This is a genomic window from Streptomyces sp. NC-S4 (genome assembly GCF_054353315.1).
In genome coordinates, this window is record NZ_CM135937.1 from 6,738,534 (window position 1) to 6,795,222 (window position 56,689).

The window sequence follows — 56,689 nt, forward strand, 5'->3', positions numbered from 1 at the left end:
GGGGTCCGTCTGGTGGAGCGCGAGGGGGAGCCGGGCACCTGGGAGTGTCCGCGCACCGGAGCGCTGCACGACGAGAAGGACGGCACGCTCATCGAGCGAACCTGACGGAATGTCGGCAATTTAGGGCACCGGCATTTCCTCAAAACCACAATCAATGAACATCCGTGGGCATAACGTGTCCCTGCACACGGGATCTGAGCAGGCAACAGGCCATGTTCAGTGGGGGGTTGTGTACGACGAGGGCACCGGGGCAGTGCCAGGTCGGCGCGGGCACACCCGCGCCTGCTGACACTGCCGTTCACGCGTGTCCCGGTCCGAGGCATCGCTGGGGGGATCCAGACGCCGGCCTCCGGACGGTTCGTGCCGTCGGCGCGTGACATCGCCGCGGGCGCGGACGCCGTCATGCGCAGTCCCCCTCCACGGAGTGACGACCGCCAGGTCCGTCCGAGGAGAACGAACAGAGGGGGTAGGTGTGTTGGAGCCGTACAGCTCGGACATACGGGGTGCGGGGAGCACCAGGGGAATCGGGGTGGGGACCCGATGAACACCACACGATTAGGAGCACTGGCTCACGAGGATCCGTCGCTGCACGCCCTCGCCGAGCGGCTGCTCGCGCTGGCCGAGGCGGGACTTCCGGCGATGTACCTGCCGGACGCCGAGACCTTCGTGTTCACCCGGGCAGGGGTCGTCTCGCCCGAGGGAACTCCCGTCCTGGAGGACCGGGGAACCAGCACCCGGTACGCGGCGATCACCGCACTGGGAGCCCGTTTCCTGCCCGAGGACCGGCAGCGCCCGCTCTTCGGCGGGCGCACCGCCGAGGAGTTCACGGGCGTGCTCGTGGAGCGGCTGCCCGGGGTGAGCAACCTCGGCGACGCGGCGCTCGTCGCCTGGGCCGCCGCGGAGACCGGTCATCCCAAACTGGCCGACGCGCTCGACCGGGTGGCCGCACTGGACGTGCCCGGCCGGCCGCAGTACACGGTCGAAGCGGCCTGGGTGCTCTCCGCACTGGCGGCCGCGCGCGCCGTCGTGGACGTGGAGGAGCGCCTCTCGGCGGCCCGCGTACGGCTGCTGGCGGCCAGGGTCGGCGACAGCCCGCTCTTCCCGCACGCCACCGAGCCCGGGCTGGTCCCCGGCTACCGGTCCCACGTGGCCTGTTTCGCCGACCAGACCTATCCGCTGCAGGCGCTGGCCCGGCTGCACGCGAGCGGCGACGACCCGCAGGCCCTCGCGGCCGCCGACGCCTGCGCCGCCCGCATCTGCGAACTGCAGGGCGACGGCGGACAGTGGTGGTGGCACTACGACGCCCGCGACGGCTCACTGGTGGAGGGCTACCCGGTCTACAGCGTGCACCAGCACGCGATGGCCCCGACCGCCCTGTTCGACCTGGCCGAGGCGGGGGGCACCGACTTCGGCGCCGCGATCCGCCGCGGGCTGCGCTGGATGACCGACGTGCCCGAAATCGCGGACCCCACCGGGAACCCGCGGGAGCCGATGATCCGCGAGGACTTCGGCGTCACCTGGCGCAAGGTCTACCGCGGCGACCCCAAGAAGGCCGTCCGGGCCGCCCGCGGGCTCACCACCCGGGTGGCACCGCGCGCCAGGCTCGCCCCGCTCGACCGGATCTTCCGCCCCGGCGCGGTGGACCGCGAGTGCCGCCCGTACGAGTTCGGCTGGATGCTCTTCGCCTGGCTCGGAGGACCCCAGAGATGACACGACGAGAGTCCCTCTTCGGGGTCCCGCTCGACCCGCTGACCATGGACGAGACCGTGCAGCGCTGCCTCGACGCGGTGCGGCGCGGAGAACAGATCGAGATCGGCATGGTCAACGCGGCCAAGCTGGTCAACATGCGGCGCGACCCCCTCCTCGCCGAGGCGGTCGCCGGCTGCGACCTGGTCCTGGCCGACGGCCAGGCGGTGGTCTGGGCCGGCCGGGTGCTGGGCGTCAGGCTGCCCGAACGGGTCGCGGGAATCGACCTGTTCATGCGGCTGCTGGCCGCCGCCGAGGTGGCCGACATCCCCGTCTACCTGCTCGGGGCCCAGGAGGACGTCCTGGAGATGATGCTCGGGCAGATCTCCGAGCGCTTCCCGAAGCTGCGGGTGGCCGGCAGCCGCAACGGCTACTTCGGCGACGGCGACCAGGAGGCGATCGCCGACGCCATCGCCGACAGCCAGGCGCGCCTGCTGTTTCTCGGCATGACCTCGCCCAAGAAGGAGATCTTCACCGCCGGCTACGGCAAGCGCACCGGCGCGCACGTCGTCCACGGCGTCGGGGGTTCCTTCGACATCCTCGCCGGCATCACCAAGCGGGCCCCCCTGGTCTGGCAGCGGATGGGACTCGAATGGTTCTACCGCACCCTCCAGGAACCGCGCCGTCTGGGCAAGCGCTACCTCACCACCAACGCTGCCTTCCTGCTCATGACGGTCCGGGAACTCATCCACCGCACACCGTCTGCCGGTTCCGCTTCCGCGAAGGGGAGTTACTGATGCGCGTCGTCGTCGTGGGACAGGGATACGTCGGACTGCCACTGGCGATCCGGGCCGCCGAGGTCGGACACCAGGTGATCGGGTACGACGTGGACACCCGGCGGGTCAAGAGCCTCGCCGCCGGTGAGTCGTACGTGGAGGACGTCACCTCCGAACGGCTGGCCCGCGCGCTCGCGCGCGGCACCTACCGCCCCAGCGAACTGGCCCGGGACTGCGGCGGCTTCGACGTCGCCGTCGTCACGGTCCCGACACCCTTACAGGACGGAGCCCCGGACCTGCGCTACATCGAGGAGTCGGCGCACACCCTGGCCCGCTTCCTGCGCCCGGGTGCCACCGTCATCCTGGAGTCCACCACCTACCCGGGCACCACCGAGGAACTGTTCGCGCCCATCCTGGAGGACGGCTCCGGGCTCACCGCGGGCGAGGACTTCCACCTGGGCTACAGCCCCGAGCGCATCGACCCCGGCAACACCGTCTGGGGCTTCCAGCAGACCCCCAAGGTGGTCTCCGGCGTCGACGCCCGCTCCCTGAAGGCCGTCGAGTCCTTCTACGGGGACCTCGTCGACACCACCGTGCCGGTGCGCTCCCCCAAGGAGGCCGAGCTGGCCAAACTGCTGGAGAACACCTTCCGCCACGTGAACATCGCCCTCGTCAACGAGATCGCGATGTTCGCCCGCCACCTGGACATCGACGTCTGGCAGGCCATCGAGGCGGCGTCCAGCAAGCCCTTCGGATTCATGAAGTTCACCCCCGGACCGGGCGTCGGCGGACACTGCCTGCCGATCGACCCGTCCTACCTCAACTGGCGGGTGCAGCGCGAACTCGGCCAGAACTTCCGCTTCGTCGAACTCGCCAACGACATCAACAACCACATGCCCGAGTACGTGACGCGCCGCGTGATCGACGCGCTCAACTCCAAGCGCCGCTCGGTCAACGGCTCCAAGGTCCTGCTGCTGGGGCTGGCGTACAAGAAGAACACCGGCGACGCCCGGGAGTCGCCCTCCGTCCGGATCGCACAGCTGCTCCTCGACATGGGGGCCAAGGTCCGCGCGGCCGACCCCCACGTGGTGGAGAGCATCAAGGTCGACGCCCGCCTCGTGCGGGTCGAGCCGACCCGCAAGGAGCTGGCGGCCGCCGACGTGGTGGTCCTGCTCACCGACCACGACTCCTTCGACTACCAGATGGTCACCGAGCACGCCTCCTACGTCCTCGACTGCCGCAACCGGGTCTCCGGACCCACCGTGGAGGTGCTCTGACCCCGTGACCAGGATCGTCTGCGTGGCCGGGGCCCGGCCCAACTACATGAAGATCAAACCGGTGATGGACGCACTGGAGCGCCGCGGCGCCGAGGTGATCCTCGTCCACACCGGGCAGCACTACGACGAGTCGATGAACGACGTGTTCTTCCGCGACCTCGGCATCCGACCGCCCGACCGCTACCTGGGCGCCGGATCCGGCAGCCACGCCCAGCAGACCGGGCGGGTGATGGCCGCATTCGAGCCGCTGATCGACGAACTCGCCCCGGACGCCGTCGTGGTGGTCGGGGACATCAACTCCACCCTCGCCTGTGCCCTCGTCACCGCGAAGGCCGGCCCCCTGCTGGCCCACGTGGAGGCCGGGCTGCGCAGCCGTGACTGGAGCATGCCCGAGGAGGTCAACCGGGTCGCCACCGACCGGCTCAGCGACTACCTGCTGGCGCCCTCGCCCGACGCCGCCGTGAACCTGCGGGCGGAGGGCTACCGGGAGGACCAGATCCACGTCGTCGGCAACGTCATGATCGACACCCTCCTCGCCAACCTGGACCGGGCCCGCCGGTCGGACGTCCTGGACCGGTACGGGCTCACCCGCGGCGGCTACGGCCTGGTCACCCTGCACCGGCCGGCCAACGTGGATGACCCCGGGGCGCTGCGCGGCCTGCTGAAGGCCCTGGGCGAGATCGCCGACCGCTGTCCGCTGCTGCTGCCCGCGCACCCGCGGTCCGCCGAGCGGCTGGCCGAACTGGGCGTGCCCGGCGGGATCCGGCTGGTCCCGGCCGCCGGATACCTCGACTTCATCGCCCTTCAGGACTCCGCCCGCGTGGTGCTCACCGACTCCGGGGGCATCCAGGAGGAGACCACCGCCCTGGGGGTGCCCTGCGTGACCCTGCGGGAGAACACCGAGCGCCCCATCACCGTCGAGGAGGGCACGAACGTGCTGGCGGGCACGGACCCGGAGCGCATCACGGCCACCGTGAACCGGGTCCTCGACGATCCGCCCGCGCCGCGCTGCCCCGAACTCTGGGACGGCCGGGCGAGCGAGCGCATCGCCGCGGTCCTGCTCGACGGACCGCCCGCGCACACCCGGCCGCGCCCGACCGACCTCGTGCCGGGCGGAACGGCCACCGATCCACAGCACGTGCTGTAAACGCAATTCGAAGGGGAAGACCATGGATCTCGCGGAGATCTGGCGGGTCATGCGCAGACGCTGGTACGTGCTGCTGCCCGGACTGCTGATCACGGCGGCGCTCACCGCCGCCGTGTACCTGCTGGTCCCGGTGGAGTACCGGTCGCAGAGCACGGTGACCCTGCTGAACTCGAAGAAGGCCACGGTGGCCTTCGACGGCAACCCCTTCCTGAGCACGCAGGCCTCGCTCACCGGCATGGCCGACGGCCTGGCCCGCAACCTCAACTCCGACGACGCCAAGGCCGACCTCAAGTCCCTCGGCGTCACCGGAGTGCACGAGGCGAAGATCGCCGACAACGCGCTCGGCCCCTACATGTGGCTGAGCGTCGTCGGGACCGACCGGGCCGCCGTGCTGAAGTCGGACGAGATCCTCACCAAGTACGCCGAGAAGCGGCTGCTGGAGTTCCAGACCCAGCAGTCGGTGACCCCCGACGCCATGATCCGGATGGCCACGATCGTGCCTCCCCAGAAGCCGGAGGCACAGACCAAGGCCAGGCTCCAGTTCCTGGTCATGGCGGGTGCACTGGGCTTCGTACTCAGCCTGGTGGCCACCTTCTTCGTGGAGGCCCGCAAGCGCCGGGGGGCGTCGCCCGGCAAGCACCGGCCCGCCCCCGGCGAAGGGGGCGACAGCGGTGAGGGAGCCTTCGCCGACGCCGGTGACCCGACGGCCACCTTGAACATGACCGTCGCCCACCCGGCCGGCTCCGCCGCCGCCGGCTCCCGTCCGGCCGGATCGCCGTGACCGGCCCCGCGGCGGACACCGCGAGCACCACCCCGGCGGCGGCGCCCTCGCTGGGGCGCAAGGTAGGCTCCGCGGCCAAGTGGAGCCTGATCAACACCGTCGTCATGCGCCTCGGCAACTTCGCCACCGGCATCGTCCTGGCGCGCTTCTTCCTCGGCCCCGAGGCCTGGGGCGTGTACGGGATCGCCCAGACGGTCCTGCTGGTCCTCCTCTCCGCCAACGAACTCGGCGTCTCGCTGGCGATCGTGCGCTGGGAGGGCGACCCCCGTCGCTTCGCACCGACCGTCCTCACCCTCAGCGCCGCCTCCAGCTGCCTGCTGTACGCCGTACTGTTCGCGGTCGCCCCCGCCGTCGCCGGGGTGCTCGGCTCGCCCGAAGCCTCCGGCGTCCTGCGGGTGATGTGCCTGTGCGTGGTCCTCGACGGACTCTCCCAGGTCCCCGCCGGCTTCCTCACCCGGGAGTTCGCGCAGGGCCGCCGGATGGCCGTCGACGCGCTCAACTTCGTCCTCAGCACCGCGGTGACCCTGCTGCTCGCCGTCGACGGGTGGGGCGCCATGAGCTTCGCCTGGGGCTCCGTGGTGGGCAACGTGGCCGCGCTCATCGGCTGCTGCCTCGCCGCGCCCGGCACCCTGAAGTTCGGCTGGGACCGGGAACAGGCCCGCGCCCTGCTCCGGTTCGGACTGCCGCTCGCCGGGGCCAGCATGCTCGCCCTCGGCGTGGTCAACGTGGACACGATGGTGGTGGGCTCCGCCCTGGACCCCCTCGCCCTGGGCTTCTACGTGCTCGCCTTCAACATCTCCGGCTGGCCCGTACGCATCATCTCCGAAGCGGCCCGCCGCGTCTCCTTCGCGGGCTTCTCCCGGCTGGCCGACTCGCCCCAGGCACTGGCCTCCGGATTCGCCCGCGCCCTCGGCGTCGTGATGGCCGGCACCATCCCGATCTGCGTCCTGCTCGCCGCGCTCGCCGCCCCCGTGGTGGAGCTCGTCTACGGCGAACGCTGGCTGCCGGCCGCCCGGGCCCTGCCCTGGCTGATGGCACTCGGCCTCGTACGCATCGGCTGCGAACTCGCCTACGACTGCCTGGTGGCCATCGGCCGGCGCAGCTCGCTCATCGGCGTCCAGGCACTCTGGCTGGTCATCCTGATCCCGGCCCTCGTGATCGGCGCCCGCACCGGCGGGATCGTCGGAGTCGCCCAGGGCCACGTCCTGGTCGCCGGGGTCGTCGTGGTCCCGGTGTTCCTCCTCGCCCTGCACCGCGGGGGCATCCGCGTGGGCACCCTCGCCCGGGCCTGCGCCTGGCCGCTGCTCGGCGGCGCGGTGATGGCCGCGGTACTCCTCCTGCTGGAGCGGTACCTGGGCGACAGCGTGCTCGCGCTCCTGGCCACCGGGGCCGCCGGCACCCTGTGCTACGTCCTGTGCGTCCTGCCCGGCCGCGCCTTACTCAAAGGGTAGACAGCCGTGACCCAGCACCGAAGGCGCCTGACGGCCTGGCTGCTCGCCGCAGTCGTGCTCGCCGTCGTCCTCACCCTCTACAAGGCCGACAGCACCGCGGTGACCGAGCACGCGGTGGCGCCCGGCGCCACCGAGACGGTCACCCCCTCCGCCACGGCGTCCCCGGCCCCCTCCGCCTCGCCGACCACCTCCTCGGCCACACCCTCCCCGACCGCCCCGCCGGGAACGGGCGAACCGTCGCCCACCGCCCCCACCCCCGCCTGCACCTCGCCCGGCACCTGCGGATTCCCCGACGCGAGCACCACCGGACCGCGGATCGAGCTGGAGCGGCACGACACCGGGAACATGTCCGTCAAGCAGGACGGCACGGTCATCAAGGGCTGGGACATCCGCGGCTCCCTCGACATCTACGCCAACGACGTCACCGTCATCGACAGCAGGATCACCTCGACCAACTGGTGGGGCATCAACCTGCGCCCCGGCTACAGCGGACTGAAGGTCCTGCACACCACGATCACCGCCGTGCCCGGCAAGGGCCCCGACAACGGAGGCGTCAACTACGCGGTCTCCAACATGGGCGGCAGCTCGATCGAGGTCGGCTGGTGCGACATCTCGGTGTTCGGCAACGCCCTGTCCATGGGCCAGGGCGACCTGCACGACAACTACGTCCACGACATCGTCGCCTTCCGCAACCAGGGCGGCGAATGGCAGCACACCGACGCCGTCATCAGCGGCGGCGGCAACAAGGGCCGGCTGAGCATCCGCCGCAACACCCTGCTCAACCCCACCGCCGTGGACCGCGGCGCCACCGCTGCCGTGGGCCTGTTCGCCGACACCGGAGTGGTCTCCTCCGTCGTCGTCGACGGCAACTGGCTGGCCGGGGGAGCGTACGCCCTCTACGGCGGCGGCCCGGGCGCCACCGGCATCCAGGTCACGAACAACGTCTTCTCCACCCAGTACCACCCGGCCGCCGGGGCCTACGGCGCCGCCACCGCCTGGAACGCGGGCGGCGCGGGCAACGTGTGGAAGGGCAACCGCATGTCCGACGGCCGACCCGTCGAACCCCCACCCGCCTCCTGACCACCGAGAGGACCGACCGGACATGATGCGCCGGATCGCGCGCGCCCCCTGGGAACTGCTCAAACGGACCTTCGGCTGGCTGGTGCTCTTCGAAGCCAGGAACAAGGTCCTGCTGGCCCCCTCCGCCCTGCGGCTGCGCCGCTTCGAGGACGCCGAGACCCGGCGCCTGGCCGCCGGTCTGGGCGAGCCCCCGGCCGCCCTGGTCGCCACCGTCATCCCCACCCACCGGCGCCCCGAGGCACTGCGCGCGGCGGTCGGCTCCGCGCTCGGCCAGTCGGTCACCGACCAGGTCGTCATCGTCGTCGACGACGGCGCGGGCCTGCCGGAACTCCCCGACGACCCACGGCTGTTCGCGGTCTCCCTGGCCCGCAACACGGCGACCGCCGGAGTCGTGCGCAACGTGGGGATCAGGCTCACCAGATCGCGCTACGTGGCCTTCCTCGACGACGACAACCTGTGGGAGCCCGACCACCTGGAGCAGGCCCTGGCCACCCTGGAGGCACCCGACGGGCCGGACGCCGTCTACACCGCACTGCGCAGGGTGCTGCCGGACGGCACCGACCGGGACGTCCTCTCGGTGCCCTTCGACCGCCGCCGCGCCGCCCACGAGGCCTTCCTGGACACCAACGCCTTCGTGGCGCGGCGCAACCGCACCCTGCACTTCAGCCGGCTGCACCGCACCCCGGAGGTCCTGCCCCGCGAGGACTGGGAGCTGGTCCGCCGCTACGCCCGCCACCACGAGGTCCGCCACCTGCCCCGGGCCACCGTCCGCTACCTGGTCAACCCGGACAGCTTCTGGACCACCTGGGACGGAGCGGCGCCCTAGGCCGACGGGCTAGCCGGCCGTCTCCTCGTAGGTGATGCCGTGCCGTCGGGCGATCCGGTTCAGGCGCGCCGGGTCCATCCGGCCGTCGACCACGATCCGCGGTCCGGCCTCGATCATGTCCTCGACGAAGCACTCCCAGCCTCCCGGCGAGGAGATCTGCAGCACCCGCGGCGGCCCGCCGGGGCCAGGGCGCAGCGCGTGCGGTACACCGCGGGGGAGCAGGACGAACTGTCCGGCGGTCAGGGAGTGCGAGCGGCCCCCGGTGTCGACGAGCAGCTCGCCGTCGAGCACGTACACGCTTTCGTCGGCGAGATGGTGGGTGTGGCGCGGGATCTCCCGAGCCAGCACCACTTCGAGCAGGGAGAAGCGTCCTTCGGTGTCCTCGGTGGCCGCCTTCACCGAGAAGGCGGGCGGCAGCGGGATCCGGCCCGGACGGGCCTCTCCCGCGTCGAGGAGGAGGAAGCGGTCGTGGGGCACGGGTGTGTCCTTTCCGGAAGGGTGGGGGCGGCGTCGGACGTACGGGCCCGGTTCAGCGGGCCTGCCGGACGCCGCGGCGCCAGACGTCGACGATCGCGCCGAGGGCCGGGATCTCCCGGGTCGGGTCGCCCTCGACCAGCAGCAGGTCCGCGCGCAGGCCCGGGGCGATCCGGCCCCGGTCGGCCAGGCCGAAGTGGTGGGCGGGCAGGGCGGTCGCCGCGGCCAGCGCCTCCTCCGGGCGCAGGCCGCCGTCCTGTACGAGCAGCGCCAGTTCACGGTGCATACCCGCGCCGTGGGCAGGGGCGAAGGGGGTGGCGTCGGTGCCGGCGAGGAGCGGGACGCCCGCTTCGCGCAGCGCGCGCAGGGCGCCGACGGCGGCCGGGTACCGGCCCGGGGGCACGCACGCCGACGCGCCGGCGCCCTGGGCGTCGACCGCCTCGAAGTAGGCGAGCGTGGACACGACGAACACGCCCTGGTCGCGGACGCGCCGGGCGAGGCGCCCGGACGCCGGGTCCTGCGGGGCGAGGTCGGCCCACACATGGGCGAGCCCGTCCACCTCCGCGTCGAGCGCGGTGACCACATCGGCGGCGGTGATCGCGTGCGCGACGACCAGGAGCCCTGCCGCACGGGCCGCCGCGGTCAGGGCACCCGCGACCGCCGGGGACAGGACGGGGAGACCGGCGCCGTGCACGGTCCCGTCGTCGATGACGAGCTTGAGGAAGTCGCTGCCCTCGGCGAGCCGCGCTTTCACGAAGTCCGGGGCCCGCTCCGGATCCGTCACGAAGTCGATCTCCGTCACGTCCGCCGGGTCGAGCAGCGTGCCGGCCAGTGCGGCGAGCAGCTGGGTCGGGTGTCCGCCGGGCGCGGTCGCCAGCAGGCCGGCGCTGCGCAGATCGGCCACGTCGTCGTGCTCGGCCGCCAGCTGCCGGTACCGGGCGAGCGGGCGCGGCAGGCAGAACATGTCGAGCTCGGTCGTGACCCCGTGGCACAGGGCCTCGGCGAGGCTGCCGTCGAAGACGTGGGTGTGCGCGTCGATGAGCCCCGGCAGCAGGGTCCGGCCCCGGCCCTCGACCTCGACGTCGGCGGCCCCGGCAGCTCCTGGGGCGGACACCGCCACGACGAGGTCGTCCTCCAGGATCACGTCTTGGACACCGCCGCCGCGCTCGCCGTCGAAGACGCGGACGCCGTGGATCCGTGTACGCATGACAGGTCCTCCTCCTGTGTGCCGGGGAGGCTCTTCCTCCCCGGACTCCACCACAGAGGGCGAACCCGGCTCCGGCTGTGACATCGCGGCGGGCCGTGGTGACGCGGCTCACAGCCGGGCCGTCGTATGTCACACTCCCGGCCCGGCGGACCTCTTCGGTCACGGCAGACAAGGAGGACGCATGACCGCCGCACCACCGCCCCGCCCGACCGACTCCGTCACCGACCGCTTCCTCGGCCACCGCGAACTGCTCTTCTCGGTGGTCTACAACATGCTGGGCACCGTCGCCGACACCGAAGACGCGCTCCAGGACGTATGGCTGGCCTGGTCCGCCCGGCACCGCAGGCCCGACGCGGAGCCTGTCGAGAACGCCCGCGCGTACCTCGTACGGATCGCCGTGAACCGGGCGCTCGCCCGGCGGGCCGAGATGAGCCGCCGTCAGGAGGCCTATGTGGGGACGTGGCTGCCGGAGCCGCTGGCGGCCGTGGACGATCACGGCGCCGAGCGGGCCGAGCGGGCCGAGGCGCTCTCGATGGCGCTGCTCGTCGTCCTGGAGACGCTGTCCCCACTGGAGCGCGCCGTGTTCGTCCTGCACGAGGCGTTCGGATTCGCCCACCCGGAAATCGCCCGGATCCTGGACCGGTCGCCGACCGCCGTCCGCCAGCTCGCGACCCGGGCCCGCCGCCACGTCCACGCCCGCCGGCCCCGGCACCGGCCCGAGGCGGACCTGCACGCCCGGGTCACCGAGCGCTTCGCCGTGGCCGCGCTCGGCGGGGACCTGCGCACGCTCCTCGAACTCCTCGCACCCGATGTGACGCTCTGGACCGACGGTGGCGGCAAGGGGCCCGCGGTCAGTCTCCACCCCGTCCACGGCCGCGACGGCGTCGCCGCCGTGTTCATGGCCGTCGCGCGCGCCCTGCCGGCGGCGGGCGTCGACCTCCGCTACCGCCGGGTGGCCGGCGACCCCGGCGCGCTCGTCTTCGCGGACGGCAGCCCGCTCGCCGTCGTCGTGGTGGACCTGACCCCCGAAGGGGACCGGATCTCCGGCATCTACTCGGTCACCAACCCCGACAAGCTCACCGGCGTCATCCCCTAGGCGGTCACGGCCCCGGCGTGGCCCGCAGGGCCGACGGGCTGGCCAGGGCCTTTGCCGCCGCCAGGCTCGCGGGGCGGCCGAGCAGCGCGCGGGAGGTCTCCCGCAGCAGCACGGCCGCCCGGAACGCCGCGGTCGCCGCCGTCCCGTTCCGGCGCCCGTAGAGCCGGACCCGGTTGAGCGTCAGCAGGGTCCACAGCCGGGGCGACACCTGCGAGTCCCCGCCCAGATGGGTGGCCGTGGCCGCGGGCTCCAGCCGGGTGACGAAACCGAGGTCCCGGGCCCGCAGGCAGTACTCGGTCTCCTCGGAGTACAGGAAGAAGGACTCGTCCCAGTCCCCGCACGCCCGAAGGCACTCCCCGGACAGGGCCATCAGCGCGCCCGTCGCCCAGTCCGCGACCGTCGCCCGCCCGTACGCGGCCGGATCGGTGACCATCTCGCTCCAGCGCGGGAACCGCCCGGCCCGCCGGTTGCCCAGCACCGCCTCGCCGAGCGCGCGGGTCACCCGCGATTCGCGGCGCAGCGAGAGCAGCAGCGTCCGGCCGTCCTCCTCGTACAGCAGCGGGACGCTGATCCCGACATGGCCGCCGCCGGGCGCCTCGGTGCCCAGCGCGTCCACGAGGACCTTGGCGCAGCCCTGCCCCATCCGGACGTCCGGATTGCAGACCAGGGCCGCCCGGAAGCCGCCCTCCCACGCGGCCGCGGCCCCCAGGGCGGCGTTCACCCCGGCCGCGTAGCCGGCGTTGCGGCCGGTCTGGACGACCGTCGCGTCCGGCGCCAGGGAACGGATCAGCTCCACGGTGCCGTCGGCCGAGTCGTTGTCGGCGACGACCAGGCGCCAGTCGAGCCCCGCCATGCCCTCAGGCAGAGAGGCGAGGAACTCCGGGAGCACCCCGGCGCTGTTCCAGGTGACGACGAGGACCGCTACAGGGCCGGCACCCGGCTCCGGTCGGCGGACGGCTGGCTGGATGGACTGCATGCGGACTCCACGGTTGCGGGCTCCGGCGCCGTACGCCGGATGAACCCGAGGTAGCTGCCTCCGGCGGCGATCGTCAGGAAGAACACCCCGGCGAACATCGGGAAGCTGAGGGCGTCGAACGTGGCGGCGATGACGAGGGAGACCAGGGCGGAGGCGAAGAACGCCTGCCCCAGTTCCCGGTCGGACTCGGTGCGGGCCAGCCTGCGGATGGCACCGCCCTGATGGATCCCGGTGAACAGCAGGACCAGGAGCGCGATCAGCCCCACGAGGCCCATCTCCGCCAGGGTGAGCATGTACTGGTTGTCGGTGAAGAAGAACAGTTCGGGCAGGAAGGTGCCGAAGCCCCTTCCGAACAGCGGCCGTTCGGTGAGGTACGGGACGATCGCGCTGTACTTGACGGTACGGGCCTGGGTGCTGCTGTCGGAGTTCGTCACGAACGAGGCGAAGAGCGCCGTGATGGTGCCGATCAGCCCCGGGATGATCACCTTGAAGCAGGCCACCGAGCCCATCAGCAGACCGATCGCGGCCCACCGCCGCTCCGGCTTCCAGCGCAGCACCATCACCAGGACCACGATGAGCGCCCCGATGATGGAGGTCCGCGACACCGTCAGCGGCAGGGCGCCGCCCATCAGCACCACGGGCCCCCAGCGCCGCCAGGCGCGCAGGTGCCGGCGCACCGGATCGAAGGCCTGCTGCACCGCGAAGGGCAGCATGATGGCCAGCATCCCGCCGAACTCCAGGGGCTGCGCCGTGGTGGACCGAGGCCGGGTGAAGGAACCCCGGTCCAGGGTGGTGATCTGGGCGACGCTGGACTGCAGTCCCGGGATGCTGATGCTGTCGGCGATGTTCGTCGCGGTGAAGAAGTCGTAGAAGCCGATGGCGGCCACCACCGTCCCCATCACCACGGCCCGGCGCAGCAGTACGTCCAGGCGCTCCCGGTCCTGGATCCCCGCGGAGACCAGCACCACCAGGGACACCCAGACCAGCAGCCCGATCAGCCCGCGGTCCGCCGCGAGGACCTCCTTGTGCGAGCTGCCGCGCATCGCGTTCGCGAGGTACGAGCCCAGTACCGAGAAGGCCAGCAGGCACATCACCACCCGCGGCAGCCGGGTACCGGGCGCGGGCCGGATCCGGCCGGTGATCCAGGCCGCCAGGTACCAGAACAGGCACAGCAGCGCGAACACGTTGGCCGGGGTGCCCACCCCGCCCATGCCCGGCAGGGTCAGGTTCGAGGGGATGAAGAAGGCCAGCGCCAGGTAGCAGCTCAGCAGGGCCGTCGCGTCCAGCTGCCGCCCCCACGGCTTGCGGCGCCCGCGCCCCCGGGCCGGGGCGGCCCCGGCCGCCCGCCTGCGCCGGAGCGCCGCCAGCAGGCTGTCCGTCAGGAAGGAGAAGGTGAAGGCGGACGTGGTGCCCAGGATGACGACGCCCAGCACCTGCTGGTAGCGGCTCTTCATCTGCGGCACCGGGGTCTGCGGCAGCACCACCGGGGCCGTCTGCACCATGTACGCCGGCTTGACCTTGGCCGCCGCCTGGAGCGCGTTGAGCGTCTCCCCGGCGAAGGCGGTCAGCTTGTTGGTCTCCTCCAGCACGTTCGCCCGGTCGGTCCCCGTGACGGTCAGCGTGAGCATCGGACCCGAGGTGTTCGCGGCGAACCCGACCGTGTAGGGATCGGTCACCCCGATGCCCTGCAGGTCCCGCGCCGCGTCCGTCCCCGACAGCGTCCTGATCAGCACGTCCGCGGTGACCACCAGCGAACCGCCGGCGTTCGCGATCGGATTGCCGAAGGCGGGGGCCAGTTCGGCCACCGCCGTCGAGTCGAGCAGCGCCACCGAGCTCTGCGACTGGTAGGCCACCGGCACCGAACGGTACAGGTGGGCCCCCGCGAGCAGGCTGAGGAGCGTGAGGGGCACCATCACGTACCAGCGGCGCCGGAGCACCGCGAGGATGTCACCAATGCTCATGAACACCCCCCGAGGAAGCGGCAATTGATGGCGGGCCTACCCATGTCCTGGAAAGATCGGTCACAACGGAAGGAATCTCTGTGTCGCCTGGTGAGTTGGTCCGTGCGCTGCGTCGGCGCTGGTACGTCCTGATCGTGGCGGCCGTGCTCGCGGCCGCCGGGGCCGTCCAAGTGCTGCGCCCCACCCAGACGTACCTGAGCACGGCGATCGTCGTGCTCAAGCCCCCGGTGACGGACACCCAGCCCAACCAGCTGGCCAATCTGCAACCGCCGCTCGCCGCCGTCTCCTACGCCGCGGTGCAGCAGCTGGACTCGCCCGAAGGGGCCGGGGAGCTGCGCGCCGCGGGGGTGCGCGGCACCTACCGGCTGATTCCGCGGAACAGCGGGACCAGCGTCACCCCGCGCTATCTGATCCCCTCGCTCCAGATCCAGGCCGAGCAGGCCGAAGCGGCCGCCGCCGACACGGCCGTCCGGAAGATCATCGAGATCTACACCAAGCACCTGACGGACATGCAGACGCAGCAGGGGGTACCGGACTCCGCGCGGATGAGCGTGACGCTCCTGGTGCCGCCCACCGCGGCGGTGCAGACCGGCAACAAGAGCCGGGGCCTCGCCGGGGCGGCCCTGCTGGGCGGGGTCGGCGGTGTGGTCGTGGCCCTGTGGACCGACCGGCTCCTGACACGCCGGAGCCGGCGCCGGCAGCGGCACGAGGCCGCCGCCGACGCCGGTCCGGTGGTCCGGGCCGAGGAGCCCGAGCGGGCCGCCCTCGCCGGGGCGACCCGCTGAACACGGCGTTCGCGTCATCAAATCCCTCGACGCTTCCAGGACCGCCACCACAGCCACTCGCGCCCCCGGTCGGCCACGGCCGAGAGCACGAGCGGCTGGAGGTACGGCATGGCGCGCGCCCCGATGCGGCGGCGCCGCAGCAGCGCCCGGTACTCGCCCAGCTTCGTGTAGTCCCCGGGCAGGCACTCGGCCGCGAACTCCACGAGCTCCTCGACCGGAACCACCGCGGTGCGTCCCCGGTCGTACGCCCGGTAGGCGCGCCGCAGCGCGTACCGGGCGAGCCGGGTGCGCGCCGCCAGCGCCAGTTGGTCGGCCCCGGGCAGCAGCCCGGAGCACTTGTCGAGCACCGAGTCGAAGGCGACGAGGCGCTGGCGCAGGTCGTCGAGCTGGCCGCCGAAGTCCGTGGTGGACATGTTGTTCCCGTGGACCCGGTAGAAGGCCTGGTCGGCCCCCTGGACGTAGCCCACGTCGGCGTGCGCCGCGAGCCGCATCCACATCTCGATGTCGCCGGCGTGCGGCAGCTCCGGATCGTAGCCCCCGACCTTGCGCTGGAGACTGGTGCGGACCACCACCTCGGGTGAGGTGATGCACCCGGTGCCCTCCCGGAACCGCCGGTCCAGCCACCACCGTCCGGGGTAGACGACCGATCCGGTGCTGCGGGTACGGGCCGGGGGCAGCGGGCCGCCGTGCTGGAAGCGCAGCGGCCTGCCGTAGGCGAAGCCCGCCTCCGGGTGCGCGTCGAGCAGGGCCGCCGCGCGCACCAGGGCGCCGGGCACCAGCCGGTCGTCCGCCGACAGCAGGGCGACGTAGTCCCCGTCGGCCCACTCCAGCAGGCCCTCGTTGTAGGTGGCGATGTGGCCCTTGTTGCTCTCGTGGACCCGTACCTCGATCCGCGGGTCGGCGGCCGCCAGCGCGCGGGCGACCTCCGCGGAGTCGTCGGGCGAGGCGTCGTCGATGATCAGCACCCGCACGTCGACGCCCTCCTGCTCGTCCAGCACGCTCTTGACGCAGTCCGCCAGGAAGTGGCCGTACTTGTAGCAGGGGATCACCACGCTGACCGTGCTCACTGCCCGCTCACCTCCGTGGACAGCCCGGACTGCGCGGCGGCCGGAGCGGTGGTGGTGAAGACCGGGCCGACCCAGTAGTTCACCGAGCCGAAGGTGTTCGTCGGGAAGGCGGTGGCCGCCCCGTACTTGTAGAGCCCGTTGGCGCTGCCGGCCGTGTCGGCGGGGGCCACCAGCGGGTAGGAGCGGTGCGCACCGGTGAAGTAGCCGCCGTCCACCGAGTAGTTGCCGTTCGGTGCGTGGTAGGAGGCCACGTAAGTGGTGCCCGCGGTGATCTGTACCGGGGTGGCGAACTGCAGCTGCTGCCAGCCGGTCAGGGTCTCGCTGCCGAAGGTGCCGGTGGCGAGCAGGGTGCCGGAGGCGGACCACAGGCTGCCGGTGTGCGTACCGGTGTTGCCGGGGCCCTTGTAGAAGGTGACGCCGGTGACGTAGCCGTTCACCGCGGACTGGAAACGGGTGCCCAGCTCCACGGAGTTGGCGTCGTCACCGACATTGGCGGTGCTCGGCGTCGTGGCGCCGTTCCACAGGGTGCAGGGGCAGTTCACGGCCGGCGGGCTCGCGTTCGTGGTGAAGTTCCACGTGACCGGCGCGGCCATGGTGTTGCCCCACAGGTCGGCGGCCTGGACGGACGCCGTGTAGGTCGAGTTCAGGGCCAGTTCCGAGGACGGGGTGAAGGTCGCGCTGTTCGACGCGCCCAGCACCTTGGTGCCCGGGACGGCCGCGCCGCCGGAGTCCTTCACGGAGAACACGAGGCTGTCCGCGTCGATGGCGTTGCTGAAGGTGGCCGACACGGCCGCCGTGATCTGGGTGCCGGTCGCCGCGGACTGCGGTGAGGTGGCGGTGACGGTGGGCGGGGTCGTGCTCGCGGTGGAGGTGTCCAGGACCGCGTCCACCCAGTAGTTGCTGCCGGAGGAAGCGGTGGACGGGAAACCGCCCGTCGCGCTGTAGCGGTAGACGCCGTTGCCGCCGTCGGTGCCGCTCTTCAGCGCGGTGAGCGGGGCCAGGCCCGCGTCGGAGCCGGCGAAGGTGTTGTCGAAGGAGTAGCCGCCGTGCGGAGCGAAGTAGGAGGCGATGTAGGTGGTGTTGGCCTTGACCGGCACCGGCGTGGCGAAGTTCAGCTGCTGCCAGCCGGAGGCCGTCTCGTTGGTGAAGGTACCGGTGGCCAGGCGCTGGCCGGTGCTGCTCCAGAGGCTGCCGGTGTGGGTGCCGGTGTTGGCGGGCGACTTGTAGAAGCGGACGCCCGTGATCGAGCCGGCCGCGGAGGAGCGGATCTTCACACCGAGCTCGACGGCACTGCCGTCCCCGGCGTTGACGGTGCCCGGTACGGCCGCGGCGGGCCACACGGTGCAGGGGCACTGCTGGGGTCCCACCGTCAGCGGCACCGTGGTGGTGGCGCCGATGTTGACGCTGTCGTCCACCGCGCGCACCTTGATCTGCGCGGCGCCCGGAACGGTCGGGGTCCACTTGTAGCTCCAGGACCCGAGGCCCGTGGTGGCCTTCCAGGTCGTGCCGCCGTCGGTGGACACCTCCACCCGGGCGACCACGCCGCCGCCGGTGTCGGCGGCCGTGCCGGTGATGGTCACCGGCCGCAGCGCCGGTACGGTGGCGTTCGCCGCCGGGCTGGTCACCGTGACGGCCGGGCCCGCGGTGTCCGTGGACGCGGTGGAGGCGACCAGGTCGCTCTGCAGGGACTTGGGCTGGACGCCCATGTCGGCGAAGACGTTGACCGTGGCCTGCTGCATCCGCTTGTCCGCGGTGATCACGGCGTCGTCCGGGTTGCTCGTGGGCATGTTGGTCAGGCCCCAGGACCACTGCACCGTGCCCGCGCCGAAGACCAGCGCGTGCGAGGTCTGGTCGCGGAAGGCCACCAGACTGTGCGTGGCGGTGCCGTTCCCGTAGGTGTTGCCGTAGTCCTTGAGGAGCTTTCCGTCCTCGATGTCGACCGTGGTGGAGGACATCGTGATCTGCCCGGCCGGCCGGCTCGCGTTCTCCACGTCGCTGTCCCACTCGTAGCCGAGGGTGCCGGTGGGGAACGTGGCGGTCTGCGAGGGGGTGAGGTTCGCGACGGTGGTGTTGCGCCACAGCCGCTGCTTGGCGAAGGTCCCGGGCACCGTGATCGCGTCACTGCGGTAGCCGTTGACGCTGAACATCGAGCCGGTCAGCTGGTTCTGCGGCTGGAAGGGCCGGCCGTTCGTGGCGCTGGCCGGGTCCATGAAGGTGCCCGTCCAGATCCCGCTCGGGTCGGGGATGCCGTTCGGCTGGGGGAAGGACAGCTTGGTCTCCTTGTACGAGACCAGGGTCCGGTTGGCGGTGCCCGCGCCGTCGATGCTCGGCGCCAGACGGGTCTTCCAGAAGACCTCGTTGCCGCTGAAGTACGTCTGGTGGACACCGGCCCGGCGCGCGTTCAGCGCGTTGGTGAACTGGTCCTGGGTCCAGTACTCGTCGTGCCCGGAGGACATGAAGACCTTGTGGTTCTGCAGCAGCGTCCCGCCGCGCACCGACATGTCGATCCCGGACATGTAGCTCACGTCGTAGCCGTTGCGCTCCAGCCAGGCCACCATCTGGAACTCGGACCCGTAGATCCCGTTGTCCCCGCCGATGTCCATGGGCCGGTTGTAGCTGACCTCGTACGCCCGCCCGTCCGGGGCGGGGCCGCCGCCGTCGTACAGGTCCTGGCCGCCGTAGTTGTTGTACGCCTGCCAGGTCTGGTCGCTGGTCTGCACGACGATGTCGGAGTGGCTGGAGTCGTTGCGGACGACGAACGGGTACGGCATCACGCCGTTGCCGTCCGCCTGGTCGAAGTTGACGACGTAGAGCCCGGACACGGCGTCGGCCGGCACGGTCCACGTCGCGGTGACGGGCCAGTTCCCGCAGTCGACCAGGCCGGTGGCGGCCTTCTTGGCGCAGGTCGCCGGGTTGCCCCCCGGCAGGAAGTTCGCCGGGTACGTCTGGGCCGCCTGGGCCGCGGTCGACATCAGGCGCGCGCCGGTGCCCCCGTAGTGGCCGAGGCGGTAGACCGAGACCTTGTACGCGGTCGGCGACTGGATCTTGAACTGCACGGTCTCGCCGGCCTGGACGCTCGTCTGGGCCGGGAAACCCTTGATGTCGCCGTAGGCGCTGGGCGCGAACCAGTCCTCCATCGGCGTACCGGGCTTGGAGTTCTCGCACACGATCGCGTTCGTGGTGGGACCGCAGGGATCGACCGCACCGGCCACCACCGCCGGCGGCAGGACCGTGGCCATCAAGGCCGCGATCACGGTGAAGAGACCGTAACGGAGCAACCTTGTCCGTCTGTTCATCTGGACCTCATTGTTTGCGTGAGCGCGGGGTCAGCGCAGGGCGTTGCGGAGCGTTTCCACGACCCGCTGCTGCTGGTCGGCCGTGATCTGCGGGAAGAGGGGGAGCGAGAGCATCCGGTCCGCCGCCTGTTCGGCGTGCGGGAAGTCGCCGCGGCCGTGGCCGAGATGACCGAAGGCCGGGGTCAGGTGGACCGGCGCCGGGTAGTGCACACCCGCGCCGATGCCCTCCGCGTTGAGCTTGCCGACGACGGCGTCGCGGTCGGCTCCGGCGACCCGCACGACGTACAGGTGCCACACGTGGACATTGCCCGCGGCCGTGACCGGCAGGGTGAGCCGCCCGGCGGCCGCGAGGTCGCCCAGCAGCTCGTCGTAGCGGGCGGCGGCGGCGCGGCGGGCCGCGTTCCCCTCGGCCAGCCGGGCCAGCTTCGCCCGCAGGACCACGGCCTGCAGGCCGTCGAGCCGGCTGTTGAACCCGGCCACGTCGTGGCGGTACTTGGCGATGCCGCCGTGGTTGGCCAGGGCCCGGACCAGGTCCGCGCTCGTCTCGTCGTCGGTCACCACCGCGCCCGCGTCGCCGTAGGCGCCCAGGTTCTTGCCCGGGTAGAAGCTGGTCGCGGCGATGCCCCCGCTGCCGGGGGAGCGGCCGTCGCGGGTCGCGCCCTGGCTCTGCGCGGCGTCCTCGACGATCCGCACGTGCGCCGGCAGCCCGGCCGCCAGCGCCGCGGTGTCCGCGCACTGCCCGTAGAGGTGGACCGGGACCACCGCGCGGGTGTCCGCGCCCACGGCCTCCAGGGCGGCCCGCGGGTCCATCAGCAGGGTGTCCGGGAGGCAGTCGACCAGCACCGGCCGGGCACCGATCCGGGCGACGGCGCCCGCGGTGGCGATGAAGGTGTTCGCGGGCAGCACCACCTCGTCGCCGACGCCCACCCCGCTCGCGCGCAGGGCGAGTTCGAGGGCGTCGGTGCCGTTGGCGACGCCCACGCAGTGCCCCACCCCGCCGAACTCGGCGTACTCGCGCTCGAACGCGCGGACCTCCGCACCGCCGATGAAAGCGGTGTCGGCGAGCACACGGTCGAAGCCCGCCCGTAATTCCTCGGCGACCTCGGCGTGCGCCGCCTTCAGGTCGACCAGCGGTATCTGGTTCATGCGACTGTGCTCCCCATCCGTGTCTCCGGCCAACGGCCGGCCGTCTCCTCGCCATCGGCCCGCAGCTCGTCGAGCGCAGGGCCACCCGCCGCGCGCAGCCGGCGGGCGGGGCTCCCGGCCCACACCTCACCGGGCGGCACATCGGCCAGGACCGTGCTTCCCATACCGGTCAGCGACCAGGCGCCGACCGACGTGCCCTCGCGTACCAGCGCTCCCGCGCCCACGTACGCCCCGCGCCCCAACCGCACCCCGCCACCGAGGCGGACGCCCGAGGCGAGCGTGGCGAAGTCCCCGACCCGGTCGTCGTGGGTCAGCACCACGTGCGGCATCACCGCCACGTGGGACCCGAGCCGGACGGCGGCCGTCAGCACGCAGTGCGCGAGCAGGACCGAGCCCGCGCCGAGCAGGGAGGACCGCGAGACCACCGCCGTGGGGTGGACCACCGTGGCGTAGCGGCTCCCGGGCAGCCCCAGGCGCCGTACCAGCCGGGCCCGTACGGCGTAGTCGCGCGGACTGCCCACGCAGACCACCACCCGGGCCGACGGCAGCTCGTGCACGAGGTGGCTGCCGCCCAGCACCGGCACCCCGTCGACCTCCCGGCCGTGCAGGCCCGGATCGTCGTCGAGGTGCCCGGCCAGGCGCCACCGCGGTGCACGGCCGTACGCGGCCGCCGAGGCGGCGGCGTCCAGGACCGCCTGGGCGGTCTCGCGGGCGAAGCCGCCCGCGCCGACGATCAGCAGGTCCTCGGTCCGCGGCGGCGGGCCGCTCATCCGCCCGCCTGTTCGCGCAGCACCGCCACCACGCGGTCCTGCTGCTCCGGCGTCATCGTGTGGAACAGCGGCAGGATCAGCGAGTCCCGGCTGATCCGCTCGGTCACCGGCAGCGGCGCCGCGCCGTGGTCCGCGTACGCGGGCTCCAGGTGCGAGGCCATGATCCCGCGCCGGGCCGAGATCCCGGCCTCGGAGAGCGCCGCGAGCAGGTCGTCCCGGCCCACGGGGAAGTCCTCGGCCGGCAGTACCCAGTACGACTGGAAGTTGCCCGTGCCGTGCCCCGGGTCCCGGAGCGGCCGCAGGCCCGGGATCCCGTCCAGCAGCTCCGTGTACCGGGCCGCGAGCGAGCGCCGCCGGGCCACGATCTCGTCCAGCTTGCCGAGCTGCACCAGGCCGACCGCGGCCTGGATGTCGGTCATCCGGTAGTTGTAGCCGACCTCCAGGTAGCTCTCGACGACCGGCTTGCTGCTCGCGTGGCGCTGCGCGGCGGACACGTTCATGCCGTGCTCGCGCAGCCGGCGCAGCCGCTCCGCCCACTGTGCGTCGTCCGTGGTCAGCATGCCGCCCTCGCCGGTGGTGATCACCTTGCGGGGGTGGAAGGACCACGCGGCGAGCAGGGCGCCGTGGCCCACCGACTTGCCGCCCACCGTCGCGCCGATGCCGCAGGCCGCGTCCTCCACGAGGGCCACGTCCCAGTCGGCGCACACCGCGCGCAGCGCGTGCACGTCCGCGGGCACCCCGCCCTGGTGGACGGCGATCACCGCCCTGGTCCGCGGGGTGCGGACCGCGTCCACGGTGGCTGGGGTGAGGTTGCCGGTGGCCTCCTCGACGTCCGCGAACACCGGCCGGGCGCCCACGTAGCGCACCGCGTTGGCCGTGGCGATGAACGACAGCGAGGGGACGATCACCTCGTCGCCGGGACCGAGGTCCAGGGCGATCAGGGACAGGTGCAGGGCGGTGGTGCAGGAGCTCACCGCGATCCCGTGCTCGGCGCCCACCCGCTCGGCGAAGGCCCGTTCGAACTCGGCGACCCGTGGACCCTGGGCGACCCAGCCGGAGAGCACCGCGTCGGCGGCGGCCTTCGCCTCCTCCTCGCCCAGCCACGGCACCATCACCGGGATCCGGGCAGGGGTGGGTGCGGATGCGGGTGCGGATGCGGGGGCCGCGTCCGGGGCGCTCATCGGCCGGCCTCCGTGGCCGCCGCGGCGGCGGCACGCTCGGCGCGCCACCACTGCACCAGGTCCCGGAGGCCGGTGCGCAGGTCGATCCCGGCGGTGAAGCCGAGCCGCTCCGCGGCCTGCGAGGTGTCCGCGAGCCGGCGGGTGACGCCGTTGACGGCGCGGGCCGGGCCGTGCTCCGGCACCATGCCCTCGGCGCCCATCGCCTCCAGCAGGCCCTGCGCGAGCTGGAGCAGGCTGGTCTCGGTGCCGCTCGCGACGTTGAACACCTCGTCGGTCAGGTCCGATTCGGCGGCCAGCAGGTTGGCGCGCGCGATGTCCCGGACGTCGACGAAGTCCATGGTCTGCAGCCCGTCGCCGAGGATCAGCGGCGGCTCGCCCGAGGCGATCCGCTCCATCCAGCGGATCAGCACCTCGGTGTAGAGGCCGTGGATGTCCATCCGGGGCCCGTACACGTTGAAGTAGCGCAGGGCCACGTAGTCCAGCCCGTACATGGAGTGGAAGCTGCGCAGCATCCCCTCGTTGAAGGCCTTCGCCGCACCGTAGAAGGTGTCGTTGTTGTACGGGTGGTGGCGCTCGGTGGTCGGGAACTGCTCGGCCAGGCCGTAGACCGAGGCCGAGGACGAGGCGATCACCTTGCCCACCCCGGCGGCAGCGGCCGCCTCCAGCACGTTGAAGGTCCCGTCCACCATGACCTCGTTCGCCAGCCGCGGTTCCTCCGCGCACTGGGTGATGCGGATGGCGGCCAGGTGGAACACCATCTCGGCGCCCTCGGTCGCCTTGCGCACCGCGGCCGCGTCGCGGATGTCGCCCTCGACGAGCTCCACCACGCCGCTCGGCAGGGCGCGGGCCAGGTTGGCCGACCGTCCCCGCACGAAGTTGTCGAGCACCACGACCTCGCGTGCCCCGTTGTCCACCAGCAGGTCCACCAGGTGCGAGCCGATCGTGCCCGCCCCTCCGGTGACCAGAATCCTCTTGCCTCGTACGCTGCTCAACGCCCTGCCCCCACTGAGTTTTCGGTCGTGTTCTTGCGTGTGATCGGACTGCGGGGGCTCAACGCCCGGTGCGCAGTCCTACGACCGCTCCGCGGAACTCCAGGCTCCGGGAGGCGGCTTCCAGGATGTCCAGCACCTTCAGTCCCGCCCGGCCGTCCGTCAGCGGCGGCCGTCCCGTCCTGATGGACGCGGCGAACTCCTCGACCATGCTGCGCAGGGCCTCCTTCTCGCCGATCGCGGGCGCCACCATGTCGCCGCTCCGGTAGGAGACGAGCATGTCCCGGCGCTCGTCCGCGCCGATCTCCTGCGGGGCGCTCAGGTCCACGCCGCGGTCGAACACCGCGACGCGCTGCGTGGGGTTGAGGTCGTCCCACACCAGGGTGCGCTTGGATCCGCCGACCATCGTGGTGCGCACCTTGGTCGGGGAGAGCCAGTTGACGTGCACGTGCGCGATGGCGCCGGTGTTCAGCTGGAGCGTCAGATAGGCGACGCAGGACTGGCCGGCCCCGATGGGATCGGCCCCGTGCGCGGCGACGGCGACCGGCTGCACGTGGTCGGGAAGGATGAAGTCCAGGACGGACAGGTCGTGGGGGGCCAGGTCCCACAGGACGTCGATGTCCTTCTGGACGAGCCCCAGGTTGATCCGTACCGAGTCCACGTAGTGGATCTCGCCGAGCTCGCCGGAGCGGACCAGTTCGCGGATCCGGCCCACGGCCGGGGTGTAGCAGTAGGTGTGGTCGCACATCAGTGTGAGGCCGCGTTCCTCGGCCTCGTCCACCAGCCGCAGGCCGTCCTCGTACGTGGCGGCGAGGGGCTTCTCCACGAGGACGTGCTTGCCGGCGCGCAGCGCGGCCAGCGCGACGTCGAGGTGCGTTCCCGCCGGGGTGGCCACCGCGACGGCGTGGACCTCCGGGTCGGCGAGGACCGCCTCGTAGTCGCCGGTCGCCTGGACCGTGGAGTAGGCGCCGAGCACCTGCCGGGCCCGGTCCACGTTCAGGTCGCAGAGCCAGCGCAGCCGGAACTGGTCACTGGACTGGAAGTTGCGGACGAGATTGGGGCCCCAGTAGCCCGCGCCGACCACGGCCACGCCTAAGGGGGCGGACCCCTTGCCGGTGGCGCCCGTTTTCCGTCCCGTGTCCTGCCCCGCGTCCTTCGCGGTGTCCTTCACGGCGTTTCCCTTCCTTTCGCGCACGCCGGACGGCGTGTCGCCAACTCATGGCCGGGACGCGTGTGTTGGAGGGAGATGTCGTCGACGGCAGCCCGGACGCCCGCGCGTCCCGTGCGTGACCTGCTCAACGGTGATGGCCCCCCACAACCGATGCCCTACGTGATTCCGTGTGCTTCGCCCCCCGGCCCGGCCGCCTGTTCCCCACAAGCAGGCCGAACCCGTACCGCAAACCGCCTTTGCGCGCTGCCGGACACCGCGCCGCCGAAGCGTGCCGAATCCGGTCGGCGCCGCTCAATCTAGTCCACCGGGCGTACCCCCGGGCAGAGTTGACGTAATCGCCTGGAGCGGGTGTTCGACCGTGCATACTGCCCGGGTGACCAGCATCGTGATACCGGCCCACAACGAAGGCCGGGTCATCGGCCGCCTCCTCGACGCGCTCCTGTCCGACGCCCCGGCGTCCGGGCCCGACATCGTCGTGGTGTGCAACGGCTGTACGGACGACACCGCCCGCGTGGCGGGCGAGCGCGGCGACCGCGTACGCGTGGTGGAGATCCCGACCCCCTCCAAGCACCGGGCGCTGCGGGTCGGCGACGAGCACGCGCGGGGCTTCCCCCGGCTGTACGTGGACGCCGACGTCGTCGTCGGGTCCGCCGACGTGGGGGCCCTGGTGGGCGCCCTCGACCGGAGCCCGGAGCTGCTCGCCGCCGCCCCTGGCCGCGACATTCCGCTGGCCGGCTGCGCCTGGCCGGTACGGGCGTACTACCGGGTGTGGCAGCGGCTGCCCGCCGTCCGCGAGGGGCTCTTCGGCCGGGGGGTCATCGCCGTGACCGAGGCGGGGCACGCGCGGCTCGCCGCGCTGCCCCCGCTGATGGCCGACGACCTGGCCGCGTCCCTCGCCTTCGGGCCGGGGGAGCGGCGCGTGGTCGAGGAGGCCCGGGTGGTCGTCCGGCCGCCGCGCACCTGGTCCGACCTGATCAGGCGGCGGGTCCGCGCGGCGACCTCCTCCGCCGAGTTCGAACGCTTCCAGGCGGCGCGCCGGGCCGAGGCGCCGGAGGCGGCACCGGAGCAGGTGTCGGAGCAGACCGCGCGCACCGGCACGGCCGATCTGCGCGCCCTGCTGTGGGCCCGGCCGGCCCTGCTGCCGGGGGTGGTGGTGTTCGTGGTGGCCGCGCTCGCCGCCCGCCGCGGCTCCCGCAAGGCCATCCGCGACCAGGACTTCTCCACCTGGCTGCGGGACGAGAGCAGCCGGGAGGGCTGAACTCCCGCCCTACCGGGAGGCGTACGGCCGAATCTGTTCGTACGCCGCACCGTTGGCCCGTACAACCATTAGGGTTCCACTCGCACGTTCGAGTGAACTCAGTCCGTCGGCATCGGGAGCTCCAGAGCATGTACCTCGCGGACCGCTCCGCGCCCGCGCCCGGGGGCGCGAAGACCGCTGCGGACCGGGGACCCCTGCGGGCCCCCGCGGTCGCCCCGACCGTCCTCGCCCTGGGCACGGTCAGCATGATCACCGACATCTCCTCCGAGATGGTCACCGCCGTCCTGCCCCTGTACCTGATCGCGGGGCTCGGCCTGAGCCCCCTCGGCTTCGGGGCGCTGGACGGCGTCTACAACGGGGTCAGCGCCCTGGTGCAGCTGACCGGCGGCCACCTCGCCGACCGGGTCCGCAACCACAAGCTGATCGCGGGTGTCGGCTACGGCCTGTCGGCCCTGTGCAAACCGCTGCTCCTCTTCGCCCACAGCCTGGGTCCGATCAGCGTGATCCTCACGCTGGAACGCACCGGCAAGGGACTGCGCACCGCCCCGCGCGACGCGCTGATCTCCCTGTCCACCCCGCCCGAGTTACAAGGGCGCGCCTTCGGGGTGCACCGGGCCATGGACACCACCGGGGCGCTGCTCGGCCCGCTCGCCGCCTTCCTGATCCTGAGCCTGACGATCGACGGCTACGACGCCGTCTTCGGCGTCAGCGCCTGCGTCGCCGTACTCGGTGTCGTGGTGCTCATGCTGTTCGTCCCGTCCGGCGCAGCCCCGGCCCCGGCCGCCGCTCCGGCCGCCGACGGCACCGCCGCCGCAGAGGTCTCCGGCGCGGACCGGCCGGCCCCCGTGGGGCTGCGCGACGCGCTCGGTCTGCTGCGCCTGCCCCGGCTGCGCAACCTGGCCGTCTGCGCCGTCCTGCTGGGTCTGACCACCGTCAGCGACGCCTTCGTCTACCTGCTCCTGCAGCGCCGCACCGGCATCGGCGACCAGTGGTTCCCGCTCCTGCCGCTGGGCACCGCCGCCGTGTTCCTGCTGCTCGCCGTGCCCGCCGGAGCCCTCGCCGACCGGATCGGCCGGCGCACCGTCTTCCTCACCGGGCACGCCCTCCTGCTGGGCGGCTACGGGCTGCTGCTGTGGGCCCCCGCCTGGCCCGCCCTGCCCTTCCTCGTCCTCGCCCTGCACGGCATGTTCTACGCCGCCACCGACGGCGTGCTGCCCGCCGCCGTCGCCGCCACCGTCCCCGGCGAGCTGCGCGCCACCGGCATGGCCCTGGTCGGTACCGGCCAGGCGCTGGCCCGCTTCGGCTGCTCGCTCGCCTTCGGCGCGGCCTGGACGCTCTGGGGCACCGGCCCGGCACTGGCCGCCGCCGCGGCCGGCCTGCTGTGCGGCGCGGCCGTCGCCGCCCTCGTCCTGCGCCCGTCGGCGCCCGGGGACACCCGACCCGAACCGAACCCGAACCCGAAGCCGAAGTCGAACCCGAAGTCGAACCCGAAGTCCGTGAGGCCCCCCAGATGACGCTGTCCAAGTCACGCCGCCTGCTCGTCCTCGCGGTGGCGGTGCTGCTGCTCGGGGGCCTCGCCACCGCGCTGGTGCTGCGTGCCGCCGGCCGTGACGACCAGCCGTCGGCGGGCGGCCCGGCGGTCGCCTCCGGGACCGTCACGCTCGACCGGGCCGGCTCGCTGGCCTTCCTCAACGGCGGGCAGGGCCCGTACCGCGGGTCCCTGGCCTCGGTACCGGCCGACGCACCCGAGTCCGGCCGCACCGCCTCCGAACTCAACTGCCAGCGCTTCTACGCCGCCGCGGGCACCGGCGTGTGCCTGCGCTCCACGCCCGGCGCGCTCGCCCAGGACAACAAGGCCCTGATCGTCGACTCCGAACTGCGCACGCTGCGCAGCTTCCCCCTCGCGGGCACCCCGAGCCGGGCCCGGGTCTCGCCCAGCGGCCGGTTCGCCGCCTGGACCGTGTTCGTCTCCGGCGAGTCCTACGGCGCCGCGTTCTTCTCCACCCGTACCGCGATCGTGGACACCCGCACCTGGAAGCTGGAGGCGAACCTGGAGGAGTTCGCCATCGACATGGACGGCCGGGACCACCGCGCCCAGGACGTCAACTTCTGGGGGGTCACCTTCTCCAAGGACGACGACACCTTCTACGCCACCGTCTCCACCGGCGGCGAGACCCACCTGGTCAAGGGCTCGATCTCCGGGCGCAGCGTCAAAACCCTGGCCAAGAACGTCGAATGTCCCTCCCTTTCCCCGGACGAGACGCGCATCGCCTACAAGAAGCGGGTCCGGGCCGGGGCCTCGCTCTGGCGCGAGCACGTGATGGACCTCGGGACGCTGCGCGACCACGCGCTCGCCGAGAAGCGCAGCGTGGACGACCAGGCCGCCTGGCTCGACGACCGTACGCTCGCCTACGGCCTGCCCACCGACGGCGCCGCCGACAGCACGGACCTGTGGACCGTGCCCGCCGACGGCAGCGGCGCCCCGCGGCTGCTCGCCCCCGGAGCCTCCTCCCCGGCCCGGCTCGGCTGACACCGCCGAGGGGGCGTCAGGTCCGGTCCACGAAGGCCCGTACCCGGTCGACGAACAGGGCGTTGTCGCGGATCCAGCCGTAGTGCCGGCCGCCGGGAGCGCCTTCGCCGAGCGCGAGCTCCTCGTACGTCACCCGCGCGCCCGTGAGCTTGGCGCAGAGCCCCCGCACCCCGCGCGGCGGGGCCATGGGGTCGCCCTCGATGGCCACCGCCAGCACCGGCAGGTCCAGCCCGGCCAGCCGGGGCTCGAAGTCCACCGGTGAGGACGGCACGTCGTAGCGGCCCGTCCGGACCTGGGTGGCCATGTCCCGCAGGACCTGCGCGGAGTCGTCGCCGAGCACCCCCAGACGGCGGCCGGGGAAGTACCCGTACACGGCGGCGAAGGCGGCGGCGAACTGGAACCCGACGAGCACGGCCAGGCTCTGCGGGAAGGGCCAGCCGCGGTAGTGGCAGGAGGGGGCGCCGACCAGGATCGCGCCCGCGGCCATGTGCGGCTCCCGACTGAGGTACAGCGCGCCGATCTGTCCGCCGAGGCTGTGCCCGAGCAGGTGGCGCGGCGCCCCGGGGAAGGCGGCCGCGACCGCCCGGAACAGTGCGGGGAAGTCGTACGCCACCATCTCGTGGTAGCCGTAGCGCACTCCGCGGCGCACCTGGACCGAGCTCGTGCCCTGCCCCCGCAACTCCCCGAGGACCACCTGGAATCCCGCCTCGACGAGGGCCTCCGCCAGGGGCGTGTAGGAGACGGCCCTGGTCCCCATGGCGGGCATGCACACCAGCACCGGGGCCGACGGGGCGTCGGGCCTGCGATGGAACCGGACCCGGACCGTGGCCCCGTCCTCGGCACGCACCGTGTGCGTGGTCACTTCGGCGGACGGCATGACGGACCTCCCGGGCTCCCGGCCATCTTGCGCACATCGCGCACCACGTTCAACGGTTTCCGTTCGTGGTGGCGACCAACCTCAGGAAGCCTCTCGGCGGGCGGCAGGAGGGAGGGCCCGCAGGAGGTCCCACAGGGGGCGGGTTCCGCCGGCCCATTCGGCGAGGAGGTGGCGGTCGACCAAGTGGAGGCGCTGGGACTTCGCGAAGTCGGCGGCGTTGGCGGTGATGCGCCCGTTGGTGAGCATCACCAGGACGTCGCCGTCGTGGACCTGGCGGCCGGTGCCGTTGAGGACCTGCAGATCGGGGGTGCCGACGGGTTTCCCGGACCAGCCGTCCTTCCTGTGCTTGCACTGGATGACCCAACGCCGGCCATGGGGGTCGGTGGCTTTGACGTCGGCACCGTTGTCACCCCGGCCACCGACCTGCCGCGCGTCCGTGCAGCCGTCGCGACGCATCAGGTCCCGCACCGCGAACTCGAAATCGCGGTGATGGAGTCCGTCGAGCTGTCCGAGTGCGTAGCGCAGACCGCTCGCCCGAACCTGCTCCCATCGGGCGGCCTCCCTGCGCCGCCACGCCCGGGCGCCGGCCCCCGCGGCGGCCACCAGTACGAGGGCGGCCACGATCCAGGGGTGTCCGGCCAGCCACCGCAGGGCGGCGACCACCAGGCTGACCACGGCCACGGCGGTGAGCGCGGCGAGGACCACCTGCTCCTGGCGCCGCTTGGTGCGTCGCCGGGGCCTGCCGGGTCGGCGGCCGGAGCGCCGGGCCGGTCGGCGGCCGCTCACCCGACCCGTCCGGGGAATGCACCCGGACGCGCGCACGGAGGCGCGCAGGACGTCTGCCGATGGGGTTCGCCGATCACTGGCCGGCCTGGGAAGCGCCGCTGACCAGCTGGCCGAGGAAGCCGGCGATGCCCTGGCCGACCTCCGTGGGGGCCAGCACGATGCCCAGCGCCAGGACGATGACCACGGTCATCTTCTCGTCGGACCGGCTGCGGGCCTCGGTGCGGCGGCGCAGCCGCAGGAAGACGATGAACGCCAGAAGTACCGCCACGTTGATCGTGAGCAAGTGCCCAGTCCCCCCGTCCGAACCGCCACGGGGCAGCGGACAGCAGCCCCTGGCTTTGTATAGCTGGAGGCCGGCGGGGCTGTGACCGGATCGTGAGGGATTGGCGGCAATGTGCTGCGCTGGCCGGATTCGGCAGGCCCTGTGTTCGGGAGGCAGGCGCAATCGAGAGTGTGCTGAGGGGAAAGCCCCGGACTGACCGTCAACTCCCTGTGCATCCAAGGGCCCGGGATCGCCCGGATGTGCGGCCTCGCCTCACCGGACGGACAAGCGGGCCGCACGACGGCCCGCCATGCCGAAGATGGCGGGCAGATCATTTACAGGACGGCCTTTGGGGGCCGTCCTGACGATCAGGCCGGATCAGGAGCCGGAGTTGTCGACGAACCCCACGATGTCGAGGAATTCGATCTGGGGCGGGGCGCCGTAGATTCCCGTCACCTTTTCGACGATCTCATCCGTGAAGAAGGCGCGGGCCTTTTCCTCGTCGTCCCATACGTAGAAGTTTCGTGCCCGAGCGCCGTCTTCGTCGAGCATGAAGCTCTTGAGCCGAAGGCCTGCCATGCCTTCGAACGGCGCTCGGAGTTCGCCGGCGATCTTCTCGAGAGTCGAGCGATCGAACTTGCCGGTCGCGGTGAAAGTAACGAGCACGCCGATCATCGGGGTTCCTATCGACTGGGTGAGCTGTGGTCGATCGAGTGACGCCAGCAGCGGATCCTAGTACGCGCTGCCGGGAATTCCGCTCTTTGAGCCGCGAAACGGAGGCGCGTGTTCCGCTGCGCGGCGGCGCTTGTGGTACGCGACGGTCAGCACGGCCAGGAGCGGCCCCCACAGGACCAGCGGGGTGTAGCAGATGTAGAACCAGGCGGCTTCCCAGCCGCCGGCCGCACCGGGGACGTCGGCGGACAGCGCGTCGCCGCGGATCGTGGTGCCCCGGAGCTCGGCGACGACGGCCACGACGCTGAACACGAGGGTGAGGACCGTGGCCCCGAGGGCGGCCGGGACGACCGCCGCCTTCGGCGGAACCCGGCGGCCGCCCAGGCCGGGGATCCAGCGCGGGAACACCTCGCCCCAGCGGGCGATCAGCCCGATCGCGGTGAAGGCGAGGAGCTCGGAGAGGACGGAGAGGGACAGGACGTACATCCGCTCCCCGAAGCCGATCCCGTGGTCGAACGCCGCCGGGAGCCGCCACAGGCCCGAGGGCAGGACGGCCAGGGGCACGGCGCAGGCGGTGAGCCGCAGGCGCCGGGACACCCCGGGGACGGGTTCGTGGGCGGCCCGCCAGGCGGCGCGGTACCGGCCGGCCCGAGCGGCGGAGTCTTTGCGGTGTGCGGATAACGGCATGGGTGAACCTCGGTTTCGACAGCGTGCCGACTGACCCGTTCGGCCATCACGATCGCAGCCACCGGCAAGGGGCGGATCGCTCCACGGAAGGAACCCGGCTACGCCTGCGGGCCGATGGACCGTGCGACCGTGGAACGACGCGGACCCGGACTGCGGTCGCCCGTACGGGCGGGCCGGCCGGCCGGGGGCCGGTGGGCCGGTCGGGTGCTGGAGCGGCCCGGTGGGGATGGGGTGCGGCCCGAGCGGGCACGTGCAGACCATGGCCTTCGAACATCCCGCGAAGAAGGGCGGCCAAGGGCGGCTCGGCCGGTTCGAGAAGCTGGCGGAGCTGGCCTCGAACTTCACCAGCTCGCCCGCCTTCTCCGTGTTCTGCGTCCTGCTGGTGGCCGGCTTCGTCGCCGCCCACCTCGCCCACCTCGACATGAGCTGGCAGCACCTGTTCGGCGACGCCATGGGCGCCGTCGCCCTGCTGCTCCTCGCCCTGCTGAAGAACTCCGAACGCCGGGCCGAGCACGCGATCCAGCGCAAACTCGACGCCATCGCCGCCGCCCTCCTGGAGCAGTACGAGGGCGAGCCGGGCCCCGCGCAGCGGGAGCTGGCCGAGGCCATCGGCATCGAGGACGGCGACTAGGCCGTCTCTTCCGGATGCCGGGCCCGCGACGCCCGGCACCGCACCCGGCCGCGTTGTCGGGGCGCCCGAGTACGTCCAGTACGCGGGCGCCCCTCCGCCTTGCCGGCCACGGCACCGGACGCCGCGGGCTCGGCCGGCGAGATCCGAAGGAGACGACCCAGCCGGCCTCCCCTTGGGCCCCTTGGGCCTTGGGCCGAGCGGACCCCGGAACGGGCGCTTTCGGGTGACCCGCCGCGCGGGGCTCGGCCGGGGGCGCCCGGATCTCCCCGACCATCTCAGGCGGCCGGTCATCTTCGGCCACGGGCCGCCGACCAGGCCGGGCACCGCGCACGCGCGGCTCCGGGCCGCCGCTGGGAGATCACGTGTACGTCCTGCTCGTGGCGAGTGCGTTCAACAGCCTCACGCAGCGAGTCCACGCCGAGCTGCGCGACCACGGCCACCACGTCGCGGTCGAACTCGCCCTCCCCGGCGTCGCCCTGGCCGACGCCGTGCGCGCTCACCGCCCCGACCTCGTGATCGCCCCGATGCTGCGCACCGCCATCCCCGAGGAGGTCTGGGCCGCCCACACCTGCCTGGTCGTCCACCCGGGACCGGTCGGCGACCGCGGGCCCTCCTCCCTCGACCGGGCCGTCCAGGACGGCGAGCCCCGCTGGGGGGTGACGGTCCTGCAGGCCAACGCGGAGATGGACGCCGGCGACGTCTGGGCGAGCGCCGAGTGCCCCCTGCCGCCGGTCGGCAAGAGCGACCTCTACCGCGGCGAGATCGCCGATGCCGCGCTGGAGGCCGTCCTGCTCGCGGTGGAACGGTTCGCCTCCGGTACGTACACCCCGCAGCCCCAGACCGGCGGCCACGCCCGGCCACTGCTGCGCCAGGAGGACCGCCGGATCGACTGGGAGCACGACACCACCGAGGACGTCCTGCGCGTGCTGCGCGCCGCGGACTCGCAGCCCGGCGTACGCGACGACCTGCTCGGCGGTGCCTGGTACCTGCACGGCGGGCACCGCGAGGAGCAGCTGCGCGGGCGCCCCGGCCGGCTGCTGGCCACCCGGGCCGGGGCGCTGTGCCGGGCCACGGCCGACGGGGCCGTCTGGATCCCGGAACTGCGCGCAGCCCGCCGCCTGCCGGGCGGCCCGGCCGCCCCGAAGCTGCCCGCCGCGCTCGCGCTCGCGGACCGGCTGCCCCCGCTTCCCGAGGTCCCCGCGCCGGGGCCCTGCGGCCCCGGCCGGGCCCACTGGTCCGACATCGGCTACCACGAGGAGGGGCAGGCCGGATTCCTGTCGTTCGCCTTCCCCGGCGGCGCGATGAGCACCGCGCACTGCCGCCGCCTGCTGGACGCGTACCGGGCCGCCCTCACCCGGCCCACCACCGTCCTGGTCCTGGGCGGCGGCCGCGACTTCTTCTCCAACGGCATCCACCTCGGCGTCATCGATGCCGCGGCCGACCCGGCCGAGGAGTCCTGGGCCAACATCAACGCCATGAACGACCTGGTCGAGGCGGTGCTCACCACCACCGACCGGCTCGTGGTCAGCGCCCTGGGCGGCAACGCCGCCGCCGGCGGGGCCATGCTCGCCCTCGCCGCCGACGAGGTCTGGTGCCGCTCGGGCGTCGTCCTGAACCCGCACTACCGCCTGATGGGCCTGCACGGCTCCGAGTACTGGACGTACACCCTGCCCCGCCGCGTCGGCCCCGCGCTCGCGGACCGCCTCACCACCGAGGCCCTCCCGCTGAGCGCCGCCGCCGCCCACGGGCTCGGACTGGTCGACCGTACGGTCCCCTGCCCGCCCGGGGACTTCACCGGCGAGACGCTCCGACTCGGGCTCCGCCTCGCCGCCCTGCCCGCCACCGCCTCCCGGATCGCCGGGAAGAAGGCCGCGCGCGAGCGCGACGAGGCGCGGCGGCCGCTGGCCGACCACCGCCGGGCCGAGCTGGCCCCGATGCGGCGGACCTTCTTCGACCCCGACGCCCCCTACCACGCCCTGCGCCGCGCCTTCGTCCGCAAGGAGCGCCCGGCCGCCACCCCGTTCCACCTGAGCGGGTCGGCCGCCGGGCCGCGCGCCGTCACTGGACTGGCCGCGCCTGACGCGGCGCCCGCCCCCGACTGCTGTTAGCAAGAAAGGTGTGGGCGAGGCGGGCCGCCTCCCCGCGCCCCTTCCCGAACACCTCCCCGAGGAGCCGTCCCATGGCCACTGCGACTAAGGATGCGAAGGATGCGGTCGAGGACCCGTTGATCCACATCCTCTGGATCAATGCGGGTCTGAGCTGCGACGGCGACTCCGTGTCCCTGACGGCGGCGATGCAGCCGAGCATCGAGGAGATCGTCACCGGCGTGCTGCCCGGTCTGCCGAAGATCGCCGTGCACTGGCCGCTGATCGACTTCGAGTGCGGCCCGGTCGGCGGCGCCGACACGTTCATCGAGTGGTTCTTCAAGGGCGAGCGGGGCGAGATCGACCCGTTCGTGCTGGTCGTCGAGGGATCGATCCCGAACGAGAAGATCAAGCCCGAGGGCTACTGGTGCGGCTTCGGCGACGACCCCGAGACCGGTCAGCCCATCACCACCAGCGAGTGGATCGACCGGCTGGCCCCCAAGGCCCTCGCCGTCGTGGCCATCGGCACCTGCGCCACGTACGGCGGGATCCACGCGATGGAGGGCAACCCGACGGGCGCCATGGGCGTGCCCGACTACCTGGGCTGGGACTGGACCTCGAAGGCCGGCATCCCGATCGTGTGCGTGCCGGGCTGCCCGATCCAGCCGGACAACTTCTCGGAGACCCTGACCTACCTGCTCTACCAGGCGGCCGGCTCCGCCCCGATGATCCCCCTCGACGACAAGCTGCGCCCGACCTGGCTGTTCGGGGCCACCGTCCACGAGGGCTGCGACCGCGCCGGCTACTACGAGCAGGGCCAGTTCGCCGAGACCTACGACTCCCCGCGCTGCCTGGTCAAGCTCGGCTGCTGGGGTCCCGTCGTCAAGTGCAACGTGCCCAAGCGCGGCTGGATGAACGGCATCGGCGGCTGCCCCAACGTCGGCGGCATCTGCATCGCCTGCACGATGCCCGGCTTCCCCGACAAGTTCATGCCCTTCATGGACGAACCCCCCGGCGCCAGGGTGTCCGTGACGGCCAGCGGTGCGTACGGCGCCCTGATCCGCAAGCTCCGGTCGGTCACCGCCCACACCGTGGACGAGGAACCGAAGTGGAGGCAGACCGGCCGCAGCCTGACCACGGGCTACCGCCCGCCCTGGTGACGGTCCGACGGTCCCCGGGCCCCACGGAAGCACCCCCGACTCCAGCTCTCCGCAGCGAAGAACCGAAGAACCGAAGAACCGAAGAAGGGTCACGGCAGAAACGATGACACCGCAGACGAAGGCAGCCGCGGACGGCAGCGGCCTGGTGGAGATGGCCTGGGATCCGATCACCCGGATCGTGGGCAGTCTCGGCATCCACACGAAGATCGACTTCAAGCAGAAGCGCGTTGCGGAGTGCTACAGCACCTCGTCGGTCTTCCGCGGCTACAGCGTCTTCATGCGGGGCAAGGACCCCCGGGACGCCCACTTCATCACCAGCCGCATCTGCGGCATCTGCGGTGACAACCACGCCACCTGCTCGGTGTACGCGCAGAACATGGCCTACGGGGTGAAGCCGCCCCACCTCGCCGAGTGGATCATCAACCTGGGCGAGTCCGCGGAGTACATGTTCGACCACAACATCTTCCAGGAGAACCTGGTCGGGGTCGACTACTGCGAGAAGATGGTCCGCGAGACCAACCCGGGCGTCCTGGAGCTCGCCGAGCGCACCCCCGCCCCGCACGCCGGCGAGCACGGCTACAAGACCATCGCCGACATCATGCGCTCCCTCAACCCCATCGAGGGCGATTTCTACCGCGAGGCGCTCCAGGTCTCCCGCTACACGCGCGAGATGTTCTGCCTGATGGAGGGCCGCCACGTGCACCCCTCCACCCTCTACCCGGGCGGCGTCGGCACCATCGCCTCCGTCCAGCTCTTCACGGACTACATGAGCCGCCTCATGCGGTACTGCGAGTTCATGAAGAAGGTCGTCCCCCTCCACGACGACCTGTTCGACTTCTTCTACGAGGCCCTGCCCGGGTACGAGGAGGTCGGCCGCCGCCGCGTCCTGCTCGGCTGCTGGGGCGCCCTCAACGACCCCGAGTACTGCGACTTCACGTACGCCAACATGACCGACTGGGGACGGAAGATGTTCGTCACCCCGGGCGTGGTGGTGGACGGCAAGCTGGTCACCAACGACCTCACCGAGATCAACCTCGGCATCCGCATCCTGCTCGGCAGCTCGTACTACGACGACTGGCAGGGCCAGGAGCAGTTCGTCACCCACGACCCGCTCGGCAACCCGGTCGACCCGCGCCACCCGTGGAACCAGCACACCATCCCGGCCCCGCAGAAGCGCAACTTCGACGACAAGTACAGCTGGGTCATGTCTCCCCGCTGGTTCGACGGCAAGGACCACCTCGCCCTGGACACCGGTGGCGGCCCCATCGCCCGCCTGTGGTCCACCGCCCTGTCGGGCCTGGTCCACACCGACTACGTGCAGGCCACCGGTCACAGCGTCGTGATCACCCTGCCGCGCACGATGACCAAGCCCGAGACCCGCTTCGAGTGGAAGATCCCGAAGTGGAGCAACGCGCTGGAACGCAACCGGGCGCGCACCTACTTCCAGGCGTACGCGGCCGCCATCGCCCTGCACTGCGCCGAGAAGGGCCTCGCCGAGGTCCGCGCCGGACGCACCCAGACCTGGGAGAAGTTCGAGGTCCCGGACGAGGGGCTGGGCGTCGGCTTCACCGAGGCCGTACGGGGCGTGCTGTCGCACCACATGGTGATCCGCGACGGCAAGATCGCCAACTACCACCCGTACCCGCCGACCCCGTGGAACGCCAGCACCCGCGACACCTTCGGCACGCCCGGCCCCTACGAGGACGCCGTGCAGAACACCCCGATCTTCGAGGAGAACCCCCCGGAGAACTTCAAGGGCATCGACATCATGCGCGCCGTCCGCAGCTTCGACCCCTGTCTGCCCTGCGGAGTGCACATGTACGTCGGCGGCGGCAAGACGGTCAAGACGATGCACGTGCCCACCGGACTGAGCGGACTGGGCGGATGAGCGCGACGATCGACGGCGTCCAGGCCGGGCGCCGGGTCGAGGAGGTCCTCGACCGGCTCGCCGCCACCGGCGACCGGACGGCGTGCGCGGCCGCCGAGGAACTGGTGCGCGTCCTCATGGACTTCTACGGCGCCGGGCTCGCCCGGATCGTCGAGAAGGTCGGGGCGGGCCCGCTCCGGGCGGTCTGCGACGACGAACTCGTGGCGAGCCTGCTCTCCCTGCACGGCCTGCACCCCGAGGACGTGCACACCCGCATCGCCCGCGCCCTGGCCGCCCACGGCGAACCGGTTGAACTCCTCGGCTTCGACGCGGACACCGGCGTCCTGCGGCTGCGCCCCGCCGCCTCCACCGGCTGCGGCTGCGGCTCGGGATCCGGCGGCGGCAGCGGTGCCGGGCGGACGCTGGAGGACACCCTGGCCTGCTTCGCCCCCGAGGTGACGGGCGTGGAACGGGAGCCGGCCGCGGCCCCCGCCCCCGCCCTCCTGCAGATCGGCACCCGGCCCCCGAGCCCGGCGCGGGTGCCATGAGCGGGCCCGGTCTCCTCCACGACGGCCCGCGCGCCCCGCGCGGGCTGCGCCGGTTCGCGGGCCCGCGCCCACCCCGCCCCGAGACCTGCGAACTGTGCGGGATCGCCGTGTCCCCGGACGGCCACCGCCACCTGGTGCAGACCGAACAGCGCGCGCTGCTCTGCGCCTGCACCGCCTGCGCCCTGCTGTTCGACCGGCCCGGCGCGGGCACCGGACGCCTGCGGGCCGTACCGGACCGCTACCTCACCGACCCCCGCCACCGGCTCGACGACGGGGCGTGGGAACGCCTCCAGATCCCGGTCGGCGTCGCGTTCTTCTTCCGCAACGCCGCCCTCGACCGGCTGGTCGCCCTCTACCCGAGTCCGGCCGGCGCCACCGAGAGCGAACTCGACCCCGAGACCTGGCAGACCGTACTCGGCGGCGGCCGGCTGGCCCCGCTCCTCGAACCCGACGTCGAGGCACTGCTGCTGCGCCGCACGCCGGAGCGCACCGACTGCTACCTGGTGCCGATCGACATCTGCTACGAGTTGGTGGGGCGGATGCGGCTGCTGTGGCAGGGCTTCGACGGCGGGGCGGAGGCCCGGGCCGCGCTGAAGACCTTCTTCGAGCAGGTCGAACGGCGGGCCAGGGCCCTGCCCCGGACCGCCGGCGAGGACGAGGCCGACGCCGAGGACGGGATCCGATGACGGAATTCGCCTTCACCTGCACCGGCGTGCGCGCCGACGCGTACGCCGCCGGCCCCACCCTCGTCTTCCGGCTGCGGATCACCGCCGCCGGGGGCGCCCGGGTGCACGCCATCGCCCTGCGCTGCCAGATCCGCATCGAACCGGCCCGGCGCGGCTACGGCGCCACCGAGGCGGAGGGGCTCATGGACCTGTTCGGCGAGCGCTCCCGCTGGGGCAACACCCTCCAGCCCGTGCAGTTCGCCCAGGTATCCGTCATGGTCCCGAGCTTCACCGGGGAGACCGAGACCGACCTGGTCGTGCCCTGCACCTACGACATGGACATCGCCGCCACCCGGTACTTCGAAGCCCTCGCGGAGGGCGAGGTACCGCTGCTGATGCTGTTCTCCGGCACCGCCTTCACCGGTGACGCCGGCTTCCGCGTCGAGCCGGTGCCCTGGGACCGCGAAGCCGCGTACCGGATGCCCGTGGCCCTGTGGCGCGAGATGGTCGAACAGCACTTCCCCGGCTGCGGCTGGCTGCGGCTGCCCCGCGACACCATGGACGAGCTGCTCGCCTTCCGCTCCCGCCACGCCCTCGCCTCGTGGGAGGCGACCGTACGGGCCCTGCTCGACGCGGCCGACCCGCCGCAGCCGCCCGGACCCGTCCGGCTGGGCGCCGTCCTGCCGCGCCTCACCGAGAGGGCGGCCCCGTGACCCTGACGACCGCCCCCGACTCCCGCTTCGCGGTCGCCCGGCAGGTGGCCGACGCGGTCCTGCTGGAGGGGTACGTGCTCTACCCCTACCGGGCTTCGGCCGCGAAGAACCGGCTGCGCTGGCAGTTCGGCGTCCTCGTGCCCCCGGCCTGGGGCCGCGCGCACGAGGAGCACGTCTTCCAGCAGACCGAGATCCTGATGGAACCGCGGGGCGCGGCGACCCTCGCCCTGGAGCTGCGCTTCCTGCACGCCCAGCGGCGTACGGTCCAACGGGCCGCGGACGGCGGCGACTTCACCGAGGTCGCCGAACTCCACCTGGCCGACCGGGTCCTCGTGCCCTGGGACGAGGGCGCCGAGGAACGGGTCGAGGTGAGCGTCCCCGTCGCCGAGCTGCTGGGCGACGACGGCGTCACCTTCCCCTTCCGCCGCCCCGCCCGCGTCGACCACGAACCCGTCCTGGACGCCGACGGGCGCACCGCGGGCCGCCTGGTGCGCCGCACCGAGGAGATCGAGGGGACGCTGCGGCTGCGCGCCACCGAACTCCCCGGCGCCTACCGCGTGCTCCGCCTCCGGGCCGTGGTGGAGAACACCAGCCCGTGGACCCCGCCGCCCGGCACCGGACCCGCCGACCGCGAGGCCGCGCTGCCCCGCTCGCTGGTCGCCGCCCACCTGCTGCTGGGCCTGGACTCCGGCTCGTTCCTGTCCATGACCGACCCGCCCGAATGGGCCCGGCAGGCGGTGGCCGCCTGCGAGAACCGCCACACCTGGCCGGTGCTCGCGGGCGAACCCGGCCGCGCCGACGTGGTCCTGTCCTCCCCGATCATCCTGGAGGACCACCCGGCCATCGCCCCCGAGAGCGCGGGCGCCATGTACGACGCCACCGAGATCGACGAGATCCTCGCCCTGCGCACGGCCGCCCTGACCGAGCAGGAGAAGCGCGAGGCCCGCGGCACCGACCCCCGGGCGGCCGCCGTGATCGACCTCGCCGACTCCATGCCCCCCGAGGTGCTGGAGCGGCTGCACGGCGCCGTACGCGCCCTGCGGGAGGTCACCGGCCCCGAGCAGTCGCCGCCGCTCACCCGACTCCCCGACCTCCCCGAGGTCCCCGAATTCCGCGAACTCCCCTCCGAGGACGTGGTGTTCCGGCCCGACACCCCCTGGTGGGACCCGGCCCGGGCGGACACCGCGGACCCGGCCCGCGACCGGATCACGGTCGACGGCGCCTCGGTGGGCCCCGGCAGCCGCGTGCTGCTCCGCCCCGGACTGCGCCGCACCGACGCCCAGGACCTGTTCCTCCGGGGCCGTACCGCGCTGGTCGAGGCCGTCCTGCACGACGTCGACGGGGGAGTGCACCTCGCCGTCACCGTCGAGGACGACCCGGGCGCGGACATCCGGCGGGAACAGGGCAGGTTCCTCTACTTCCAGCCCGACGAGGTCACCCCCCTGGAGGACGCGTGAACGAGCGGGTCCTGATCGCGGGCATCGGCAACGTCTTCCTCGGCGACGACGGCTTCGGCGTCGAGACCGTACGGGCGCTGGCCCAGCACCCCCTGCCCGACGGGGTCGAGGTGGTGGACTTCGGCGTGCGCGGCGTCCACCTCGCCTACCAGCTCCTCGACGGCTACGACACGCTGCTGCTGGTCGACGCCACCGCACGCGGCGGCGAGCCCGGCACGCTCTACCTCATCGAGGCCGACGGCGACGCGGGCGCGAGCAACGGACCGGCCGGCGGCGAGGCACCGCCGCCACCCGTCCTCGACGGCCACCACATGTCCCCCGACGCCGTACTCGCCCTGCTGGACACCCTGTGCGCCGGGACCGGAGCCACCCCGCCGCGCCGCACTCTGGTGCTCGGCTGCGAACCGGCCGGTGTCGAGGAGGGCATCGGCCTGAGCGCACCCGTGGCCGCCGCCGTACCCGAGGCCGTACGCACGGCCCTGGACCTGATCCACGGCCGGAGCCACGCCGAAACCGACCGGCCCGGCCGCGAACTGAGGAGAACACCGTGAAGAAGGTCTTCGTCGTCGGGGCCGCGGCCGCCGCCGCCACCGCCGTCCTGCTCCAGATCCTCCCCGACCTCCGGCGCTACCTGCGCATGCGCCGGATGTGACACCGCCGCGGGCGCGGCCACGGGGCGGGCACGGGAACGGGTCCGCACCCGGGCGCCCGAATGGCGTACGGAGCGCGCCGCGCACCGGCGTGCCCGACCGCACGGACTCCGTCCCGCCGGTTCAATGAGCCCCGGCAGGACGGAGTCCGATGCACGAGATGTCGATCGCCATGGCCGTCGTGGGCCAGGTGGAAGAGGCGGCCCGGTCGGGCGGCGCACAGGCCGTCACCTCCGTACGGCTGCGGGTCGGTGAGCTGGCCGGGGTGGTCCCCGACGCGCTGGCCTTCTGTTTCGAACTGGCCTGCGCCGGAACGGTCCTCGAAGGCGCCGAACTCGTCACGGAACCCGTGCCGGCCCGCGCCCGCTGTGGCTCCTGCCCCGGCAGCTGGGCGGTGGGCATGCCCCCCGAACTGTGCTGCCCCGGATGCGGCAGGGCCACCGAAGTGGAACTGCTGTCGGGCCGTGAGCTGGAGATCCTCAGCGTGCACTGGGAAGACGGCCCCGCCGGTGCCCGCACCCGCGAACCGATTCCCGAGGAGGCCTGAACCATGTGCCGAATGGTCGATCTGCGGCAGGCGGTGCTCGCCAAGAACGACGCCACCGCCCAGGCCCTGCGCACCGAACTCACCGCGCGCGGTACGACGGTGGTCAATCTGCTCTCCAGCCCCGGCAGCGGCAAGACGGCGCTGCTGGAGCGCGAACTGCTCCTCGCGCGGGAGCGGGGCCTGCCCGTGGCCGCGCTGACGGCCGACCTGGCCACCGAGAACGACGCGGTGCGGCTGGCCCGTTCGGGCGTACCGGTCAAGCAGGTCCTCACCGACGGGCTGTGCCACCTGGAGGCCGCGATGCTCGGCCGGCACCTGGACGGCTGGCTGCCCGAGGACACCCGGCTGCTGTTCGTGGAGAACGTGGGCAACCTGGTCTGTCCGGCCGGCTACGACCTGGGGGAATCGCTGCGGGTGGTGCTCGCCTCGGTGACGGAGGGCGAGGACAAGCCGCTGAAGTATCCGACCGCCTTCGGACTGGCCCAGCTGGTCGTGGTCACCAAGACCGACATCGCGCGCGCCGTCGAGTTCGACGAGGCCGCCTTCCGCGCCAACGTCGAGCAGGTCAATCCCGGGGTGGAGGTGGTGCTCACCTCGGCGCGCGGGGGCGTCGGCCTCGGCGTCCTGCTCGACCGGGCGCTGGCGGCCGGGGCGGGGACCGCAACGCACACGCCGGTGATGGCCCGTCAGCAGCAGGCGCACGCGCACGGCCACGGCCACCAGCACGACCACGACCACGAGCACGAGCGCGAGCACGAGCACGAGCATGACCACGACCACGGTCATGACGAGGACCACGACCAAGGACACGGCCACGATCACGACCACCCGCACGTCCACACGGTCGCGCAGACCCGCTGATGGAGGCGGTGCAGCGGCGCCGGGTGACGGTCCGGGGCGTGGTCCAGGGCGTCGGCTTCCGGCCCTACGTCTACACCCGAGCGACCGGGCTGGGCCTCGCCGGGCACGTCACCAACACCCCCGACGGCGTCGTCGCGGAGGTCGAGGGCGCCCCGGCGGCGGTGTCGCGGTTCTGCGAACGGCTCGCGGCGGACGCACCCCCGCTGGCCGTCGTCGACGCCGTCGACCACTGGGAGGTCCCCGTCGCGGGCGGCACCGGATTCACCATCATCGCCTCCCGGACCGGCGGCCCCGGCCGCACGCTGGTCTCCCCGGACGTGGCCACCTGCGCCGACTGCCTCGCCGAACTGGCCGACCCGGCCGACCGGCGCCACCGGCACCCCTTCATCACCTGCACCCACTGCGGGCCGCGGTTCACCATCGTCACCGGGCTGCCGTACGACCGCGCCCACACCACGATGGCCCCCTTCCCCATGTGCCCCGACTGCGCCCGCGAGTACGGGGATCCGGCCGACCGCCGCTTCCATGCCCAGCCGGTCGCCTGCCCCGCCTGCGGCCCCCGCCTCAGGCTGCTCACCGGGCGACCGCCCCGCGAGCGCGCCGGCGCCGACCCGGTGGCCGGGGCCCGGCGCCTCCTGGTGGCCGGGGCGATCCTCGCCGTCAAGGGCCTGGGCGGCTACCACCTGGCCTGCGACGCCACCGACGCGGGTGCCGTGGCAGAGCTGCGCCGGCGCAAGGGGCGCGGGGACAAACCCTTCGCCCTGATGGCCCGGGACCTCGCCGACGTCGAGCGGTTCGCGCACATCGGCCCCGAGGAACGGGCCCTGCTCACCGGCGGCGTCCGGCCCATCGTGCTGCTGCGCCGCCGCACCGGCGCGGACGGCGGCCCGGACGAGGTCGCCCCCGGCTGCCCGGACCTCGGGGTGATGCTCCCGTACACCCCCGTCCACCACTTGCTGCTCGGCCTGCCCGGGGATCCCCCGGGGCCCCGGCTGCTCGTCATGACCAGCGGGAACCTCGCGGGGGAGCCCATCGTCACCGACGACGACGAGGCCCTGGAGCGGCTCGCCGGCCTCGCCGACGGCTGGCTCGCGCACGACCGCCCCATCCACGTGCCGTGCGACGACTCCGTGGTGCGGGTGTGCGACGGCGAGACGCTGACCGTACGCCGCTCGCGCGGATACGCCCCGCTCCCGCTGACCCTGCCGGTGCCCGTCCCCGCGAGCCTCGCCGCGGGCGGGGACCTGAAGAACACCTTCTGCCTGGGCGAAGGGCATCAGGCCTGGCTGTCCGCCCACATCGGCGACATGGACGACCTCGCCACCCAGTACGCCCTCGACGGCGCCGAGCGGCAGCTGGAGTCCATCACCGGCGTCGCCCCCGTGCTCCTCGCCGCCGACCGGCACCCCGGCTACCGCTCCACCCGGTGGGCGGAGCGCGCGGCGGGCGCCCGGCCGCTCGTCCGCGTCCAGCACCACCACGCCCACATCGCCTCCACCCTGGCGGAGCACGGCCGGGGCGCCGGCCGCCCGGTCATCGGGGTCGCCTTCGACGGCACCGGCTACGGCGACGACGGCGCCGTGTGGGGCGGCGAGGTCCTACTCGCCGACTACGCCGGGTTCACCCGGTTCGCCCACCTCGCCTACGTCCCGCTGCCGGGCGGCGACGCGGCCGTGCACCGCCCGTACCGGATGGCGCTGTCCCATCTGCGGGCCGCGGGCATCGACCGGGCCCCGGAGCTGCCCTGCACGGCCGCCTGCCCGCCGGGGGAACTCGCGCTGCTGGAGCGGCAGCTGGAACGGGGGCTGAACTGTGTCCCGACCTCCAGCATGGGCCGCCTCTTCGACGCCGTCTCCTCCCTGGCCGGCATCTGCCACCTGGCCGGCTACGAGGCGCAGGCCGCCATCGAGCTGGAGGGCGCGGCCCTGAGGGCGAGCGGGGCCGATCCCGGACCCGGCTACGCCTTCGGCCTGCGCGCCGCCCCCGGCCCCGACGGCGGGCCCCTCACCGCCGATCCGGCGCCCGTACTGGCCGCCGTGGTGGCCGACGTACGCGCCGGCACGGCCCCGGCACTGATCGCCGCCCGCTTCCACGCCTCCGTCGCCGCCCTCGTCACCACGCTCTGCGCGCTCGCGCGCGAGCGGCACGGCCTGGACACCGTCGCCCTGACCGGCGGGGTCTTCGCCAACACCCTGCTCTCCTCGGCGTGCGCCCGCCTCCTGGGCGCCGACGGCTTCACCGTCCTGCGGCACGGCCGGGTCCCCCCGAACGACGGCGGGCTGGCCCTCGGGCAGCTCATGGTGGCCGCCGCGCACCACACCCCCTGACACACCCCCTGACACACCCACAGCAAGGAGAAGCCCATGTGCCTGGCGGTGCCCGGCAGAGTGCTCGACATCGGGGAGAAGGACGGCACCCGCATGGCCACCGTCGACTTCGGCGGTGTGCAGAAGGAGGTGTGCCTGGAGTACCTGCCGGACCTCCAGGTGGGCGAGTACGCCATCGTCCACGTGGGCTTCGCCCTCCAGCGCCTCGACGAGGAGTCCGCCAAGCAGACCCTCGAACTCTTCGCGCAACTCGGCATGCTGCAGGAGGAGTTCGGCGACCCGTGGGAGCAGGCCGCCGCGGTCGGCGGTGACCCCTGGCCGTTCGCCGACGACCCCGATCCCGATCCGGACCCGGATCCGGATCCCGATCCCGTCCCCGGGGCCGGGCGGCCCGCGCCCGCCCTCGCCGCACCGCAGGAGGAAGGCCGGCCGTGAAGTACATCGAGGAGTTCCAGGACCCCGCCCTCGCCCGCCGCCTGCTCGACGACATCCACGCCACCGTGACCCGCCCCTGGGCCCTGATGGAGGTGTGCGGCGGTCAGACCCACACCATCATCCGGCACGGGATCGATCAACTCCTGCCGGATCAAGTGGAGTTGATTCACGGGCCGGGCTGTCCGGTGTGCGTCACCCCGCTCGAGGTCATCGACAAGGCGCTGGAGATCGCCTCCCGCCCCGACGTGATCTTCTGCTCCTTCGGGGACATGCTTCGGGTGCCCGGGACCGGCCGCGACCTGTTCCAGGTGCGCAGCGAGGGCGGCGACGTCCGCGTCGTCTACTCCCCGCTCGACGCCCTGCGGATCGCCCAGGAGAACCCCCGGCGCCAGGTGGTCTTCTTCGGCATCGGCTTCGAGACCACCGCGCCGCCCAACGCCATGACCGTCCACCAGGCGAAGAAGCTGGGCATCCCCAACTTCAGCCTGCTGGTCTCCCACGTCCGGGTGCCCCCGGCGATCGAGGCGATCATGCAGTCGCCGAGCTGCCGGGTCCAGGGCTTCCTCGCCGCCGGCCACGTGTGCAGCGTGATGGGCGTGCGCGAGTATCCCGAACTGGCGGCGCGCCACCGGGTGCCGATCGTGGTGACGGGCTTCGAACCGCTGGACATCCTGGAGGGCGTGCGCCGGGCCGTGCGGCAGCTGGAGCGCGGCGAGCACACGGTCGACAACGCCTACGCGCGTGCCGTGCGCCCCGAGGGCAACCCTGCCGCCCTCGCCATGCTGGAGGACGTCTTCGAGGTCACCGACCGGGCCTGGCGGGGCATCGGCGTCATCCCCGACAGCGGCTGGCGGCTGTCGGAGCGCTACCGGGACTTCGACGCCGAGCACCGCTTCTCCGTCACCGGCATCAACACCCGGGAGCCGGCCGAGTGCCGCAGCGGAGAGGTGCTCCAGGGGCTGCTCAAGCCGCACGAGTGCGAGGCCTTCGGCACGCTGTGCACCCCGCGCAGCCCGCTCGGCGCCACCATGGTCTCCAGCGAGGGCGCCTGCGCCGCGTACTACCTCTACCGGCGGCTGGAGCTCGGGACCGTGCCCGCCGCAGCGACCGCCCCGACCGCCCCGACCCCCGCGACCGCCCCGCTGGAGGCGAGCCCCGTTGTCTGACACCGCACTCGACATCACGGGCTGGACCTGCCCGGCCCCGCTGCGCGACCGCCCCCGCGTGGTGATGGGCCACGGCGGCGGGGGCGCACTCTCCGCCGAGCTGGTCCAGCACCTCTTCGCCCCCGCCTTCGGCGGTGACGTGCTCGCCCAGCTCGGGGACTCCGCGGCCGTCTCACTGGGCGGGGTCCGGCTGGCCTTCTCCACCGACTCCTACGTGGTGCGCCCGCTGTTCTTCCCCGGCGGCTCCATCGGCGACCTGGCGGTCAACGGCACGGTCAACGACCTGGCCATGAGCGGAGCCGAAGCGGCCTACCTGTCCTGCGGGTTCATCCTGGAGGAGGGCGTCGAGCTGCCGGTGGTGGCGCGCGTGGCCGAGGCCATGGGCGCGGCCGCGCGAGCCGCGGGCGTGGAGGTCGCGACCGGCGACACCAAGGTCGTGGAAGCGGGCCACGGGGACGGCATCTACCTCAACACCGCGGGCATCGGCGTCATCCCCGACGGGGTGGACCTGCGTCCGCAGCGCGTCGTACCCGGAGACGTGGTCATCGTCAGCGGTGAGATCGGGCTCCACGGCGTGGCGATCATGAGCGTCCGCGAAGGGCTCGAATTCGGCGTGGACGTCCAGAGCGACTGCGCGGCCCTGGGCGGCCTCGTGCGGAGCATGCTCGCGGTCACCCCGGACCTCCACGTCCTGCGCGACCCCACCCGCGGCGGCCTGGCGGCCTCGCTGAACGAGATCGCGGCCGCCTCGGGGACCGGTGTCGTGATCCACGAGGGCCGCGTCCCGGTCCCCGCCGCCGTCGCGAACGCCTGCGCGATCCTCGGGCTCGACCCGCTCTACGTGGCCAACGAGGGCAAGCTGGTCGCCTTCGTGCCCCGCGAGCACGCCGACGCCGTGCTGGACGCCATGCGCGCCCATCCACTGGGCCGCCACGCGACGGTGATCGGTGAGGCCGTCGACGCCCACCCGGGCCTGGTCGTGGCCCGTACCGCCCTCGGCGGCACCCGCGTGGTCGACCTGCCGATCGGGGAGCAGTTGCCGCGGATCTGCTGACCGGCGGCGTAGGCGGGCGCCGAAGATGGGTGCCGAAGATGGGTGCCGACCCCGATGTGCGGCGGCGGTGGGCCGGGCGATGCTGGAGGTGTCCGCAGTCCCCTCCCGGCCACTGCCGACCGGCGCCCCGCGCGCCGCCCGCCCGCGGACCCGCCCGGACGATGAACACCCCCATGTCCCGACGGTGTTGACGTGGAGCGGCCCGCGCCCCGGCGGGGAGCCCGCTCCCGCGCCGTCGCCCGGTCGACGGAAAGGAGCGGAGCCATGCCGCGCATGCCGCGAACCGACGGTACGAGGGCCGACGACCCGGGCCGGAGCCCCCGCGCAGGGAGCCCGCGCCCCCCGAGGCTGCCGCAGGGCCCGGGGTCACCGCATAGCCCGCAGAGCCCGCAGGGCCCGCACCGGCCCCGGGCACACCGCCGGGCCGGTGCCTGGCTGGCCGTGGCCCTGGGGGTCTGGTGCACCGTGGCCGGGGCCACCCTGCCCAACGGCCTCGTGCTCGCGGCCGGGCTGACCGTGGCCGCGCTGGCGGTGAACCGCCTGGGTGCGGAGCCCCGTACGGCCCGCAGGGCGAAGCCGATGACTCCGCCCTGACCGCCGGTCGGCCTGGGACGGCCTAAGGCCGCCCGGCGGGGTCCTGGTCGGGGGCCGGCTCCGCGACGGCCTCCGGGGACCGCGCGGGGGAGGGTACGGCCGCGAGCAGCGGGCCGTTGACGGCCCGCCGCGCCCGGAACCGGGCCGCCAGCGGCTCGGTGTAGCGGGCGGTGAGCGGCCCGATCACCACGAGGATCAGTACGTAGGCGGTGGCCAGCGGCCCGAGGGCCGGTTCGATGCCGGCGGTGACGGCCAGACCGGCGATGACGATCGAGAACTCCCCGCGGGCGACGAGGGTTCCGCCGGCCCGCCAGCGGCCCTTGACCCCGACCCCGGCGCGCTTCGCGGCCCAGTACCCGGTGGCGATCTTCGTTCCGGCGGTGACCAGGGCGAGCGCGAGCGCCGGCAGCAGTACGGGCGGGATGCTGGCCGGGTCGGTGTGCAGGCCGAAGAAGACGAAGAACACCGCCGCGAACAGGTCCCGGAGCGGGCTGAGCAGGGTGTGCGTACCCTCGGCCACCTCACCGGACAGGGCGATGCCGACCAGGAACGCGCCGACCGCGGCGGAGACCTGCAGCTGCTGGGCGATGCCCGCGACCAGCAGGGTCAGACCGAGGACGACGAGGAGCAGCTTCTCCGGGTCGTCGCTGGAGACGAACCGGGAGATGAGCCGGCCGTAGCGGACGGCGACGAACAGCACCGCGCCCGCCACGCCGAGGGCGATCGCCAGGGTCAGGCTGCCCGCCGCGAGACCGACCCCGGCCAGCAGCGCGGTGACGATCGGCAGGTAGACGGCCATGGCCAGGTCTTCGAGGACCAGGACGCTGAGAACGACCGGGGTCTCGCGGTTGCCGAGGCGTCCGAGGTCACCCATCACCTTGGCGATGACGCCGGAGGAGGAGATCCAGGTGACCCCCGCCAGGACCACGGCGGCCACCGGACCCCAGCCCATCAGCAGCGCGGCGACCGCGCCGGGTACGGCGTTCAGGGCGAAGTCGACCAGCCCGGCCGGGTACTGGGTCCTGAGGTTGGAGACCAGGTCGGTGGCCGTGTACTCCAGCCCCAGCATCAGCAGCAGGAGGATGACGCCGATCTCGGCGCCGATCGCCACGAACTCCTCGCTCGCGCCCATCGGCAGCAGCCCGCCCGTGCCGAAGGCGAGACCGGCCAGCAGGTAGAGCGGTATCGGGGAGAGGCGGAAGCGCCCGGCGAGCCTGCCCAGCAGACCCAGGCCCAGGATGATCGCACCGAACTCGATCAGGAAGACTGCGGAGTGCACAGGCGATCACTCCCGTCCGAGTATGGAGGCGGCCGCGTCGACGCCCTCGCGGGTGCCGATCACGATGAGCGTGTCCCCGCCGGCGAGGCGGAAGTCGGGGGCGGGGGAGGGGCGGGCCTCGGCCCGCCGCAGGACCGCCACGATCGAGACCCCGGTCTCCGTCCGCATCCGGGTCTCGCCCAGCAGCCGGCCGTTCCAGTACGAGTGCGCGGACAGCTCGATGCGCTCGGCGACCAGCCCGAGGTCGGTGGTGTGCAGCAGATTGGGGCTGTGGTGCGCGGGCATCAGGGCGTCGATCAGCGAGGTGGTCTCGGCCCCGGACAGGTGCAGCGACTGGGCGCACGCGTCGGGATCGTCCGCGCGGTAAACGTTCACCGTACGGGTGCCGTCGCGGTGGGCGATCACCGACAGGTGGCGCCGCTCGCGGGTGGTGAGGTCGTACTGGACCCCGATGCCGGGCAGTGGCGTGGTGCTCATCCGTGGAGCAGGCACAGCTCTGTCCCCCCTTGCTTCGTGTTCGACGGTGGTGCGGCGCAGCGCCGGCGGAAGGCAGGTCCGGGCTGCCGCGCGGGCTCATGGTGCCATCTCGCGCGGGGGCCGGGATATGGGTGTCGGCACGGATGGACAAGAGCTCCGGCGGACGACAGTCTGAGGCGGGGACACCGGTCCCCTCGCAGGTCCCGCCGCAGGTCACCGCAGGTGCGGAGGCGTATCGGCGGGGATAGTGGAAGCAAGCGGTCCGCCGGAGCGGCGGATCCCGGAACGAGCGGAGGGACGCCCGTGTCGCTGTACTGGCGGATCTTCCTGCTCAACGCGGCCGTCCTCGTCACCGCCGTCCTGCTGCTGTTCGGCCCGGTCACCGTGTCCACCCCGGTCCTCTTCGGCGAGGCCGTGGTGCTGCTCGCCGGGCTGGCCGCCATGCTGATCGCCAACGCCGCCCTGCTCCGGATCGGCCTGGCACCGCTCGGCCGGCTGACCCGCGCGATGAGCGCGGTCGACCTGCTGCGCCCCGGCGGCCGGGCGCGGGTGGAGGGTCCCGCCGAAGTGGCCGAGCTGACCACCTCCTTCAACGCCATGCTGGGCCGGCTGGAGGCCGAACGGGCCGGCAGCAGCGCCCGCGCCCTCTCCGCGCAGGAAGCCGAACGGCGGCGCATCGCCCAGGAACTCCACGACGAGGTCGGCCAGACCCTCACCGCGGTCCTGCTCCAGCTCAAGCACGCCGCCGACCGCGCCCCGGCCCCCCTGCGGGAGGAGCTCCGACAGGTGCAGGAGACGACCCGCACCAGCCTGGACGAGATCCGCCGCATCGCCCGCAGGCTGCGCCCGGGGGTCCTGGAGGAGCTCGGGCTGCACAGTGCCGTGCGCGCGCTGGCGGCCGAGTTCACCAGCGGGTCGCTGACCGTGCGGCACGTCATCGGCCCGCACGTGCCCCCGCTGGACGAAGCGGCCGAACTCGTCGTCTACCGGGTCGCCCAGGAGGCCCTGACCAACGCCGCCCGGCACGCGGGCGCGAGCGAGGTCCAGGTACACCTGTCGGCCCGGCCGGGCGGGGCGGTCCGGCTGCTCGTACGCGACGACGGCCGGGGCATCGGCCCCGCCGGTGAGGGCGCGGGGATCCAGGGCATGCGGGAACGGGCCCTGCTGATCGGCGCCGACCTCGAGATCGGCCGCGGCCCGCAGGGCGGCACCGACGTACGGCTGGACGTACCCGCCGTCACCACGGCCGCCGCCGCGACCACGGAGGGCGCCAAGTGACCGGACCGCAACGGCCGCCGACGCGCGTCCTGCTCGCCGACGACCACGCCCTCGTACGGCGCGGGGTGCGGCTCATCCTCGATGCCGAACCGGACCTCACCGTGGTCGCCGAGGCCGGGGACGGAGCGGAGGCCGTAGCCCTGGCGCGCAGCGAGGAGGTGGACCTCGCCGTCCTCGACGTGGCCATGCCCCGGATGACCGGACTGCAGGCCGCACGGGAACTCTCCCGGCTGCGGCCGGAGCTGCGCATCCTCATCCTGACCATGTACGACAACGAGCAGTACTTCTTCGAGGCGCTCAGGGCCGGGGCGGCCGGATACGTCCCCAAGTCCGTCGCCGACCGCGATCTGGTCGAGGCGTGCCGGGCGGCGATCCGGGACGAGCCGTTCATCTACCCGGGGGCCGAGACGACGCTCATCCGCAACTATCTGGACCGGGCCCGCCAGGGCGACCCGCTGCCCGCCCGGGCGATCACCGAGCGCGAGGAGGAGATCCTCAAGCTCGTCGCGGAGGGCCACTCCTCGAAGGAGATCGGCGACCTCCTCGTCATCAGCGCCAAGACCGTGGAGCGCCACCGGGCCAACCTGCTCCAGAAGCTGGGGATGCGGGACCGCCTGGAACTGACCCGCTACGCCATCCGCGTCGGCCTCATCGAGCCGTAGGCCTGGCGCACGGCCCGGCAGGACGCCGCCCGCACCGCACCCTCGCAGCTACGAGGTGGTGCCGCCCGGGTCCCGGCCCCAGCATGGCGCGGGAGACCGCCCGTCCGGGCGCCGTCCACCGGGGCCGGGAGGGGAAAGACGTGCTGCGCTGTCCGAGCAGGCTGTGGGCTGTGGTGCTGATGTGCGTGGCGGGACTGGTGCTGGCGGGAGCACCCGCGCCCGCCGCCGTCCCCTTCCCCGCCTCCGCCTCCGCCGCGGCGAAGCCGCTGTTCCAGCTCCCCTTCCCGTGCGGGACCACCTGGCAGCTGAACACCTGGGGCCACAACCCGGCGCTGGACATCGTGGTGGAGGGCAACACCGGATCCGACGGGCTGCCCGTCCTTGCGTCCGCGGCCGGCACGGTGGCCGCCACGTACCGGACCGACGGCTCGGGCAACACCATCCAGATCAACCACGGCAACGGCTGGTTCACGGCGTACTACCACCTGAAGGACGACCCGGCGGCCTACGTCAAGAAGGGCGACCCCGTCCAGCCGTCGACCCGGATCGGCCGCATCGGCACCACCGGCGCCTCCACCTGGTCCCACCTGCACTACGAGCAGCGCTACCTCGCCTCCGGCGACTTCACCGACGAGAGCCACCGCGTCCCGGTCCACTTCGACGGGGTCGAGTACTCGGGCGACGCGAAGGAATGGCCGAGCGTCACCAGCCGCAACTGCACCGGCACCCCGCCCCCCGCCTGGCAGGACTGCCCGCCCGGCTACGTCTGCTTCTACTCGGGGGCGGACGGCACGGGCACCGTCTGCCGCTCCGCCACCGACGAGCCCCGGAGCACGTGCGGGTTGCGCAGGTCCTTCTTCAACAACGGCACCACGCAGCCGGGTTACGACCACGTGCAGGTGTACTTCCGGGAGGGAGGCAGCGCCTGCCTCCACCGCGGCTGGGACGAGGGGCGCGGCAACCTCCCCGCCGGAGGCCGGACCATCGAGCGCTTCGAGTGGCGGGGAGAGTGCTGAAGAGCGGCCGTCGGACAGGCCATTGTTGCGGGAACGATTGATTCCGCTGGCTAACCTTCCCCTGCACCTTCGGGGAAGGAAGCAGCGTGAACAGCATCATCGTGGTTCCGGGGCCCACCATGTCCCCGGCCGCACAGATCCGCCTGGCACCGGGGCAGACCCTCCGATTCGGCCGTGAACCCCTCCGCCGCACCAGCGCCGGCGGTGGCGGCAGCGGCCCGCACACCCTGCATGTTCCGCACACCGGCGTCTCGCGTTCGGCGGGGGAGATCACCGCCACGGCGACGTACTGGTCGCTCAGCAACTTCTCCGGCTCGGCGACGTACGTGGTCGAGAACCCCGAGGGCGCCGGCGAGCACATCAAGATCGCCCCCGGCCGGCTCGACGCACCGGTCCCGTTCGAGTTCGCCCGGCTCGTCCTGCCCGCCGGCTCCGAGCTGCTCACCCTGGACGTCTGGGCACCGCGCCACGACTACGCCGATCGGGACGATCCCGGAGAGCGGGACGGGGAGCCGACCGCGCTCCCCTTCCCGCTCGACCGCTCCAGCCGGTACTTCCTGGTCCTCACCGCGCTCTGCGAGCCGAGGCTGCGCGGCGCACCGCACGCGCCCCTGCCCACCGTCGAGCAGGTGGTCGAACGGCTGAGGCCCTCCTGGCCCGCGGCCAACCGCGCCGCAGTGCAGTGGAACATCGACTACCTCGCGGTCAAACTGCGCCTCAAGCCCGGCCCCGACACGGTGGATCCGGGGCCGCGGCTGGTCGGCAAGAAGGAGACCCTGGTCTCGCTGGCCCTGCGCTTCGACCTCGTCCGCGAGACCGACCTGGCGGCCCTGCCGGCCGCCCCGACCGGTACCGCCCGCTGACCGGGGAGGCCGGCCGCTCCGGCGCCCTCGACGTACCGGCCGGCTACCGCGTCGGCCCCTGGGCCGTCGGTCACCTGCTGGGGGCCGGCGCCTTCGGCAGTGTCTACGCGGCCCTGCGCGCCGTACCCGAGCCAGGCCTGCCCGGCCGCGCCGCGCTCAAGGTCCTGCCGACCGGCACCCGCACCCCCCGCCAGTTACGGCACCTGGTCGAGCTCGCCGAGCGCGAGACCGAGGTACTGCGCCGGGTGCGCACGCCCCGGCTGATCCGGCTGTACGAGGTGCTCACGGTCGACGACCCCGGCCGGCCCGAACTCGACGGCGCCACCGTCCTCGTCCTGGAGGAGGCGCAGGGCTCCCTGGACACCTTGCTGGCCGGCGGTGTGCCACCGGCGGGGCCCGTCCTGCTCACCCAGGTCTGCGAGGGGCTCGACCAACTGCACCGGGCGGGCTGGGTGCACGGCGACCTCAAGCCGGGCAACGTCCTGCTGATGGCCGACGGCACGGCACGGCTGGGCGACTTCAACATGGCCGCGGAGCTGGAGGGCACCCACGCCTACTCCCCGGCCTTCGCCACACCCGACTACACCCCGCCGGACCTGCTCTGGTCGGAGGTCGGCGAACGCGGTACGAAGATCCGCCCGACGGCCGACATCTGGGCCTTCGGCGTACTGGCCCACGTCGTCCTGACCGGCGCGCTGCCGCTGCCCGGCGGTACCCCCGCAGCCCGCCGGGACGCCGCGCTGCGCTACGCCAGGGGCGAGGAGGAGCTTCGGCTGTCGCCCGAACTCCCCGAGCCCTGGCGGGACATCGTCCGCGACTGCCTGGCCCGCAGGCACGAGGACCGGGCCGGGCACACCGCCGCGTCGCTGATGCGCCGGGTGGAGGCGGCGGCGGCCGCCGCGCCCGCCCCGCCCGCCGCACCCGTCCCGCTCGTTCCCGTCCCGCGCGTTCCCGTTCCGCGCCGGCGGCGCCGCGCGCTGCTCGCGGCCGGTACGGCGGCGCTCGTCGTCGGCCTGGGCGCCGTATGGGGCCCGGACCTGTTCCACCTCGGGGACTCCGCCGGGGTGCTGGGGTACGAACGGTGCTGGCGCGGGGCGGTCTGCTTCTTCTCGGAGGAGGACGGCCGCGGCGAGATGTGCTCCTGGGTCGACGGCGGCGCGGACTGGGTCGAGGGCCCGGCCCCCTGCCCCTGGACGGCCCGCGGCGCGCCGCGTTCGGTCTTCAACAACGGGTTCGACCTCACCGAGGGCGCGACCAAGGTCGACGTCGTCTACTACGGCCGGCCCGCCCAACAGGAGCCACTGGGCTGCGTGAAGGTGCGCACGAGAACCAATCTGAGCGGCACGGTCCAGCCGCGCTCCCACGCCTGGGTGCCGAACTGCTGAGTACCACCGGGGACACGGCGGGCCGCCGACCCGGGCACAACTCGTTGGTGGGGCGGTGAACGTGCCCGTTAGCATCCGACGATGATCACGCAGGCAGACGAGTCCTTCCGCGACGCGGTGCGTCGGGCCGACATCGGCCGGCTGGCCGGCCTTCTCGACGCGCGGCTCTGCGAGCCGGCCGTCTTCGCCCACCTCGTCCGGCACGACGACCCCGGCCTGCGCCACCTGGGGCTGGTCCTCCTGGCCGAGCGCGTCACATCGGGCCGGACGGACGACGCGCGGGAGATGGCCGAACTCGCGGGACTGCTGCCGGAATCGGTGGAGGGGCCGCCCGAGGAGGCGCTCGTCCTGGCGCGGCTCCACGAACGTCTCGGGCCGCATCGCCGGGGGCTCTCCCGGCCTGTGTGGCGTACGGCCGAACTGCCGGCACGGGTGCGGATCGCCTGGCTGCGCGCCGAGCTCCTCAACGAGCCGACGGCGATCCGGAAGGAGCCTCCGGGCGAGCTGCTCTACCAGGCCGTGCAGGATATGACCATCGCCTGCGCGCACCGGCCCGAGGAGCTGGTGAACGAGCTGGTGGGCAGCGGCGACCCGGTGCTGCAGGCCGCCGCGCTCCGGCTGGCCCGGCAGGGGCTGCACGCCGGCCTGCTGGCCCCGGCGCTGGTGCGCGCGTACCTGACCGACCTGCTCGGCGCCGACAGCGCCGCCGTCGTCGCCGCCGTACTCGGCGAACTCGCCGAGCCGTGGGCGGCGTT

Annotated in this window: 55 protein-coding genes (2 of these 55 only partly in view); 37 read left to right on the forward strand and 18 right to left on the reverse strand. The window is 73.1% G+C overall.

The genetic code is table 11. The features are described from left to right. The 9 genes from ACXNSR_RS30305 to ACXNSR_RS30345 all read left to right on the forward strand — a co-directional run. A protein-coding gene (locus ACXNSR_RS30305) for an acyltransferase (protein ID WP_458638528.1) crosses the window boundary here: on the forward strand, positions 1-105 show its end. 495 nt of this gene lie to the left of the window's left edge; only the last 105 of its 600 coding nucleotides appear in the window; its start codon lies off the left edge, out of view; its stop codon occupies positions 103-105. Between the two features lie 435 nt (positions 106-540). Then, positions 541-1,710 (forward strand): hypothetical protein, encoded by a 1,170-nt coding sequence (locus tag ACXNSR_RS30310; protein WP_458638529.1) that lies wholly within the window; start codon positions 541-543, stop codon positions 1,708-1,710. Then, positions 1,707-2,483, forward strand: a complete 777-nt coding sequence (locus ACXNSR_RS30315) for a WecB/TagA/CpsF family glycosyltransferase (protein WP_458638530.1) — start codon at positions 1,707-1,709, stop codon at positions 2,481-2,483. The genes ACXNSR_RS30310 and ACXNSR_RS30315 overlap by 4 nt, the downstream gene beginning before the upstream one ends. Next, positions 2,483-3,739, forward strand: a complete 1,257-nt coding sequence (locus ACXNSR_RS30320; protein WP_458638531.1) for a nucleotide sugar dehydrogenase — start codon at positions 2,483-2,485, stop codon at positions 3,737-3,739. Before ACXNSR_RS30315 ends, ACXNSR_RS30320 begins: the two co-directional genes overlap by 1 nt. 4 nt (positions 3,740-3,743) lie before the next feature. Then, complete coding sequence (gene wecB / locus ACXNSR_RS30325; protein WP_458638532.1) at positions 3,744-4,886, forward strand: non-hydrolyzing UDP-N-acetylglucosamine 2-epimerase; 1,143 nt, start codon at positions 3,744-3,746, stop codon at positions 4,884-4,886. A 22-nt stretch (positions 4,887-4,908) separates the two neighbouring features. Continuing rightward, positions 4,909-5,667 carry a YveK family protein gene (locus ACXNSR_RS30330; RefSeq protein ID WP_458638533.1) on the forward strand — a complete coding sequence of 253 codons (759 nt, stop codon included), beginning with the start codon at positions 4,909-4,911 and terminating at the stop codon, positions 5,665-5,667. Continuing rightward, entirely contained in the window at positions 5,664-7,118 is a 1,455-nt protein-coding gene (locus ACXNSR_RS30335) for an oligosaccharide flippase family protein (RefSeq protein WP_458638534.1), read from the forward strand. Before ACXNSR_RS30330 ends, ACXNSR_RS30335 begins: the two co-directional genes overlap by 4 nt. A gap of 6 nt (positions 7,119-7,124) precedes the next feature. Beyond that, a complete protein-coding gene (locus tag ACXNSR_RS30340; protein ID WP_458638535.1) occupies positions 7,125-8,198 on the forward strand; it encodes a hypothetical protein in 1,074 nt (357 codons plus the stop codon). A 22-nt stretch (positions 8,199-8,220) separates the two neighbouring features. After that, positions 8,221-9,024, forward strand: coding sequence for a glycosyltransferase family 2 protein (locus ACXNSR_RS30345; protein WP_458638536.1), 804 nt, complete (start codon positions 8,221-8,223; stop codon positions 9,022-9,024). 9 nt (positions 9,025-9,033) lie between these two features. Here the strand turns inward: ACXNSR_RS30345 and ACXNSR_RS30350 are convergent, their stop codons facing one another. Together ACXNSR_RS30350 and ACXNSR_RS30355 are read right to left on the reverse strand one after the other, a co-directional pair. Continuing rightward, entirely contained in the window at positions 9,034-9,501 is a 468-nt protein-coding gene (locus ACXNSR_RS30350; RefSeq protein ID WP_458638537.1) for a cupin domain-containing protein, read from the reverse strand. Positions 9,502-9,553: 52 nt separating this feature from the next. Further along, positions 9,554-10,705 carry an amidohydrolase family protein gene (locus ACXNSR_RS30355; protein ID WP_458638538.1) on the reverse strand — a complete coding sequence of 384 codons (1,152 nt, stop codon included), beginning with the start codon at positions 10,703-10,705 and terminating at the stop codon, positions 9,554-9,556. A gap of 181 nt (positions 10,706-10,886) precedes the next feature. Here ACXNSR_RS30355 and ACXNSR_RS30360 point away from each other — a divergent pair, with 181 nt between their 5' ends. Next, the gene (locus tag ACXNSR_RS30360; protein WP_458638539.1) at positions 10,887-11,801 is read left to right on the forward strand and encodes a sigma-70 family RNA polymerase sigma factor; all 915 of its coding nucleotides are present in this window, start codon (positions 10,887-10,889) and stop codon (positions 11,799-11,801) included. A gap of 4 nt (positions 11,802-11,805) precedes the next feature. Here ACXNSR_RS30360 and ACXNSR_RS30365 read toward each other — a convergent pair whose 3' ends face one another. Beyond that, positions 11,806-12,777, reverse strand: a complete 972-nt coding sequence (locus ACXNSR_RS30365) for a glycosyltransferase (RefSeq protein WP_458638540.1) — start codon at positions 12,775-12,777, stop codon at positions 11,806-11,808. Next, a complete protein-coding gene (locus tag ACXNSR_RS30370) occupies positions 12,723-14,738 on the reverse strand; it encodes an O-antigen ligase family protein (protein WP_458638541.1) in 2,016 nt (671 codons plus the stop codon). Before ACXNSR_RS30370 ends, ACXNSR_RS30365 begins: the two co-directional genes overlap by 55 nt. 80 nt (positions 14,739-14,818) lie before the next feature. Between ACXNSR_RS30370 and ACXNSR_RS30375 the strand changes: the two genes are divergently transcribed. Further along, positions 14,819-15,523 carry a hypothetical protein gene (locus ACXNSR_RS30375; protein WP_458638542.1) on the forward strand — a complete coding sequence of 235 codons (705 nt, stop codon included), beginning with the start codon at positions 14,819-14,821 and terminating at the stop codon, positions 15,521-15,523. A gap of 17 nt (positions 15,524-15,540) precedes the next feature. On the opposite strand, the gene ACXNSR_RS30380 is transcribed toward ACXNSR_RS30375, so the two are convergent. Genes ACXNSR_RS30380 through ACXNSR_RS30410 form a run of 7 tightly spaced genes read right to left on the reverse strand, consistent with a single transcriptional unit; the run spans position 15,541 to position 25,143 of the window. Further along, positions 15,541-16,590, reverse strand: a complete 1,050-nt coding sequence (locus ACXNSR_RS30380) for a glycosyltransferase (protein WP_458638543.1) — start codon at positions 16,588-16,590, stop codon at positions 15,541-15,543. After that, positions 16,587-19,886 (reverse strand): DUF4082 domain-containing protein, encoded by a 3,300-nt coding sequence (locus tag ACXNSR_RS30385; protein ID WP_458638544.1) that lies wholly within the window; start codon positions 19,884-19,886, stop codon positions 16,587-16,589. Before ACXNSR_RS30385 ends, ACXNSR_RS30380 begins: the two co-directional genes overlap by 4 nt. A 30-nt stretch (positions 19,887-19,916) precedes the next feature. Continuing rightward, positions 19,917-21,032: a DegT/DnrJ/EryC1/StrS family aminotransferase gene (locus tag ACXNSR_RS30390; protein WP_458638545.1), complete on the reverse strand. Its 1,116-nt coding sequence runs from the start codon at positions 21,030-21,032 to the stop codon at positions 19,917-19,919. Next, positions 21,029-21,802: a NeuD/PglB/VioB family sugar acetyltransferase gene (locus tag ACXNSR_RS30395; protein ID WP_458638546.1), complete on the reverse strand. Its 774-nt coding sequence runs from the start codon at positions 21,800-21,802 to the stop codon at positions 21,029-21,031. The genes ACXNSR_RS30390 and ACXNSR_RS30395 overlap by 4 nt, the downstream gene beginning before the upstream one ends. Beyond that, the gene (locus ACXNSR_RS30400) at positions 21,799-22,983 is read right to left on the reverse strand and encodes a DegT/DnrJ/EryC1/StrS family aminotransferase (RefSeq protein WP_458638547.1); all 1,185 of its coding nucleotides are present in this window, start codon (positions 22,981-22,983) and stop codon (positions 21,799-21,801) included. The genes ACXNSR_RS30395 and ACXNSR_RS30400 overlap by 4 nt, the downstream gene beginning before the upstream one ends. Then, on the reverse strand, positions 22,980-23,975 hold the full coding sequence (locus ACXNSR_RS30405; protein WP_458638548.1) for an NAD-dependent epimerase/dehydratase family protein: 996 nt from the start codon (positions 23,973-23,975) through the stop codon (positions 22,980-22,982). Before ACXNSR_RS30405 ends, ACXNSR_RS30400 begins: the two co-directional genes overlap by 4 nt. Before the next feature lie 58 nt (positions 23,976-24,033). Then, the gene (locus ACXNSR_RS30410; RefSeq protein WP_458638549.1) at positions 24,034-25,143 is read right to left on the reverse strand and encodes a Gfo/Idh/MocA family protein; all 1,110 of its coding nucleotides are present in this window, start codon (positions 25,141-25,143) and stop codon (positions 24,034-24,036) included. Positions 25,144-25,516: 373 nt separating this feature from the next. Between ACXNSR_RS30410 and ACXNSR_RS30415 the strand changes: the two genes are divergently transcribed. The 3 genes from ACXNSR_RS30415 (at position 25,517) to ACXNSR_RS30425 (ending at position 28,931) form a co-directional block, all read left to right on the forward strand. Next, positions 25,517-26,401, forward strand: a complete 885-nt coding sequence (locus ACXNSR_RS30415) for a glycosyltransferase family 2 protein (protein WP_458638550.1) — start codon at positions 25,517-25,519, stop codon at positions 26,399-26,401. A 128-nt stretch (positions 26,402-26,529) separates the two neighbouring features. Continuing rightward, the gene (locus ACXNSR_RS30420) at positions 26,530-27,915 is read left to right on the forward strand and encodes an MFS transporter (protein WP_458638551.1); all 1,386 of its coding nucleotides are present in this window, start codon (positions 26,530-26,532) and stop codon (positions 27,913-27,915) included. Next, positions 27,912-28,931 carry a TolB family protein gene (locus tag ACXNSR_RS30425; protein ID WP_458638552.1) on the forward strand — a complete coding sequence of 340 codons (1,020 nt, stop codon included), beginning with the start codon at positions 27,912-27,914 and terminating at the stop codon, positions 28,929-28,931. Before ACXNSR_RS30420 ends, ACXNSR_RS30425 begins: the two co-directional genes overlap by 4 nt. 16 nt (positions 28,932-28,947) lie before the next feature. On the opposite strand, the gene ACXNSR_RS30430 is transcribed toward ACXNSR_RS30425, so the two are convergent. The 5 genes from ACXNSR_RS30430 to ACXNSR_RS30450 all read right to left on the reverse strand — a co-directional run bounded on the left by ACXNSR_RS30430 (position 28,948) and on the right by ACXNSR_RS30450 (position 32,215). After that, the gene (locus ACXNSR_RS30430) at positions 28,948-29,808 is read right to left on the reverse strand and encodes an alpha/beta hydrolase family protein (protein ID WP_458638553.1); all 861 of its coding nucleotides are present in this window, start codon (positions 29,806-29,808) and stop codon (positions 28,948-28,950) included. Between the two features lie 81 nt (positions 29,809-29,889). After that, positions 29,890-30,594 carry a restriction endonuclease gene (locus ACXNSR_RS30435; protein ID WP_458638554.1) on the reverse strand — a complete coding sequence of 235 codons (705 nt, stop codon included), beginning with the start codon at positions 30,592-30,594 and terminating at the stop codon, positions 29,890-29,892. 73 nt (positions 30,595-30,667) lie between these two features. Beyond that, positions 30,668-30,877 (reverse strand): hypothetical protein, encoded by a 210-nt coding sequence (locus ACXNSR_RS30440; RefSeq protein ID WP_458638555.1) that lies wholly within the window; start codon positions 30,875-30,877, stop codon positions 30,668-30,670. 357 nt (positions 30,878-31,234) lie between these two features. Then, positions 31,235-31,531, reverse strand: a complete 297-nt coding sequence (locus ACXNSR_RS30445) for a hypothetical protein (protein ID WP_458638556.1) — start codon at positions 31,529-31,531, stop codon at positions 31,235-31,237. Between the two features lie 57 nt (positions 31,532-31,588). Then, on the reverse strand, positions 31,589-32,215 hold the full coding sequence (locus ACXNSR_RS30450; RefSeq protein WP_458638557.1) for a hypothetical protein: 627 nt from the start codon (positions 32,213-32,215) through the stop codon (positions 31,589-31,591). 259 nt (positions 32,216-32,474) lie between these two features. Between ACXNSR_RS30450 and ACXNSR_RS30455 the strand changes: the two genes are divergently transcribed. From ACXNSR_RS30455 to ACXNSR_RS30535, 17 genes are all read left to right on the forward strand, one after another. Then, positions 32,475-32,846, forward strand: coding sequence for a hypothetical protein (locus tag ACXNSR_RS30455; protein WP_458638558.1), 372 nt, complete (start codon positions 32,475-32,477; stop codon positions 32,844-32,846). Positions 32,847-33,208: 362 nt separating this feature from the next. Continuing rightward, positions 33,209-34,954 (forward strand): enoyl-CoA hydratase-related protein, encoded by a 1,746-nt coding sequence (locus ACXNSR_RS30460; protein WP_458638559.1) that lies wholly within the window; start codon positions 33,209-33,211, stop codon positions 34,952-34,954. 71 nt (positions 34,955-35,025) lie between these two features. Beyond that, positions 35,026-36,090, forward strand: coding sequence for an NADH-quinone oxidoreductase subunit B family protein (locus tag ACXNSR_RS30465; RefSeq protein WP_458638560.1), 1,065 nt, complete (start codon positions 35,026-35,028; stop codon positions 36,088-36,090). Between the two features lie 103 nt (positions 36,091-36,193). Next, positions 36,194-37,978, forward strand: a complete 1,785-nt coding sequence (locus ACXNSR_RS30470; RefSeq protein WP_458638561.1) for a nickel-dependent hydrogenase large subunit — start codon at positions 36,194-36,196, stop codon at positions 37,976-37,978. Further along, entirely contained in the window at positions 37,975-38,505 is a 531-nt protein-coding gene (locus ACXNSR_RS30475; protein ID WP_458638562.1) for a hypothetical protein, read from the forward strand. The genes ACXNSR_RS30470 and ACXNSR_RS30475 overlap by 4 nt, the downstream gene beginning before the upstream one ends. Continuing rightward, the gene (locus ACXNSR_RS30480; protein ID WP_458638563.1) at positions 38,502-39,191 is read left to right on the forward strand and encodes a DUF5947 family protein; all 690 of its coding nucleotides are present in this window, start codon (positions 38,502-38,504) and stop codon (positions 39,189-39,191) included. The genes ACXNSR_RS30475 and ACXNSR_RS30480 overlap by 4 nt, the downstream gene beginning before the upstream one ends. Further along, positions 39,188-39,883, forward strand: a complete 696-nt coding sequence (locus ACXNSR_RS30485) for a DUF6084 family protein (RefSeq protein ID WP_458638564.1) — start codon at positions 39,188-39,190, stop codon at positions 39,881-39,883. Before ACXNSR_RS30480 ends, ACXNSR_RS30485 begins: the two co-directional genes overlap by 4 nt. Then, on the forward strand, positions 39,880-41,340 hold the full coding sequence (locus ACXNSR_RS30490; protein ID WP_458638565.1) for a hypothetical protein: 1,461 nt from the start codon (positions 39,880-39,882) through the stop codon (positions 41,338-41,340). The genes ACXNSR_RS30485 and ACXNSR_RS30490 overlap by 4 nt, the downstream gene beginning before the upstream one ends. Further along, positions 41,337-41,891: a hydrogenase maturation protease gene (locus tag ACXNSR_RS30495; RefSeq protein ID WP_458638566.1), complete on the forward strand. Its 555-nt coding sequence runs from the start codon at positions 41,337-41,339 to the stop codon at positions 41,889-41,891. The genes ACXNSR_RS30490 and ACXNSR_RS30495 overlap by 4 nt, the downstream gene beginning before the upstream one ends. Continuing rightward, positions 41,888-41,992, forward strand: a complete 105-nt coding sequence (locus ACXNSR_RS30500) for a DUF6893 family small protein (protein ID WP_402694579.1) — start codon at positions 41,888-41,890, stop codon at positions 41,990-41,992. Before ACXNSR_RS30495 ends, ACXNSR_RS30500 begins: the two co-directional genes overlap by 4 nt. A gap of 149 nt (positions 41,993-42,141) precedes the next feature. Beyond that, on the forward strand, positions 42,142-42,537 hold the full coding sequence (locus ACXNSR_RS30505; RefSeq protein WP_458638567.1) for a hydrogenase maturation nickel metallochaperone HypA/HybF: 396 nt from the start codon (positions 42,142-42,144) through the stop codon (positions 42,535-42,537). Positions 42,538-42,540: 3 nt separating this feature from the next. After that, the gene (gene hypB, locus ACXNSR_RS30510; protein ID WP_458638568.1) at positions 42,541-43,398 is read left to right on the forward strand and encodes a hydrogenase nickel incorporation protein HypB; all 858 of its coding nucleotides are present in this window, start codon (positions 42,541-42,543) and stop codon (positions 43,396-43,398) included. Further along, the gene (gene hypF, locus ACXNSR_RS30515) at positions 43,398-45,725 is read left to right on the forward strand and encodes a carbamoyltransferase HypF (RefSeq protein ID WP_458638569.1); all 2,328 of its coding nucleotides are present in this window, start codon (positions 43,398-43,400) and stop codon (positions 45,723-45,725) included. Before hypB ends, hypF begins: the two co-directional genes overlap by 1 nt. 36 nt (positions 45,726-45,761) lie before the next feature. Next, complete coding sequence (locus ACXNSR_RS30520) at positions 45,762-46,160, forward strand: HypC/HybG/HupF family hydrogenase formation chaperone (RefSeq protein WP_458638570.1); 399 nt, start codon at positions 45,762-45,764, stop codon at positions 46,158-46,160. Then, positions 46,157-47,326, forward strand: a complete 1,170-nt coding sequence (gene hypD, locus ACXNSR_RS30525) for a hydrogenase formation protein HypD (protein ID WP_458638571.1) — start codon at positions 46,157-46,159, stop codon at positions 47,324-47,326. The genes ACXNSR_RS30520 and hypD overlap by 4 nt, the downstream gene beginning before the upstream one ends. Beyond that, positions 47,319-48,380 (forward strand): hydrogenase expression/formation protein HypE, encoded by a 1,062-nt coding sequence (hypE, locus tag ACXNSR_RS30530; RefSeq protein WP_458638572.1) that lies wholly within the window; start codon positions 47,319-47,321, stop codon positions 48,378-48,380. Before hypD ends, hypE begins: the two co-directional genes overlap by 8 nt. 441 nt (positions 48,381-48,821) lie before the next feature. Beyond that, a complete protein-coding gene (locus ACXNSR_RS30535) occupies positions 48,822-48,974 on the forward strand; it encodes a hypothetical protein (RefSeq protein WP_458638573.1) in 153 nt (50 codons plus the stop codon). Between the two features lie 22 nt (positions 48,975-48,996). Here ACXNSR_RS30535 and ACXNSR_RS30540 read toward each other — a convergent pair whose 3' ends face one another. Further along, positions 48,997-50,253: a cation:proton antiporter gene (locus ACXNSR_RS30540; protein ID WP_458638574.1), complete on the reverse strand. Its 1,257-nt coding sequence runs from the start codon at positions 50,251-50,253 to the stop codon at positions 48,997-48,999. A gap of 6 nt (positions 50,254-50,259) precedes the next feature. Beyond that, positions 50,260-50,730 carry a cation:proton antiporter regulatory subunit gene (locus ACXNSR_RS30545; RefSeq protein WP_189745948.1) on the reverse strand — a complete coding sequence of 157 codons (471 nt, stop codon included), beginning with the start codon at positions 50,728-50,730 and terminating at the stop codon, positions 50,260-50,262. Positions 50,731-51,033: 303 nt separating this feature from the next. Between ACXNSR_RS30545 and ACXNSR_RS30550 the strand changes: the two genes are divergently transcribed. The 6 genes from ACXNSR_RS30550 to ACXNSR_RS30575 form a co-directional block, all read left to right on the forward strand. After that, on the forward strand, positions 51,034-52,008 hold the full coding sequence (locus ACXNSR_RS30550) for a sensor histidine kinase (RefSeq protein WP_458638575.1): 975 nt from the start codon (positions 51,034-51,036) through the stop codon (positions 52,006-52,008). Continuing rightward, positions 52,005-52,670 carry a response regulator gene (locus ACXNSR_RS30555; RefSeq protein WP_458638576.1) on the forward strand — a complete coding sequence of 222 codons (666 nt, stop codon included), beginning with the start codon at positions 52,005-52,007 and terminating at the stop codon, positions 52,668-52,670. The genes ACXNSR_RS30550 and ACXNSR_RS30555 overlap by 4 nt, the downstream gene beginning before the upstream one ends. A gap of 140 nt (positions 52,671-52,810) precedes the next feature. Continuing rightward, positions 52,811-53,686 carry a peptidoglycan DD-metalloendopeptidase family protein gene (locus ACXNSR_RS30560; RefSeq protein ID WP_458638577.1) on the forward strand — a complete coding sequence of 292 codons (876 nt, stop codon included), beginning with the start codon at positions 52,811-52,813 and terminating at the stop codon, positions 53,684-53,686. An 86-nt stretch (positions 53,687-53,772) separates the two neighbouring features. After that, a complete protein-coding gene (locus ACXNSR_RS30565) occupies positions 53,773-54,549 on the forward strand; it encodes an FHA domain-containing protein (RefSeq protein ID WP_458638578.1) in 777 nt (258 codons plus the stop codon). Continuing rightward, on the forward strand, positions 54,546-55,934 hold the full coding sequence (locus tag ACXNSR_RS30570) for a serine/threonine-protein kinase (RefSeq protein ID WP_458643438.1): 1,389 nt from the start codon (positions 54,546-54,548) through the stop codon (positions 55,932-55,934). The genes ACXNSR_RS30565 and ACXNSR_RS30570 overlap by 4 nt, the downstream gene beginning before the upstream one ends. Positions 55,935-56,015: 81 nt before the next feature. Continuing rightward, positions 56,016-56,689: the 5' end (the start) of a HEAT repeat domain-containing protein gene (locus ACXNSR_RS30575; protein ID WP_458638579.1), read on the forward strand. Its footprint extends 4,012 nt past the window's final position; only the first 674 of its 4,686 coding nucleotides appear in the window; its start codon is at positions 56,016-56,018; its stop codon lies off the right edge, out of view.

What these genes read in the sequence shown, in the direction of transcription:
- ACXNSR_RS30310 (WP_458638529.1), top strand. Translation starts at nt 541, where the DNA reads ATGAACACCACACGATTAGGAGCACTGGCTCACGAGGATCCGTCGCTG.
- ACXNSR_RS30315 (WP_458638530.1), top strand. Translation starts at nt 1,707, where the DNA reads ATGACACGACGAGAGTCCCTCTTCGGGGTCCCGCTCGACCCGCTGACC.
- ACXNSR_RS30320 (WP_458638531.1), top strand. Translation starts at nt 2,483, where the DNA reads ATGCGCGTCGTCGTCGTGGGACAGGGATACGTCGGACTGCCACTGGCG.
- ACXNSR_RS30330 (WP_458638533.1), top strand. Translation starts at nt 4,909, where the DNA reads ATGGATCTCGCGGAGATCTGGCGGGTCATGCGCAGACGCTGGTACGTG.
- ACXNSR_RS30345 (WP_458638536.1), top strand. Translation starts at nt 8,221, where the DNA reads ATGATGCGCCGGATCGCGCGCGCCCCCTGGGAACTGCTCAAACGGACC.
- ACXNSR_RS30355 (WP_458638538.1), bottom strand. Translation starts at nt 10,705, where the DNA reads ATGCGTACACGGATCCACGGCGTCCGCGTCTTCGACGGCGAGCGCGGC.
- ACXNSR_RS30360 (WP_458638539.1), top strand. Translation starts at nt 10,887, where the DNA reads ATGACCGCCGCACCACCGCCCCGCCCGACCGACTCCGTCACCGACCGC.
- ACXNSR_RS30365 (WP_458638540.1), bottom strand. Translation starts at nt 12,777, where the DNA reads ATGCAGTCCATCCAGCCAGCCGTCCGCCGACCGGAGCCGGGTGCCGGC.
- ACXNSR_RS30370 (WP_458638541.1), bottom strand. Translation starts at nt 14,738, where the DNA reads ATGAGCATTGGTGACATCCTCGCGGTGCTCCGGCGCCGCTGGTACGTG.
- ACXNSR_RS30385 (WP_458638544.1), bottom strand. Translation starts at nt 19,886, where the DNA reads ATGAACAGACGGACAAGGTTGCTCCGTTACGGTCTCTTCACCGTGATC.
- ACXNSR_RS30390 (WP_458638545.1), bottom strand. Translation starts at nt 21,032, where the DNA reads ATGAACCAGATACCGCTGGTCGACCTGAAGGCGGCGCACGCCGAGGTC.
- ACXNSR_RS30395 (WP_458638546.1), bottom strand. Translation starts at nt 21,802, where the DNA reads ATGAGCGGCCCGCCGCCGCGGACCGAGGACCTGCTGATCGTCGGCGCG.
- ACXNSR_RS30400 (WP_458638547.1), bottom strand. Translation starts at nt 22,983, where the DNA reads ATGAGCGCCCCGGACGCGGCCCCCGCATCCGCACCCGCATCCGCACCC.
- ACXNSR_RS30420 (WP_458638551.1), top strand. Translation starts at nt 26,530, where the DNA reads ATGTACCTCGCGGACCGCTCCGCGCCCGCGCCCGGGGGCGCGAAGACC.
- ACXNSR_RS30425 (WP_458638552.1), top strand. Translation starts at nt 27,912, where the DNA reads ATGACGCTGTCCAAGTCACGCCGCCTGCTCGTCCTCGCGGTGGCGGTG.
- ACXNSR_RS30430 (WP_458638553.1), bottom strand. Translation starts at nt 29,808, where the DNA reads ATGCCGTCCGCCGAAGTGACCACGCACACGGTGCGTGCCGAGGACGGG.
- ACXNSR_RS30445 (WP_458638556.1), bottom strand. Translation starts at nt 31,531, where the DNA reads ATGATCGGCGTGCTCGTTACTTTCACCGCGACCGGCAAGTTCGATCGC.
- ACXNSR_RS30450 (WP_458638557.1), bottom strand. Translation starts at nt 32,215, where the DNA reads ATGCCGTTATCCGCACACCGCAAAGACTCCGCCGCTCGGGCCGGCCGG.
- ACXNSR_RS30455 (WP_458638558.1), top strand. Translation starts at nt 32,475, where the DNA reads ATGGCCTTCGAACATCCCGCGAAGAAGGGCGGCCAAGGGCGGCTCGGC.
- ACXNSR_RS30465 (WP_458638560.1), top strand. Translation starts at nt 35,026, where the DNA reads ATGGCCACTGCGACTAAGGATGCGAAGGATGCGGTCGAGGACCCGTTG.
- ACXNSR_RS30470 (WP_458638561.1), top strand. Translation starts at nt 36,194, where the DNA reads ATGACACCGCAGACGAAGGCAGCCGCGGACGGCAGCGGCCTGGTGGAG.
- ACXNSR_RS30475 (WP_458638562.1), top strand. Translation starts at nt 37,975, where the DNA reads ATGAGCGCGACGATCGACGGCGTCCAGGCCGGGCGCCGGGTCGAGGAG.
- ACXNSR_RS30480 (WP_458638563.1), top strand. Translation starts at nt 38,502, where the DNA reads ATGAGCGGGCCCGGTCTCCTCCACGACGGCCCGCGCGCCCCGCGCGGG.
- ACXNSR_RS30485 (WP_458638564.1), top strand. Translation starts at nt 39,188, where the DNA reads ATGACGGAATTCGCCTTCACCTGCACCGGCGTGCGCGCCGACGCGTAC.
- ACXNSR_RS30505 (WP_458638567.1), top strand. Translation starts at nt 42,142, where the DNA reads ATGCACGAGATGTCGATCGCCATGGCCGTCGTGGGCCAGGTGGAAGAG.
- hypB (WP_458638568.1), top strand. Translation starts at nt 42,541, where the DNA reads ATGTGCCGAATGGTCGATCTGCGGCAGGCGGTGCTCGCCAAGAACGAC.
- hypF (WP_458638569.1), top strand. Translation starts at nt 43,398, where the DNA reads ATGGAGGCGGTGCAGCGGCGCCGGGTGACGGTCCGGGGCGTGGTCCAG.
- ACXNSR_RS30520 (WP_458638570.1), top strand. Translation starts at nt 45,762, where the DNA reads ATGTGCCTGGCGGTGCCCGGCAGAGTGCTCGACATCGGGGAGAAGGAC.
- ACXNSR_RS30545 (WP_189745948.1), bottom strand. Translation starts at nt 50,730, where the DNA reads ATGAGCACCACGCCACTGCCCGGCATCGGGGTCCAGTACGACCTCACC.